This window comes from Streptomyces xanthochromogenes, from assembly GCF_014650455.1.
GTDB classification, from domain to species: domain Bacteria; phylum Actinomycetota; class Actinomycetes; order Streptomycetales; family Streptomycetaceae; genus Streptomyces; species Streptomyces xanthochromogenes.
Map to the genome: position 1 here is coordinate 510333 of NZ_BMUZ01000001.1, position 57671 is coordinate 568003.

Sequence of the window (57671 nt, forward strand, 5' to 3'; positions counted from 1 at the left end):
CGTCCCAGCTCAACCACTGCGCGTTCTGCCTGGACATGCATCTGACCGCCGCCCGCAAGGGCGGCGAGTCCCAGGAACGACTCGATCTCGTCGCCGCGTGGGAGGAGGCCGGCGACGCGTTCACCGGGCGCGAGCGCGCGGCCCTCGCCCTCACCGAGGCCGTCACCGTACTGACCGACGGCTTCGTGCCCGACGAGGTGTACGGACGCGCCGCGGAGCACTTCACCGAAGCCCAACTCGCCCACCTCATCGCGGCGATCGCGGTCATCAACAGCTGGAACCGGCTGATGGTGACCCGCCGCACGGCACCCGGAGAGACGGAATGGCACAGCTGAACCCCGCCGCCACCTTTCGCGCCCTGCACCAGGGGCGCGCCGCCGGCGACCCGCTGATCCTGCCGGGACCCTGGGACGCGGCCAGCGCCCGGGTCTTCGAGGAGGCCGGCTTCCCGGCCCTGGCGACGCCGAGTGCGGGGGTCTCGGCGTCGCTCGGGTACGAGGACGGCTCGACCCCGGCGGACGAGATGTTCGCCGCGGTGGCCCGGATCGTACGGTCCGTCTCGATTCCCGTCTCGGCGGACGTCGAGGGCGGCTACGGGCTGGCCCCCAAGGAGCTGGTGGGCCGCCTCCTGGAGACCGGCGCGGTCGGCTGCAACCTTGAGGACTCCGCCGACGGAGTCCTCAAGGACCCGGCCCGGCATGCCGATTGGCTGGCCGAGGTGCGCGCGGAGGCGGGCGACGCGGTGTTCATCAACGCCCGCGTGGACACGTATCTGCGCGGCGTGCCGGAGCGGGACGCCGCCATCGCGCGGGCCCGGGCGTATGTGGCGGCGGGCGCGGACGGGGTGTACCCGTTCGCCGCGCCGCCCGAGCACCTTCCGGAGATCGCCGCCGCCGTGCCGGTGCCGGTCAACATGGTGGTGCTGCCGGACGCGCCGGGGCCGCGCCGCCTGGGCGAGCTGGGCGCGGGCCGCATCACGTTCGGCCCGGGCCTGCAGATCCGCGCGACGCACGCGCTGCGGGACATCGCCCGCCAGGTGCGCGAGCTGTAGCGGCGCCTTCCGCGTGCGCGGGACCCCGGCCGGGAAGGGCCGGGGATTTCGCCATGGGCCGATCCCCGGGCCTACATTTGATGATCACGACCACGATCATCGGGGAGTTTGCATGTTTGGGCGCAAGGAGCTTTCGGTTCTGGTGCTGCGCGACGCGGACGACATCGCGTCGGCGCTGCGTTCGGCGCTGGCGGACGCGGGGGAGGCGGAACGGCCCGGCCTCCAGGCCGCGTTGGCGATCGCCGAGGAGGCGGCGGCCGTGCCGGACGGCGAGCTGCGCGGGCGCTGGGTGCGCGAGCAGCGGGCCTCGGTCGGCTACACGGGCCCGGACGACGAGTCGGTGCGCGCGGTCAAGGCGCTGCGCGACGCGCAGCCGGAGCTCAGCCTGCTCGCCGCCGTCCAGCTGACGCGGGACGCGGTGCGGGAGTAGGGCGGAAGCGGGAAACGGGCGAAGCCCCGGCAGTGGCTGCCGGGGCTTCGTCACGGATGCGGATGCCCCAACGGGCGCTCCGCGGGGCTCAGATGAGGCCGAGCTCGCGCACCGCGTCGCGCTCCTCGGTGAGCTCCTTGACGGAGGCGTCGATGCGCGTGCGGGAGAACTCGTTGATGTCCAGGCCCTGGACGATCGAGTACTTGCCGTCCTTGACGGTGACCGGGAAGGACGAGATGAGGCCCTCGGGGACGCCGTAGGAACCGTCCGACGGGATGCCCATCGAGGTCCAGTCGCCCTCGGCGGTGCCGTTGACCCAGGTGTGCACGTGGTCGATGGCGGCGTTGGCGGCCGAGGCGGCCGAGGACGCGCCACGGGCCTCGATGATCGCGGCGCCGCGCTTGGCGACGGTCGGGATGAACGCGTCGGCCAGCCACTGCTCGTCGGCCACGACCTCGGCGGCGTTCTTACCGGCGATCTCCGCGTGGAAGATGTCCGGGTACTGGGTCGCCGAGTGGTTGCCCCAGATGGTCAGGCGCTTGATGTCGGAGACCGCGGCACCGGTCTTCTTCGCCAGCTGCGAGATCGCCCGGTTGTGGTCCAGACGGGTCATCGCGGTGAAGCGCTCGGCCGGTACGTCCGGGGCCGAGGCCTGCGCGATGAGCGCGTTGGTGTTGGCCGGGTTGCCGACGACGAGGACCTTGATGTCGTCCGCGGCGTTGTCGTTGATGGCCTTGCCCTGCGGCTTGAAGATGCCGCCGTTGGCGGAGAGCAGGTCGCCGCGCTCCATGCCCTTGGTGCGCGGGCGGGCGCCGACGAGCAGGGCCACGTTGGCGCCGTCGAAGGCGACGTTGGCGTCATCGGTGATCTCGATGCCCCGAAGGAGCGGGAAGGCGCAGTCGTCGAGCTCCATGGCGGTGCCCTCGGCGGCCTTCAGGGCCGGGGTGATCTCCAGGAGGCGCAGGTTGACCGGCACGTCCGGGCCGAGCAGGTGACCGGAGGCGATGCGGAAGAGCAGCGCGTAGCCGATCTGGCCGGCCGCGCCGGTGACGGTGACATTCACGGGAGTGCGGGTCATGGCGATCTCCGTTGGAAACAGCGGGTGGTGGGGGGTTGCCCCTCGGCTCCGGGCACCCCGTACGCCGGGAACCTGACGTGCGACCGTCTGAATCTTGACGTGAAGAGATGTCCAGCGGTCAGGCTATCCGACCCAGCGCGTCCCACACCCCCGCAGCCCTGTGGGACGCCTCACGCTGATCGATCATTGACCGGTAGTGGTCGTTCCCGATCCGCCCGGGCGACCGCCGGTGGCCGCTCCCGACGGGCCCGGGCCCGCCCGGCCCGCGGCGCAGCCGCTCTTCCCGCTCTTCAGCGTGGCGCACGCACGCGCGGCCGCCGGTCCCTGGACGGCGAGCATCTTGGTGTACGTGTCGCGGTAGGCGTCGGCCACCACCTGGTATCCGGCCGCGGCGGGCGCGCCGATCTCCACCCGGTCGCCGGGGGCGACCTGCTTGAGCCGCGCCCAGGCGGCCCCGCAGGTCCTGCTGTAGCGCACCTCGACGACCGAGGCGCCGACCTTGGCGCTGCCCACCGTCTGCACCAACTTGTCGGTGCAGCCCATCAGTTCGGGGTCCTGGCCGGTGCAGGAAGCGGCCACGCACTTCACCCCGGCGGGCAGCACGGGCGCGGACGCGGAGTGGCTCGGGCTCGGCTTCGCCCGTGGTCTGTCGTCGCTGCCGCCGAGGTCGGTCAGGAGTACGGCGGACGTGATGACCAGGAGCGCGCCGGTCACCCCCGCCAGGAACATGACGATGCGGCGCCGGTGCCGCCCGGGTCCGTGCGGGGCCTCGGGGCCCCGCGGCGGCCGCCGGTCGGCGGGCCCCTCATCCGCCGAAGGACCGACCGGCCGGGCGGGCCCGGGGCCGCCCGGCGCGACCCGCGCCCGCTCCGCCCCGGCGCCCTCCGGAGTGCGGTCGTGGCGCCGCTCGGAGCGGCTCCAGGCCCGCTCGGCCAGCTCCCACATGGTGATCAGATGGACGGGCTGGGTGCCGGTCACCTCGGCGAGTGCGAGGACGGCGGCCTTGGGGGCGAGGAACCGCCCACCCAGATACCGCTCCCACGACGTCCTGCTGTACCCGGTGCGGTCGGCGACCGCGGCGACGCTGAGCCCGCTGCGGTCCACCAGCCTGCGCAGCTGGCTCGCGAACTCCCTTATCTGCGGGTCGAGTTCGTCCGGCAGCGCCTTCCAGCGAGGCATCGCTTCCCCCTACGTCAATCGCCACCCCAGGGATGCTCGGCCCCAGGATGTCAGTTCCCGGGGTGGTGCGCACCGGGACGAACGGAGGGGCTGGGGACGGGCACCGGAGGTCAGGGCCGGGGGCCGCCCGGAGTCACCAGACCGCTCTCGTACGCCACCACCACCGCCTGCGCCCGGCTGCCCAGGTCCAGTTTGCTCATGGCCCGGTTGAGGTGGGTCTTGACGGTGGCCTCGCTGATGAACAGCCGGTCGGCGATCTCCAGGTTCGACAGGCCGCAGGCGGTGAGCCGCAGCACCTCGGTCTCGCGGGCGGTGAGCGCGCCGAGTTCGGCGGCCGCCCCCGCCTCGGGCCGCCGGGCGAAGGCCTCGATCAGACGCCGGGTGACGCTCGGGGCGAAGAGCCCGTCGCCACCGCCGACCGCGGTGATCGCCGCGAGCAGCCGCTCGGGCCCGGAGTCCTTCAGGAGGAACCCGGCGGCCCCCGCGCGCAGCGCGTCGTACACGTACTCGTCGAGGTCGAAGGTGGTCAGGATGAGGATGCGGGGCGCGGGTTCGGGGGCCTCGGCCAGGATGCGCCCGGTGGCCTCGATGCCGGTCATGCCCGGCATCCGGACGTCCATGAGGATCACATCGGGGCGGGTCGCGGCGGCCTGGTGCACCGCCTCGGCGCCGTCGCCCGCCTCGCCCACCACCTCGAACCCGGGCGCGGCCCGCAGCAGCCCGACCAGGCCTGCCCGGATGAGGAACTGGTCGTCGACGACGAGCACCCTGATCATCCCGATGCGTCTTCTTCCCCCGAAAGCGCTCCTGCGGAGGTCGGCAGGGTCAGGGTCACGGCGAACCCGCCTTCGCTCCGCGGGCCGATGCTGATCGACCCGCCGTAGAGCTTGGCCCGCTCGCGCATACCAATCAAGCCGTGCCCGCCCCCCGTACGCACTCTGTCCGGAATCTCCCCCTGCCGCCCGGGCCGCGCACCCCCGTTGACGACGGAGACCGTCAACCGGTTTGCTTCGTAGCCCAGTTGGACCACCACCGGGCTGTCCGGCGCGTGCTTCAGTACGTTGGTGAGGGCCTCCTGCACCACGCGGTAGGCGCAGAGCTCGACGCCGGGGGCCAGCGGGCGCGGGGTGCCGAGGGTGCGCAGGGTGACGTCGACGCCGCCGGCCCGGATGCGCTCGGCCAGCTCTCCCACCCGGGCGAGGCCGGGCATCGGGGCGCCGGGCACCTGGTCGTCGGCCTCGCGCAGCACCTGGAGCATCCGGCGCAGCTCCTCCAGGGCCTCGGCGCTGGTGCCGGAGATGGTGGAGAGCGCGGCCCGGGCGGTGGCGGGGTCGCTGGCGAAGACGAAGCCGGCGAGCCCGGCCTGCACGGAGATCACCGACATGTGGTGGGCCACCACGTCGTGCAACTCCCTTGCTATCCGGCCGCGTTCGGCCGCCACCTCCTGCCGGGCCCGTTCGGCCTGCTCCCGCCGCAGCTGTCGGGCGAGCTCGGTGGAGCGGCGCGCGAGCACGCCGAAGCGGAGCAGCACCAGGGGGAAGACGAGGGCCTGGGCGACGACCGACGCCATCTGCGCGCGCGGGCTCGCCACGCCCGCGTACACCCAGGCCCCCGCCATGACGGACGCGCAGATCGCCGCCGTACGCGGACGACACAGGGACGCCACCGTGTACAGCGACAGCATCGGACCGAAGGTGGCCACGACGGGCCAGTAGCCGCCGGCCACGTACAGCACGAAGACCAGATGGGACCAGAGCAGCACCGCGAGCGGCGCCCGGACGCGGAACGCGAGCGGCAGCCCGGCCAGCACGGCCAGTGCGTAGCCCCGGCCGTCCAGGGCGCTCCAGCCCTGCTGCGCCGACTCCCTGCCGAGCACCACGGAGACACAGGTCAGCACCACGGCCAGGAGCGCATCGGCGAACTGGGGGCGGATCCGCATCGTCGCAGCGTAGCCGCGGTGTCGAAGGCGGGCGTCAACTTCGCGCGGTACCGCGGAAGTTGCAGGAGCCAGCGCGGCTACCGCCGTGGTCGTGGCGGGAGTTCAACCCGGCGCGGGACGACCGGGGCGGGGCCGCGCCCGTAGCTTCTTGGTCCAGCAGCACCACGGCTCCGGCCGACCGCCGGCACCGCCTGAACGCGCACCACGACGTTCAGCTCCTGGGTGGTCGACAAGATCCGCACCAGCTTCGCGTCCAGCTGCTGACGCGACCGGCACGACGGCCCGCACTCACCCGGGGGAGAGTGCGGGCCGTCCACCGTCGCGGAGGGGGCTAGCGGACCGTGAAGTGGACCGCGTCCTCCAGGAACGGCACGTTCAGCCAGGGCCGGGGCTGCGCCATGAGGGAGAGCAGCACGATGGCCACGCCGAGCACCCCGTACGTGGAGATGTCGGTGAAACGGGACCTGACGGCGAGCATCCCGACGGACGGCAGCGTCCAGCGCAGGGCCGCGCCCGCCATCAGGGCGGCACCGATGATGATGAGCCCGATCCGGAAGGCCTGACCGAACGGCTCGGTCGCCACTATCAGGAGCCCGAGGCCGACCGCGACCAGGACCGAGAGCAGCGGCCACTGACGGGCGGGTGCGGAGGCGTCACGGGGTGCGGCGCGGCCACCGCCCTCCGGGCGCGCGGTGTCGCGCGTGACGGAGGGGAACCGCCGCGAGCCGCCCGCGCGGGCCGGCGCCGACGGCGCGTCCGCTGCGGACTCGCCCTCGGCGGACGGCTGCTCCGCGTCCTTCGACGGCTCGTGACTCGTACCAGCACCCATGCCTCGGACCCTTCCGGTCAGTGCGCGGCGGCGGCGAGCTCGGCCGCCTCGACGACGTTGACGAGCAGTTGGGCGCGGGTCATCGGGCCGACCCCGCCCGGGTTCGGCGACAGCCAGCCGGCCACCTCGGCGACTCCGGGGTGCACATCGCCGACGATCTTGCCGCTCTCGTCGCGGCTGACGCCGACGTCGAGCACGGCCGCGCCCGGCTTCACGTCCTCCGGCTTGATCAGGTGCGGGACGCCGGCCGCGGCGATGACGATGTCCGCCAGCTTCAGGTGCGCCGACAGGTCGCGCGTGCCGGTGTGGCACTGGGTGACCGTCGCGTTCTCGGAGCGGCGGGTGAGCAGCAGCGGCATCGAGCGCCCGATGGTGACCCCGCGCCCTACCACGACGACCTCGGCCCCGTTGATCTCCACGCCGTGCTTGCGGAGCAACTGGATGATGCCGTACGGCGTGCAGGGCAGCGGGCCCGGCTCGTTGAGGACCAGGCGTCCGAGGTTCGTCGGGTGCAGACCGTCGGCGTCCTTCGCCGGGTCCATCAGCTCCAGGATGCGGTTCTCGTCGATGCCCTTGGGCAGCGGCAGCTGGACGATGTAGCCGGTGCAGGCGGGGTCCTCGTTCAACTCCCGCACCACCGACTCGATCTCGTCCTGCGTCGCCGTCGCGGGCAGCTCGCGCTGGATGGAGGCGATGCCGACCTGGGCGCAGTCGCGGTGCTTGCCCGCGACGTACTTCTGGCTGCCGGGGTCCTCCCCGACCAGCACGGTTCCCAGGCCGGGCGTGACGCCCCGCTCCTTCAGGGCCGCCACGCGGACGGCCAGTTCGGACTTGATCGCTGCGGCGGTGGCCTTGCCATCGAGAATCTGGGCGGTCATGTTTCCCATTCTTTCAGGGCGACGCATGATCGCCCAAGTTGCACTTGCACAACACATCCAGCAACCGGCTGGACAAACTTATGTCTTATTTAGAACGATGATCCGCGCAGTGCCGCGGGCAGTGCCGGGGGGCAATCCGCTCAGAACAGCTATTCCTCCGCTCGGGCCGCGTCGTCCCCGCAACACCCAACGGAGGAAAATCCGTCATGAGCTTCGGCGACCCGAACAACCCCTACGGGCAGCAGCCCCAGCAGCCCCCGCAGGGCGGCCCGTACGGCCAGCAGCCGGGTCAGCCCGGCTACGGCTACCCGCAGGGCCAGCAGGCCCCCCAGGGCGTCCCCCCGCAGGGTTACGGCTACCCGCAGCAGCCGTACGGCGGTGGCCCCGCCGGACCGCAGACGATGCCCGGAACCGTCTCCGCGGCCCGCGTGATGCTGTGGGTCATCGCCGGCCTCCAGGCCATCGGTGCCGTGATCATGACGATCGGGGCGGTCGGCGTGAGCGCCGCGAAGGACCAGGCCGCGGCCCGGGACGACGTCCAGTTCCAGCAGCTCGCCGACTACCCGGTGGGCGTGCTCTACGTGATCGCGGCCTTCGCGGTGGCCTGGCTCGTGTTCGCCATCGTGCTCGCCGTGAAGTTCGGCAAGGGCGGCAACGGACTGCGCGTCACCACGATGGTTTTCGCCATTGTGACCGCGGTGCTCGGCATCTACCCGTTCGTCCTCATCGGGCTGATCCACACGGTACTGGCCATCCTGATAGCCGTGTTCGTCGGCAAGGAGAGCGGCGCCCAGTGGTTCAAGCGCCCGCGGTACTGAGCCGGTGAGCCTCGGACCGTCGGGCTCCGACCGCTGAACACGAGGGCCGCATCCCGCACGGGGTGCGGCCCTCGCGCTGTCCGGGGTCAGTGGAAGAAGTGCCGCGTGCCGGTGAAGTACATCGTCACGCCCGCCTTCTTCGCCGCCTCGACCACCAGCTCGTCGCGGACCGAACCGCCGGGCTGGACCACGGCCTTGACCCCGGCGTTCGCCAGGATCTCGAAGCCGTCGGGGAACGGGAAGAACGCGTCGGACGCGGCGTACGAGCCCCGCGCCCGCTCCTCGCCGGCCCGCTCCACCGCGAGCTTCGCGGAGTCGACCCGGTTGACCTGACCCATGCCGACGCCGACCGACGCCTGGTCCTTGGCGAGCAGGATCGCGTTGGACTTGACGGCCCGGCAGGCCACCCAGGCGAAGGCGAGCTCCTTCAACTCGGCCTCGTCCAGGGCCTCTCCGCTGGCCAGCGTCCAGTTCGCGGGGTCGTCGCCCTCGGCCTGGAAGAGGTCGGTGTGCTGGAGCACCGCGCCGCCCGAGATCGACTTGAGGTCGCCCGGCTGGTGCGGGGTGCCGTCCACCTTGAGCACCCGGATGTTCTTCTTGCGAGCCAGCACCTCGACCGCGCCGTCCTCGTAGTCCGGGGCCGCGATGACCTCGGTGAAGATCTCGGCGACCTGCTCGGCCATCGCCACCGTCACCGGCCGGTTCACGGCGATGACACCGCCGAACGCGGACAGCGGGTCGCACTCGTGCGCCTTGCGGTGCGCGGCCGCGAGGTCCGCGTCGACCGCGATGCCGCACGGGTTGGCGTGCTTGATGATCGCGACGCAGGGCTCGTCGTGGTCGTAGGCGGCGCGGCGCGCGGCCTCGGTGTCCACGTAGTTGTTGAAGGACATCTCCTTGCCGTGCAGCTGCTCGGCGTTGGCGAGCCCGCCCGGCCGCCCGTCGGTGTAGAGGGCCGCGGCCTGGTGCGGGTTCTCGCCGTAGCGCAGCGCCGACTTGCGCTCCCAGGTGGCGCCGAGGAACTCGGGCAGCGGGGCCTCGCCCTCCTCGGGCGCGTACACGTTGGTCATCCAGGACGCCACGGCCACGTCGTACGCGGCGGTGTGCTGGAAGGCCTCGGCCGCGAGGCGCTTGCGGGCGGTCAGGTCGAAGCCGCCGTTCTTCACGGCGTCGAGCACGGCCGCGTACCGCTGCGGGCTGGTGACCACGGCGACCGAGGGGTGGTTCTTGGCGGCGGCGCGGACCATCGAGGGGCCGCCGATGTCGATCTGCTCCACGCACTCGTCGGGGCTCGCGCCGGAGGCGACGGTCTCCTTGAACGGGTAGAGGTTGACCACGACCAGCTCGAAGGGCCGCACGCCCAGCTCGTCGAGCTGGGCCCGGTGGGCGTCCAGGCGCAGGTCGGCGAGGATGCCCGCGTGCACCTTGGGGTGCAGCGTCTTGACCCGCCCGTCGAGACACTCGGGGAACCCGGTGAGCTCCTCGACCTTGGTGACGGGCACCCCGGCGGCGGCGATCTTCGCGGCGGTCGACCCGGTGGACACCAGCTCTACCCCGGCCGCGTGGAGCCCTTGCGCCAGCTCCTCCAGGCCCGTCTTGTCGTAGACGCTGACCAGCGCCCGCCGGATGGGCTTGACGGTGTCCGTACTAACCGAGTTCACCGATCTGAACCTTTCGTCCCTCAATGCGGTAGCCGTTACGGGCCAGACGCCCCACGACATCGACGAGCAGCCGTCGCTCGACTTCCTTGATCCGCTCGTGCAGAGCGGCTTCATCGTCCTCGTCCCGGATCTCGACCACGCCCTGGGCGATGATCGGGCCGGTGTCGACGCCGTCGTCGACGAAGTGGACGGTGCACCCGGTCACCCTGGCGCCGTACGCGAGCGCGTCGCGTACGCCATGGGCTCCGGGAAAACTGGGCAGCAGCGCGGGGTGGGTGTTGACCACCCGGCCGCCGAACCGGGCGAGGAACTCCTTGCCCACGATCTTCATGAACCCGGCCGAGACGACCAGGTCCGGCGCGTAGGCCCCGGTGGCCGCCGCGAGCGCCGCGTCCCACTCCTCGCGCGAGCCGTGGTCCTTGACCCGGCAGACGAAGGTCGGGATGCCGGCCCGCTCGGCGCGCTCCAGGCCGACGATGGAATCCCGGTCGGCGCCGACCGCCACGATCTCGGCGCCGTAGCCGCCCGGATCGGCGGCGATGGCGTCGAGCAGGGCCTGCAGATTCGTACCGGAGCCGGACACCAGCACCACCAGGCGGGCGGGGCGAGGTGTTCTTCCGGGCGGAGAGGCGGACGCGGAGGGGGGCGGGGAGGCCACAGCGGGGCTCTTTCTCGCGGTCGTACGTCTTTGTGTGGTCGTACGAACGAATCGTGCCCCTCGATACGGGGAACTCTACGAAAGCGCCGACCGTCAGCAACGATACCGGCACACCGGACGGCCCCCACGGGACGGGGGCCGGACCGCCAGGTAGCGTCTGGGAGGACGCCGCGAGACGAGACCTGTCTCACTTACTTGTTTGCGAGATGCGACCCCCTGGCCCGACCGGCCGGTGACGGGTCCGAGGGGAAGACGTTCACCAGATGCCGGACCGACGCCACCAGCTGTTCGCAGCCCGCCAGTCCTCCACCCCCGGCTCCCCTCGTCCCGCGGACCCGGGGAGCTCGGGGCCCGAGGGCTCAGGAAGCGGCACCGGAGCGGGCTCCGACGACAATCCCTTCGCGCCGCCGCCGGAGGGCAGCCCCGACCAGCCCTGGCAGCCGCGCCGGCCGGCCTCGGGCGAGGGCGAGGGCGACGGCCGGCAGGGCTCGCCCTGGGGGAGCCAGTGGAGCGACCGCCAGCCGGGCCGGGCGCCGGGCGGCTTCGGCCGGCGGCCCGAGCGCCCCGAGGGCGGCCCGGGCCAGAACCCGCCGCCCCCGCCCGGCCTGCGCTGGGACCCCACGGACCCGGCCCAGCGCCGCGCCCGGTACGCCCTGCTCTCCGGGATGTGGGCCTTCTTCTTCGCCCTGTTCGACATGCCCGAGGTCGCGCTGCTCCTGGGCGCGCTCGGCCTGTACTGGGCGATCAGCTCGCTGCGTGCGAAGCCGAAGCCGCCCGAGGCCCCCTCCGCGACCTCCCCCGCGCCCGCGACCCCGCCGGTGCCCGCGGCACCCCCCGCGCCCCCGGCTTCGGGCAAGCCGCAGGTGACGGCGGCGGTGACCGGCCTGGTCACGGCGGTCCTCGCGCTGGCCGTGGTGGCGTCGAGCTTCACGATGCAGCTCGTGTACCGCGACTACTACACCTGCGTGGACGACGCCCTGACCAAGACGGGCCAGCTCTCCTGCAACGACCTCCTCCCCCACAAGCTGGTCCCGCTGTTCGGTGTGAAGGAGTAGCCCCTCCGGCACCCGACAGGCGGGCCCCGCCCGGTCCTACTCGGGTCCGGCGTCGGGGCGCGGCTCGGATCGGGGCGCGGACCCGGGGTGCGGCTCGGTTCCGGGTTCGGCCTCGCGGTGCGGCTCGGATTCGGATGCGGGCCCGGGGTACGGCTCGGAGTCAGGTCCGGCGTCTCGGTGCGGCCCGGATTCCGATGCGGACCCGGGGCCGGGTCCGGGGCCGGCGTGCGGCTCGGGGTCCCGGACGGCGTCCGGGTGCGGTCCTGGCTCCGGAGCGGGGCGGCCTTCCGGGACGGAGGCGGGGGCCGGGCCACTTTGCGGTACGGGTGCCGTGCTGCCCTCCAGCGCCTTCGGCACCTCCGGCGTTTGCGGCGCCGGGTCCGGGACGGGCCGGAGCGGGGCGAACTCCGCCCCGGCCTGCGGAATGTCCGCCATCAGACCGCCCGACGCCTCCTTGAGCGCGGCCCACCGGGCCTCCCGAGCCCCGTCCTCGTGCCACAGGCCGCCCCCACCGACCGGCAGGAAGTCGTAGGCCTCCTCGTCGGCCGGACCACCGCCGCCCACCGGCACCGGGGCCGGGCCGGACCCCGCTGCGACGGCGGCCCGGTCCCGCCGGGGCCGCCACGAGAACAGCCCCGCGGCGCGGGCCCGCAGCGGGCGCCGGGGTGCGGCAGCGCGCAGCCGCCAGGCCCGCAGGCCCACGGCCGTCGGCACCCCCACCACGGCCGCCCACAGCAGCGCCGCACCCCCCGTGCGCCACCAGACCGGGCCGAGCGCGGCGAGCGTCCCCGTGCCGAGCGGACCACCCGCGACCGCCGCGAGCCCGGCGAGCGCACAGCCGCACAGCACCGCCCCGAGCAGCGCGGCCCGCGCGGTCTCGCGGCGCCCCCACCCCTCGGCCACGGCCGCCCGCGCGGTGAACCGGGCCAGGACGAGACCGGCCGCGATCGGCACCCCGGCCGCCGCCCAGTTCCACCAGGAGCCGTGCTCGCCGGTCGGCACCGCCGCCAGGAGCGGGAAGTGCGGGAGGGCGGGGGTGCCCGTCACGCCCAGGGGTCCGGCCACGGCTCCCGTACCGACGGCGAAGCCGGGCCCGAGCCCGTACGCCGCCCCCCACACCGCCGCGTTGGGCACCAGGGCGAGGGCGAGCAGCAGCACCGCCAGGCGCCCCGACCAGTCCTCCGCGAGCCGCAGGAACGCGTCCTCGGCGATCCCGATGTGCCAGGCGAGCCCGGCGCCCGCGAGCAGCGCCCCGCCACCGAGCAGCACCGCGACCGCGGCCCCGGCAGCCCGTGCGGCCGCACTGGTACGAACGTCCAAGAGCGCGGCCCGTACCCGCGCCGGGACCCGCTCGGGCAAGGGGCCGAGCGGGCGGCCGTGAGCGGTCCAGACGCCGGCGGCGGTCGCGAGTGCCACCGTGAGCGGCAGGCGCAGCGCGGCGCCGAGCGGTTCGGCGGGCAGCGGGCCGGCGGCCGCGTACAACACGGTGGCCGCCGCGATCACGAGGTATCCGCAGGTCACCGCCCCGAATACGGCCCAGCCGGAGGGCAGCGGACCCGCGGGCTCGTCCTCGTAGTCCTCGTCCTCGTCGGGCATCAGCACATCGCGGGCCGCCCGGTGGGCGAGCCAGCCCGGCAGCGCGATCAGGAGCAGCGGCACCAGACCGACCGGGGCCGGGGCGCCGGTCAGTGTCTCGGGCCTGACGAGCTGCGCCCCGTGCGCGAGCAGCCACAGCGAGGCGGCCGTGCGCAGGGCGCCGCCGGGGCCGCTGTCGGGGTAGGGGGAGCTGATCCACAGCACCATCACGAGCACGGCCAGGGCACCGAGCCCGAGCCCCGCCGCGATCGCGCCGCGCAGGAAACAGGTAGCCAGCACGGAGGGGCGCGCCTTGACGGGAAGCAACGGCAGGCTGCGCTCGGTCACTTGGGTCACCCGGGCCATGCTGCCAACGACACGCGCTTTCTTCGCGTAACAGGCTAATGACCGATGTGTCGCTCAATATACGGTTATGTACTTTTTCACCCGGAGCATCTTCCGCTGCGCCGCTCCGGGTGCGACAGCCGTTACGGCCCTCGCGGGGAGCCCTGGGAGCCCTTCATGACACAGAGCACGGCCGACACCAAGGACACCGATGCCATGTCCCCCCTGCCCACTCCCAAGGAGCGGCGCCGGCTGCGCGAGGCGAAGGACCTGAGCGAGGCGCAGGTCGCTTCGGCCGTCGGCGTCACGCGGGCGACCGTCCGCTCGTGGGAGACCGGCCGCACCACCCCGCGCGGACGCAAGGGCCAGACCTACGCCCGCCTCCTCGCCACCATCGAGGTGGAGATGGCCGCCGAGGAGGATATGGCGGGGGCGGATATGGCGGGGACGGAGGATTCCGTTTCCGCTCCCCCCGCGGACGGTGGCTCCGCCGAACCACGGCAGGCGGCGCCACCGGATGACGCCGCGAAGGCCGATGCGGCCGACGACGCCGACGACGCCGAGACACCCGCCAAGCCGACGCCGAAGGCGAAGCAGCACGCGGCGAACACCCGGCCCAAGGCCGCCGCCGACGGGGCCTCCCCCAAGTCCTCCCGGCCCCGGGGAAGGGCCGCGAAATCGCAGGCCGCACCGCACCCCCGCCTCGGGCGCGCCGCCCCGGAGCCCGCCGCCTCCGGGTCCGCGCCCGTGCCGGTGCCCACCAAGGAGCTCAGGCCCGCAGCTCCGGACAAGGGCGCCGCCGCCGGCGCTGCCTCGACCCCGGCCACACTCGCCGACGCCCTGCCCGAGCAGGCCTCCGTCCCGCACACGTTCACCCCCGCCGAGGCGTTCGACGCGCTGTACACCGCCATCGCGCCCGACCTCGCCCGGCAGGCGTACCTGCTGACCGGACGCACCCGGCTGGCCCGGGAATCGGTGGAGCGGGCCTTCCACCAGGCGTGGGAGAACTGGCCCGAGGTCGCCACCGACCGGGACCCGGCGGGCTGGGTGCGGGCGGCGGCGTACGAGTACGCGATGGCTCCCTGGCACCGCTTCCGGCGCGCCCACAAGCGCCCCGACCAGCCGCCCGCCGAGCCCGAACGCAGGGCGCTCCTGGACGCGCTGCTCGATCTGCCGCCCGCCTACCGCCGCACGGTGCTGCTGTACGACGGGGTGGGGCTCGACCTGCCGGAGACCGCCGCCGAGACCGAGGCCAGCACCCCGGCCGCGGCGAACCGCGTACTGAACGCGCGGACCGCGATCCTCGACCGGGTCCCCTCGGCCGCCCGGGCCACCCCGCAGGCCCTCTCCGCGGACCTGCGCAGGCGCATCACCGACCTCGCGCTCGCCGGGCCCGAATCCGTCACCCGGCTGCCGGCCGCGCCCGTCGTGCGGACCGGGGGCGAGCGGCGGCGCCGGTTCTGGACCCGGGCCGCGATCGCCTTCACCACACTGATCGTGAGCGCGACCGCCTTCACCGTGGTGACGGTGCCGCACCACCACGTGCGCCCGGTGCCGATCGGCGAACGCGTCGGCGGGGTTCCCGCCAACAACGGTCCGCAGCGGCTGACCGGCGAGGACCTCGAACTGCGCAACAAGCTGCGTACGGAACCGGCCCGCGGACCGCACCGCCTGGTCCTCGACATCCGCTGACCGCCCGCCCACGCAGGAAGGGCCCGCACCCCGAGGGGTGCGGGCCCTTCCTGTCCACTCGTGGAGCTCGGCCCCGCGAGGCCCGACTCAGCTGCCGAGGATGGCGCGCGCGAGCTTGGCGGTCTCGGTCGGCGTCTTGCCGACCTTGACGCCGGCGGCCTCCAGGGCCTCCTTCTTCGCCTGGGCGGTGCCGGAGGAGCCGGAGACGATGGCGCCGGCGTGGCCCATGGTCTTGCCCTCGGGCGCGGTGAAGCCCGCGACGTAGCCGACGACCGGCTTGGTGACGTTGGCCTTGATGTAGTCGGCCGCACGCTCCTCGGCGTCGCCGCCGATCTCGCCGATCATCACGATCAGGTCGGTGTCGGGGTCGGCCTCGAACGCGGCGAGCGCGTCGATGTGCGTGGTGCCGATGACCGGGTCGCCACCGATGCCGACGGCGGACGAGAAGCCGATGTCACGCAGCTCGTACATCATCTGGTAGGTCAGCGTGCCGGACTTCGACACCAAGCCGATACGGCCCGGCTTGGTGATGTCGCCCGGGATGATGCCGGCGTTCGACTGGCCGGGGGTGATCAGACCCGGGCAGTTCGGGCCGATGATGCGGGTCTTGTTGCCCTTGGAGTTCGCGTACGCCCAGAAGGCGGCGGAGTCGTGGACGGCGATGCCCTCGGTGATGACCACGGCGAGGGGGATCTCGGCGTCGATCGCCTCGACGACGGCGGCCTTGGCGAAGGCCGGCGGCACGAAGAGGACGGAGACGTCGGCGCCCGTCTTCTCGATCGCCTCGGCGACCGAGCCGAAGACCGGGACCTCGGTGCCGTCGAAGTCGACGGTGGTGCCGGCCTTGCGCGGGTTCACGCCACCGACGATGTTGGTGCCGTCGGCCAGCATGAGCTTGGTGTGCTTCATGCCCGTGGCGCCGGTCATGCCCTGGACGATGACCTTGCTGTCCTTGGTGAGGAAGATAGCCATGGTGGTGTCTTAACCTCTTCCCTTACTTCGCAGCCGCGAGCTCGGCGGCCTTGTCGGCCGCGCCGTCCATGGTGTCCACGCGCTGCACCAGCGGGTGGTTGGCGTCGCTGAGGATCTTGCGACCCAGCTCCGCGTTGTTGCCGTCGAGACGGACGACCAGCGGCTTGGTGACCTCTTCGCCCTTCTCGGCGAGCAGGGCCAGCGCCTGGATGATGCCGTTGGCGACCTCGTCGCACGCGGTGATGCCACCGAAGACGTTGACGAACACGGACTTGACGTCCGCGTCGCCGAGGATGATCTCCAGGCCGTTCGCCATCACCTGGGCGGACGCGCCGCCACCGATGTCGAGGAAGTTGGCCGGCTTCACGCCGCCGTGGTTCTCACCGGCGTACGCGACGACGTCCAGGGTGCTCATGACGAGACCCGCGCCGTTGCCGATGATGCCGACCTCGCCGTCGAGCTTCACGTAGTTGAGGTTCTTGGCCTTGGCGGCCGCCTCAAGGGGGTTGGCCGCGGCCTTGTCCTCAAGCGCCTCGTGCTCCGGCTGACGGAACTCGGCGTTCTCGTCCAGGGACACCTTGCCGTCGAGGGCGAGGATGCGGCCGTCCTTGGTCTTCACCAGCGGGTTGACCTCGACGAGGAGCGCGTCCTCGGCGACGAAGGTCTTCCACAGGGTCACCATGGCCTCGGCGACGCCCTCGGCCACCTCGGCCGGGAACTTCGCCTGGGCCACGATCTCGCGGGCCTTCTCGATGTCCACGCCGTCGACGGCGTTGACCGGGACCTTCGCGAGGGCCTCGGGGGTCTTCTCCGCGACCTCCTCGATGTCCATGCCGCCCTGCACCGACGCCATGGCGAGGAAGGTGCGGTTGGTTCGGTCGAGGAGGTACGAGACGTAGTACTCCGCCTCGATCTCCGGAGACAGCTCGGCGATCATCACCTTGTGGACCGTGTGGCCCTTGATGTCCATGCCGAGGATGTCCGTCGCGCGGGCGACGGCCTCGTCCGGCGTGGCGGCCAGCTTCACGCCGCCGGCCTTGCCGCGGCCGCCGACCTTCACCTGCGCCTTGACGACCGACTTGCCGCCGAGACGCTCAGTGGCCTCGCGCGCCGCCTCAGGCGTGTCGATCACTTCACCGGCCAGCACCGGTACACCGTGCTTGGCGAAGAGGTCCCTCGCCTGGTACTCGAACAGGTCCACGCGCGTCCGTCCCTTTTCAGTGGTATCGCGGTTCCGTTGTCTACTGGGCGTGCCGCGAAGGGCAACGTGACGGCGCTGTCACTGAGGGAGGCGTACACGGTGTCCGAGTACGCGGCATGTCCGTCTCGCAGGTTATCTCCGCAGGACGTAGGTCCCTAAATCGCAGATCACACCTGGGCGGTGATACCTGTCACAGATCACCTGCTCGGCGCCCGCCCGGGTATGACCTCCCTCACGCCTCGGGTATCGGCAGCGGGCGCCGCTCGATCGCCGCGGCCATCACCTCGGGGAAGAGGTCGGGGGTGCAGGCGAAGGCCGGGGCGCCCAGTGCGGCGAGCGCGGCGGCGTGGTCGCGGTCGTAGGCCGGGGCGCCCTCGTCGGAGAGCGCGAGCAGGGCCACGAACTGCACCCCGGACGCCTTCATGGCCGCCACCCGCTTCAGCATCTCGGCCCGTATCCCGCCCTCGTAGAGATCACTGATCAGAACGACCACGGTGTCGGCAGGACGGGTGATCTGCGACTGGCAGTACGCGAGCGCCCGGTTGATGTCGGTGCCACCGCCGAGCTGGGTGCCGAACAGGACGTCGACGGGATCGTCGAGCTGGTCGGTGAGGTCGACGACGGCGGTGTCGAAGACGACCAGGCGGGTCGCGATCGAGCGCATCGAGGCGAGCACGGCGCCGAACACCGAGGCGTAGACGACGGAGGCGGCCATCGAGCCGGACTGGTCGATGCACAGCACGACGTCCTTCTTCACGCCGCGCGCCGCCCGCCCGTATCCGACGAGCCGCTCGGGCACGACGGTGTGGTGCTCGGGCAGGTAGTTCTTGAGGTTGGCCCTGATCGTGCGGTCCCAGTCGATGTCGCGGTGGCGGGGCCTGCTGATGCGGGTGCTGCGGTCGAGGGCGCCGGTGAGGGTGGCCCGGGTGCGGGCGGCGAGGCGCTTCTCCAGGTCCTCGACGACCTTGCGGACCACGGCCCGCGCGGTCTCCCGGGTGGTCTCGGGCATCGCCTTGTTCAGCGAGAGCAGGGTGCCGACGAGGTGGACGTCGGCCTCGACGGCCTCCAGCATCTCCGGCTCCAGGAGCAGCGCGGCGAGCCCGAGGCGCTCGATGGCGTCGCGCTGCATGACCTGGACGACGGAGCTCGGGAAGTACGTACGGATGTCGCCGAGCCAGCGCGCGACGGACGGGGCCGACGCCCCGAGCCCGGCTGCGCGGTCCCTGCTTCCGCCCTTGGCGCCGTTCCGGCCGCCGTAGAGCGCGGCGAGCGCCCCGTCCATCGCGGCGTCCCGACCGGCGAGCGCGCAGCCGGTCCCCTCGGCGCCGGGCTCCCCGCCGAGCACCAGGCGCCAGCGCCGCAGGCGCTCCTCATCACTTGGTCGCGTGCTGGTCGTCACTTGCCCACCCCCGCAAGGTAGTTGGGATCGTCGAGGATGCCGGGTGCGCCAAGTTCGTCCGTTCCGTTCGGGTGTTGGGGTCTTTCGGGATCGTTCGCCCCGCCGGGACCGCCCCGGCCGAGCAGCAGGGCCATCAGCGGCAGCACCGCGTCGGCGCGGGCCAGGTCGAGCCCGGTGCCGAATCCGGGGGCGGCCGCCTCGCCGGGGCCGGTGCGCATCCCCGGGCCGCGCCGCACCAGCTCGCCCAGCGTGCGCCGCACACCCGCCTCGTACGCGGCGAACGTCCGCCGCAGCAGCGGCAGTACGTCGGTGAACGCCTCCGGTGGCACGCTCGTGAGCCAGCCGTCGACCAGGCCGCGCAGCCGCTCGTCGTGGACCAGGAGCATGCCGCCCCCGGACGCCCCGCCGACGAATCCCTCGATCCAGGTGGCCGCGTCGGCCGGGGCGGTGCCCGGCGAGAGTGCGAGGCCCATGAGGCGGGCCGCGTCCTCGCTCTCGATCCGACCGTCGTCGAGCAGCAGCCGCACCGCCCGGCCGCGCAGTACGCCGGGCACGGTCTCGCGCGAGGCGAGCCTGCCGAGCACCGCGGACCAGCGCTCGCGCAGACCGTCCGGGCCGGTGCCGGCGTCCTCCGCGAGGAGGCCGATCGCGGTGTGCACGGCGTCCAGATGGGTGCGCATCTCGGCGGCCCCGTCCGCGTCAAGGGCCGCGCAGGCGGGTGGCAGGCCGACGCAGATGCGCTCGGCCAGGCCCGCCGCGACCTCGGCGAGACCGGCGGTCGTGGTGCCCCGCACATCTCCGTAGCGCAGGGTGCGGGCGAGCGCGGGCAGTGCCTGCGCGAGGTGGGCGACGTCCGTGTCGAGCGCGGCCCGGTCGGCGAGCGCGCGCATCACCACCGGCAGCGCGTCCGGCAGTTCGGCGAGGAGGCAGCGCTCGGCCAGCGCCGTGATCGCGCCGAGGGCGCTCGCGGCGGCGGCCTCCGACTCGGCCTTCGCGGTGGCGGCGCCCAGCACCGTGGTGCCCCACACCCCGGCCTCGGCCACCCGCACCGACAGCTCGGGCTCCCAGCGCAGCCGCCAGTTCTCCCGGAAGGTGCCGGTGGAGCGGGCCCGGGTCTGCTCTCCCCAGCCGATCCCGAGCAGCCGCAGCCGGTGCAGCAGCCGACTGCGCCCGGCGTCGGTCTCCTTGCGCAGATCGAGCTCCAACTCCCTTTCCAGCGCCTCCGGTTTGAGCCGCAGGGTCCGCTGGGCCCGTACGAGATCGCGCTGGAGCGGGACGGCGGGCGCCGCGTCGGGCACCTCGCCCAGCACGTCCCCCACGACGAGGCGGTCCTGGATCAGGCCGAGCGGCACGTCGGAGCCCTCGCACATCACGGCCCGCACGGCGTCGGTCGTCTCGGCGAGACCCGGCAGCGGGCGCCCCCGCATCGCGGCGAGCGTCCCGGCGAGCCGGACCGCCTCGATGACATGGGCGGACGAGATCTGGCGGTCCTCCGCGCGCAGCAGCCCGGCCACCTTGGTCATCCAGCGCTCGACCGGCCGGTCGGGCGCGGCGAACAGGTGCCCGTACCAGCCGGGCGAGTCGATGCCCGCGCCGTAGCCGCTGCGCCGGGCGAGCCTGCGGTGCGTCCAGGGCACCCAGGTCAGCTCGGCCTTGACCTTGGGCAGCCCCTTGAGCAGGGCGCGGTCGCCGGCCACGGTGAACTTCGCGGCGAGCGCGGGCACGTGCCACGCGCCGCAGACGACGGCCACCTCCACCCCGAACTCCTTCACCGCGGCCCGCAGTTGCTGCCGCATATGGGCCTCGCGGATCAGATCCCGGGGATGCCCGCCGTCTCCGTACGTCTCGCGCAGGACGGTCATGGCCTCGGCGAGCGCGGCGAACGGCGCACCCGGGTCCACCGCGGCGTCGCGGTGCTCGACCACGTCCTCCCACCAGCGCTCCGGCTCGTCGTACCCGGCGGCCTCGGCGAGCGCCCCGATGGGGTCGACCCGTGGCCCGGCGTCCTCCCCCGCGGGCTCCTCGCCCGTCGCCAGCGAGTGGGCGGCGGGCAGATCGATGAAGCGGACCTGTGCGCCGTGGTCCAGGGCCCAGCGGATCGCCACCCACTCCGGCGAGAACTCGGCCATCGGCCAGAACGCGGCACGGCCCGGGTCGTCGACGACATGGGCGAGCAGCGCCACCGGTGGCCGCATGGCCTCGTCGGCGGCGAGGGCCAGCAGGGCGTCGCCCTCGGGCGGCCCCTCGATGAGCACGGCCCGGGGCCGGGCGGCATCCAGCGCGGCCCGCACCGCGCGCGCCGAGCCGGGGCCGTGGTGGCGCACCCCGAGCAGCAGCGGTCCGCCGGGGCCGGGCGTCGCGGCGGGCGCCGTCATACGGACACCTCGCGGCAGGCCCGGTAGAAGTCCTTCCAGCCGTCCCGCTCGCGGACCACCGTCTCCAGGTATTCCTGCCAGATGACCCGGTCCGCCGCCGGGTCGCGCACCACCGCGCCGAGGATTCCGGCGGCGACGTCGCCCGCCCTGAGCACGCCGTCGCCGAAGTGCGCGGCGAGGGCGAGGCCGCCGGTCACCACGGAGATCGCCTCGGCCGTGGAAAGCGTCCCCGAGGGGGACTTGAGCTTGGTGCGGCCGTCCGCGGTCACGCCGTCGCGCAGCTCCCGGAAGACGGTGACGACGCGGTGAATCTCCGCCATGCCGTCGGGCACCGCGGGCAGGTCGAGCGAGCGGCCCAGCTGGTCCACCCGGCGCGACACGATGTCGACCTCCTCCTCCGCGGTCGCCGGCAGTGGCAGGACCACCGTGTTGAAGCGGCGGCGCAGCGCGCTGGACAGCTCGTTCACCCCGCGGTCCCGGTCGTTGGCTGTGGCGATCAGGTTGAAGCCGCGCACGGCCTGGGTCTCGGCCCCCAACTCCGGTATGGGCAGGGTCTTTTCGGACAGGATCGTGATCAGGGTGTCCTGCACGTCGGCCGGGATGCGCGTCAGCTCCTCGACCCGGGCCGTCATGCCCTGCGCCATGGCCCGCATGACCGGGCTGGGCACGAGCGCGGCCCGGCTCGGGCCGTTGGCGAGCAGCTGGGCGTAGTTCCAGCCGTAGCGGATGGCCTCCTCCGGGGTGCCCGCGGTGCCCTGCACCAGGAGGGTGGAGTCGCCGCTGACGGCGGCCGCGAGGTGCTCCGACACCCAGGTCTTGGCGGTGCCGGGGACGCCGAGCAGGAGCAGCGCCCGGTCGGTGGCGAGGGTGGTGACGGCGACCTCGACGATGCGCCGGGGGCCCACGTACTTCGGTGTGATCACCGTGCCGTCGGGCAGGGTGCCACCGAGGAGATAGGTGGCGACCGCCCAGGGCGAGAGCCGCCAACGGACCGGGCGCGGGCGGTCGTCCGCCGCGGCGAGCGCCGCGAGCTCGTCCGCGAAGGCCTGCTCGGCGTGCGGCCGCAGGGCCTCTTCCGCCGCGGTCTCAGCGCGGGATTCGGTGGGCTCGGACTCGATTTCGGACATGGTCATGACTCCCCCTCCAGGTCGCATCAGACGTTCGACCGGCTTGTGGTCTCCACCGTGCACCACGCCACTGACAATCACCTTCCGACCGGCCATCCGTGCAGGTCAGAGCGATTGTCAGTGGACGCACGTACCTTCGGTGACATGACTCAGCAGGGGGTGCGCTGGACGGCGGATCAGGTGCTTGCACTGGCGCCTGACGATGCGTCACGCAAGGCGGGAAGCAGGCTCGGTTCGGCCGGGCCGTGGTCGGAGAGCGGGTGCGACGGAGCGGGGGCGGTGTGGGGCCTGTGCAAGGGCAGCGGCAGCAAGCCGTACCAGGCGGTCATCGACACAAGTGGCCCCGCATACAAGTGCAGTTGCCCGAGCCGGAAGTTCCCGTGCAAGCACGCGGTGGGGCTGCTGCTGCTCTGGTCCGCGGACGAACAGGCGGTGCCGGCCATCGGTACGGCGCCGGACTGGGCCGAGCAGTGGCTGAAGGGACGACGTACGCGCGCGGCGAACGCCGAGAGCGGCCCAACCAGCGCCGCTGCGGGCCAGGTTGACGCCGAGGCGGCCCGGCGCAGGGCCGCGAAGCGGGCGGAGCGGATCACCGCCGGGGCCGCCGAGCTGGAGCAGCGCCTTGCCGACCTGCTGCGCGGCGGGATCGCGGCGGCCGAGCGTCCCGGGTACGGCCTGTGGGAGGAGACGGCCGCCCGCATGGTCGACGCGCAGGCTCCCGGGCTTGCCGGTCTTGTCAGGGAGTTGGGGGCGATACCGGGTTCCGGCCCGGGCTGGCCCATGCGACTCCTGGAGGAGTGCGCACTGCTGCACCTCCTCGACCGGGCCTGGCTCGACCGGTCCGCCCTGCCGGAGCCGCTGGCCGCCACGGTCCGCTCCCGCGTCGGGGTGCCCGCCGCCCCGCAGGGCCCAGCGACCCGGGACCGCTGGCAGGTCCTCGCCCAGTACGACACGGCCGACGCGAAGCTCACCACCCGCCGCATCTGGCTGTACGGCAGGGAGTCGCACCGCACGGCACAGATCCTGGACTTCGGGGCGGCGGGCCGGGCCCCCGGCATCGCACTGCCCGTGGGCCTGACGATCGACGCCGACCTGACGCCCTACCCGGGCGCGGGCCGACTGAGGGCGGCGCTGGGCGAGCGCTACGGGACCGGGGCCACGCCCGACGGCCCGCCCCCGGGCGGCACCGCGACGGAGGCCGTCGAGCGGTACGGCCGGGCGCTCCTGGACGACCCCTGGCTGGAGTCGTACCCGACGACCTTGAACGCGGCGATACCGATACCGCCGAAGGACGGCTCCGATGACTGGCAACTGGCCGATGCGGAGGGCGAGTTGGCTCTCCCCGTGACTCCGGGCGCGGCAGCGCGCGCCGGCCTGTGGAGGCTGGCCGCGGTGTCCGGGGGCGCCCCGGTGACGGTCTTCGGCGAATGCGGCCACCGAGGCTTCACACCGCTGACGGCGTGGCCGCGGGGGGCCAAGGAGGGGGTGGCGCTGACGTGAGCGCGGTTCGCAACGGCACGGAGGGGGTTCTATGACCAGCGCGACGACGACAGGGGGGACCGGTGTGGAGGGGGCCGGAGCCGGGTCCCGGACCGAGGCGGAAGGCAGACCCGGGACCGGACCCGGAGCCGGGTCCCGGACCGAGGCGGAAGGCAGACCCGGGACCGGACCCGGAGCCGGGTCCCGGACCGAGGCGGAAGGCAGACCCGGGAGCGGGTCCTGGACCGGGGCCGGGGCCGGGCCCTGGGAGGAACTGGTGACCGCGGCGCTGCTCGGCACCGACCGGCGGCCGGGGGCCGGGACGCCCGGGGAGTTGCTGGACGCCGCCGCGACGCAGACCCTGCGCCGCAGGGCGGGTCTCGTTCCCGCGACGGCGGGGACACGGCCGCCGGACGCCCCGCCGGACGAGCGGCCCGCCCTGCCCGAGGCGGCTCGGCGGCGTCTCGCCCTGCTGCTGGCCGACCGTTCGGCTCCCGCACATGCGGGGGGCCGGCGCGGGAGCGCGCCCGACCTGGGCGAGCTGCTCCCGCAGTGGCTCGCGCTGGCCAACGAACGAGGCCTGCGCGCCCCGGCCGAGCTGCTGCCCGCCCTGCTCGACGCGGCGCGGGCCCGCACGGACCTGCGCCCTCAGGCACTGGCCTTCGCCGGTCCGCGGGGGCTGTGGCTGGCCCGGCTCAACCCGGAGTGGCGCTTCGCGCAGCGCGGGGCGTCGGGCAGCGCGGTGCTGCCGCGACCGGAGGACACCGCATCCGTTCAACTCCTGTGGCAGGAGGGTCTGTTCGCGGAACGGGTGGCGCTGCTCGGGGCGGTGCGGGCGTACGACGCGGACGCGGGACGGGCACTGCTCGCCGCGACCTGGACGACCGAACGGGCCGAGGACCGGCTGATGTTCCTCGACTCGCTGCGCGACGGGCTCTCCGCCTCGGACGAGCCCTTCCTGGAGCAGACACTCGCCGACCGCAGCCGCAATGTGCGGGCGACGGCGGCGGAGCTGCTCTCCGCGCTGCCCGGCTCGGCGCTCGCGGGACGGATGGCCGAGCGGGCGGCATCCTGCGTGTCCCTGGACCGTACGGGCGAGGTGGCGACGATCTCGGTGGAAGCGCCGCACGAATGCGACGCGGCGATGCAGCGGGACGGGGTCGCGCCCCGCCCTCCGGCCGGGCGGGGTGAACGGTCTTGGTGGCTCGGCCAGTTGGTGGAGTCGGCGCCGCTCGACAGCTGGACCCGGCGGCTCGGCGGCCGCTCGGTCCCCGAGCTCGTGACGCTGCCCGTCGCCGACGACTGGGGCGACGAGCTGCACGCGGCGTGGTGCCGCGCGGCGGTGCGGCAGCGTGACGCGGAGTGGGCGCGGGCCCTGCTCGGGGCACCCTCCGCGGCGCCCGGCGAAGGCGCGGGCACGGCGTCGCTGGCCGAGCGGGCCAAGCTCCTGTCCATCCTCACGGAGGCCGAGCGGGCGGACTGGGTGGCCCGGTTCATATCGGCGCACGGCCTGTCGGAGGCGTTCCAGTTGCTCGGCGTGTGTGTGGTGCCGTGGGCGGGAGCGCTGGGGCGGGCGGTGGTGGACGCGCTGGAGATCGCGCGGGACGCGGGAAGCTATCCGTGGAGCTTCAGCGGGGTGATGGGGCTGGCCGAGCGCTGCCTCGACCCCGCGGAGTCGCCCCGCCTGGAGGCACTGACGGCTACCCCGCCGGAGCGGGAGGGCGCGTCACCGGGGGCGGGTGGCTACTGGGCCGAGGCCTTCCAGCGCCTCGTCGCCACGCTGCACCTGCGGGCAACCCTGCGCACCGAACTGTCCGCCTAGCCCCAACCCCCTCCGCCCCGGAGGGGGTTGGGCACGCGCCCACCGCGACGGGTTTGGGCGGAGCCCCAGGGGGCCGGGGATGGCCCCCGGAGGCTACGCGCCGGCCGGCTGGCGGACGTTGGCGTTGACCCAGGTCACGATGGACGCCGTCGTCGCCCCGGGAGTGAAGATCTCCGCAACCCCGAGCTCCTTCAGCGGCGGAATGTCCGCCTCGGGAATGATGCCCCCGCCGAACACCTTGATGTCCTCCGCGTCCCGCTCCTTCAGGAGCTCCAGCACCTTCGCGAACAAGGTGTTGTGCGCACCCGAGAGGATGGACAGCCCGATCGCATCGGCATCCTCCTGGATCGCGGTGTCGACGATCTGCTCGGGCGTCTGGTGCAGCCCGGTGTAGATGACCTCCATACCGGCGTCACGCAGCGCCCGCGCGATGACCTTGGCTCCGCGATCGTGACCGTCGAGCCCCGGCTTGGCCACCACCACGCGGATCGGACCAGTTACACCCATCACTGCCTCCAGATGTCCCACCTGCGCACCCCGTGCCAAGGAGCCGGGGAAGTGAACGAACGTTATCCACAGCATCCCGCACCCCGCCGTTTCACGGTGGGGAGGGAGGGGGAAATCACACGTGGGACACGTTCGTTTTGCACCGTACCCGCATCAGTCGGCCCCCCTGCCCCGGCCGGAGGGCCCTCGCCACCGTGGGGGCACGGTCGCAAGGGGAGCCGCTACGAAGGCGCCGCACCACCGTGCTGCCAGCCGCGCAGCACGGTGGTCCGGCCCTCTTTCTTCGGGCCGGCCGGGCGGAACCTGCACCGGCGGATTCCCATGAGGGCATACGGGGGACGGAGCGGCCTTCCGCGTGCCATTCGGGAGGTCGCCGCCGTGCAGCTCTTATCGCTGGTGCCGTCGTATCTGCGCCGGGCACGGATGTCGGCGGCCCTGATCCGTGCCACCGCCCTCGATCTCGCGGTGCTGGCCGGGCACCTGCTGCTCTATCCGTCGGGGCTCACCCCCGAACGGCACCCCGCGATCGACGCGGCCGCCGCGCCCCAGTTGCCCACGGCCGGCCGCTCGCACCCGCCCGTGATCCTGCTGCACGGCTTCATCGACAACCGGTCGGTCTTCGTGCTGCTGCGCCGTTCGCTGGCCCGGCACGGCTGGCGGCACCTCGAATCGCTCAACTACTCGCCGCTGACCGTCGACATCAAGGTCGCCGCCGAACTGCTCGGCCGTCATGTCGAGGACGTCTGCGCCCGCACCGGCCACGCCGAGGTGGACATCGTCGGACACAGCCTGGGCGGCCTGATAGCCCGCTATTACGTGCAGCGCCTGGGCGGCGACCGCCGGGTCCGTACGCTCGTCACGCTCGGCACCCCGCATTCCGGGACGCGCTCGGCCCAGCTCGCGCACGCCCACCCGATCGTGCGGCAGATGTGCCCGGGCTCCGCCCTCATCGAAGAGCTGCGCCTGCCCGCGCCCGGCATCCGCACCCGGTTCGTGAGTTTCTGGAGCGATCTCGACACGCTGATGATCCCGGTCGAGACGGCCCGCGTCGAGCACCCGGACCTGCTCGCCCAGAACGTCCGGGTGACGGGAATCGGGCATCTGGCCATGCCGGTGCATCCGGCCGTCGCCGCCGGCGTGCGCCAGGCGCTGACCTCGGGGAACGCGGAGACCGCCGACCAGGACGCGTTCTCGGTGGCCTGAGCGGAGCCCGTCGGAACGACCGACCCGCCGACCGTCGCCCACGTCTGCCCGCACCTGCACCCGACGCGTACGACAGGCGCGTACGACACGCATGGACAGCACGCACGGAACGAGCCCCTGGGCACGCCGAACAGGAAATCCACCCGTCATCCACACATATCCCGCACCGCGACCTCACCCCGGCCGTGCCCCGCGCTGCGAACCCCCCACCCCCTGGCCCGATTTCAGCTTCGACACTCCCCCACGTCCGTCGAACGAATCCCGAACACAGGGCCAAGGCTCTGCACACAGCCCGCCGAAAGGCGACTGATTGCCCGTTTCCCGGAACGACGGGGCCCGCGGAAGATTGTCGCTGTCGCATACCGCCGGGTACAGTCACGCCACTGCTGTCCCCGGGACCCCCGCACTTTCGGGCCCCGGCCGCAGGTTCTGTTGCCGAGGCGAGAGAGAAGTTGGTGACTGACCAGCACGCCCACGCCGGGTACGTCGGACACGACGGTTACCTCAACGGCAGCAGTGGCCATGACGGCATCGCGCACCAGGCGCAGCACACCGGAAGCTTCGCCGTCGATCCGCTCTTCGGAGCGATGCACGACGGTTACGCCGGCGGGAACACCCAGCAGGCGGGCGGGACCGGCCAGTTCGACACCGGAGCCTTCGCCTCCCCGTACGACAGCACCGGCCAGTGGACGGTTCCGGCCCAGGCGGCCGCGTACGAACCGGAGGGCACGACCGGCAGCTTCGACACCGGCGCCTTCCAGACCGCCGCCTTCCACGCCGGCACCCCGCACGGCGACGCGTTCGCCACGGGTCAGTTCGAGACCGGCACGTTCGCCGCCCAGGGCTTCTCCCCGCGGCCCGCCGACACCGGCGCCTTCGCCACCGGCAGTTTCGACACGGGGAGCTTCGACACGGGCAGCTTCGACACGACGGGCCAGTGGGACGCCGGCGCGTGGAACCAGGCGCAGGGCACCGGGCAGTACGACAACACCGCGTTCACCTCCGCCTTCGACACCACCGGCCAGTGGGCCGTGACCGGCACCCACACCGATACCGGCACCTTCGACGCGACCGCGTGGAACGCGACGGCGGCCGACCGGACCGCCGCACTCCCGCAGGTCGAGAGCGCCCCCGAGCCCCAACTCCCGCACGAGACGGCCGAGTTCCCGCAGGTGGAGCTTCCGGGAATGGTGGAGCTCGCGGCCGGGTCCGACCCCGGGCCGGACGGCACACCGGCCGACACTCCCGCCGACATGCCCGGCGCGGCCGTGCCCGCTTCGCGGGCCGAGGCCCGGCGCGGGGCGAGCCGTCGGCGGCGTACGCCCGCCAAGCGTTCGGCGCTGCTGACCGTCGCGGTGCCCTCCGTGTGCGTGATGGGCGTCGCGGGTGTCGCGGTCGCCTCCGTCGGCGGGATGAGCGGCAGCAAGGACGAGGGCAGCACGGTGACCGCCGCGTCCGACCCTGCCTCGGTCAAGCCGGTCGCCGCCAACACCAAGCTGGACACGCAGCTCGCCAATCTGAGCGCGGACGCCAACAGCTTCGCCGACCGGGCGAGCCGGACGCAGGAACGTATCGACCTCAAGGCCCGCCAGGACGCGGAGAAGAAGAAAAAGGAGGACGCGGCCGCCGCCAAGGAGGCCGCGCGCCCCAAGTTCGTCCTGCCGGTGACGCAGAAGGGCCTGAGCGCGTACTACGGGCAGGCCGGCGTCAACTGGATGTCGGTGCACACCGGCATCGACTTCCCGGTCTCGTACGGCACCCCCGTGATGTCGGCGATCGACGGCACGATCCGCACCCAGTGGAACAGCGCCTACGGCAACATGGCCATAGTGACCGGCGCCGACGGCACCGAGACCTGGTACTGCCATCTGTCCAGCACCAAGCTCCGCTCGGGTCCGGTGAAGGCGGGCGAGGTCATCGCGTACTCCGGCAACTCGGGCAACTCCACCGGCCCGCACCTCCACTTCGAGGTGCGGCCGCACGGCGGGTCGTCGATAGACCCCCTGCCGTGGCTGCGCAGCCACGGCCTGGACCCGACGTAACACTCCGCGCACGGACGGCCGTTCGGCCGCGGGAAGCCGAGCCCTTAGGACGTCGGCCCTCGCCGGACATCGGCCCTCGCCGGACATCGACCGTCGTCGGACGGCCGCGCGGTTCCCCGCGCCCCTCGCAGGGCGCGGGCATTCCGCATCGAGGCCGGGCCCTCAGCGCCCGGCCGTCCTCACAGCTTCTCGACCGGCGCGTACCGCAGCAGCAGCTTCTTCGGACGTTCGTCGCCGAAGTCGATCGTGGCCTGGGCGTCCGAGCCCGAGCCGGTCACCGACATCACGGTGCCGAGGCCGAACTGGTCGTGCGTGACCCGGTCGCCGACCGACAGTGCGATGACCGGCTTGTCGCTGCCACGCCGGGTCGCGAAGCCCGAGGGGCCGGACTTGGACCGCGACGAGGACAGCGAGCTGCCGATCCCGCCACCGAGCGACTTGCTGGACATGGGCCCGGCCGGGGCGGCCATCGGGCCCGTCCGCTTCCACTCCAGGTGCTGGACCGGGATCTCCTCCAGGAAGCGCGAGGCCGGGTTGTACGAGGGCTGGCCCCAGGCGCTGCGCATCGAGGAGCGCGTCAGATACAGCCGCTCGCGGGCGCGCGTGATGCCGACGTAGGCGAGGCGGCGCTCCTCCTCCAGTTCCTTGACCTGGCCGAGCGCCCGCATGTGCGGGAAGACGCCGTCCTCCATGCCGGTGAGGAACACGACGGGGAATTCCAGGCCCTTGGCGGTGTGGAGCGTCATCAGGGTGATGACCCCCGAGCCGTCCTCGTCCTCGTCGGGGATCTGGTCGGAGTCGGCGACCAGGGCGACCTTCTCCAGGAACTCCGCGAGGGTGCCCGTGCCCTCCTCCTCGCTGCGCTCCTGCTCGAACTCCAGGGCCACGGCGGCCAGTTCCTGGAGGTTCTCGATACGGGTCTCGTCCTGCGGGTCGGTGGACGCCTGCAACTCGGCCAGATATCCGGTGCGTTCGAGCACCGCCTCCAGGACGACCGCGGGTCCGGCGCCCGAGTCCACGATCGTGCGGAGCTCCTCCATCAGCGCGTTGAAGCGCTTGACGGCGTTGGCCGAACGGGCCGCCATGCCGTACGCCTCGTCGACGCGGCGCAGCGCCTGCGGGAAGGTGATCTTCTCGCGCAGCGACAGCGCGTCGATCATGGCTTCGGCGCGCTCGCCGATGCCGCGCTTGGGGACGTTGAGGATGCGCCGCAGCGGGACGGTGTCCTCCGCGTTCGACAGGACGCGCAGATAGGCCAGGACGTCCCTGACCTCCTTGCGCTCGTAGAACCGGACACCGCCGACGACCTTGTAGGGCAGGCCGACGCGGATGAAGATCTCTTCGAAGACCCGGGACTGCGCGTTGGTGCGGTAGAAGACCGCGACGTCGCCCGCCTTGGCCTCGGCCTTGTCGGTGAGCCGGTCGATCTCGTCGGCGACGAACTGCGCCTCGTCGTGCTCGGTGTCGGCGACATAGCCGGTGATCTGAGCGCCGGGCCCGGCGTCCGTCCACAGGTTCTTGGGGCGGCGGCTCTCGTTGCGCTCGATCACCGCGTTGGCGGCGGACAGGATCGTCTGGGTGGAGCGGTAGTTCTGCTCCAGGAGGATCGTCGTCGCGTTCGGATAGTCCTCCTCGAACTGGAGGATGTTGCGGATCGTCGCGCCCCGGAAGGCGTAGATCGACTGGTCGGCGTCGCCCACCACGCACAGTTCGGCGGGGGCCTGTGCATCGCCGGCGGGGCCGACCAGCTCCCGCACCAGCGTGTACTGGGCGTGGTTGGTGTCCTGGTACTCGTCGACCAGGACGTGCCGAAAGCGCAGCCGGTAGTGCTCGGCCACGTCCGGGAACGCCTGGAGGAGGTGGACCGTGGTCATGATGATGTCGTCGAAGTCGAGCGCGTTGGCCTCGCGCAGCCTCGCCTGGTACATCGTGTAGGCCTGGGCGAGCGTCTTCTCGAAGCCGTCCGCCGCCTGGCCGGAGAAGGTCTCCTCGTCGATCAGCTCGTTCTTCAGGTTGGACACCTTGGCGCTGAACGACTTCGGCGGGAACTTCTTCGGGTCCAGATCGAGGTCGCGGCAGACCAGCGCCATCAGGCGCTTGGAGTCGGCCGCGTCGTAGATCGAGAAGGACGAGGTGAAGCCCAGCTTCTTCGACTCGCGGCGCAGAATCCGGACGCACGCGCTGTGGAAGGTCATGACCCACATCGCGTTGGCGCGCGGGCCGACCAGCTGCTCGACGCGCTCCTTCATCTCCCCGGCGGCCTTGTTGGTGAAGGTGATCGCGAGGATCTGGCCGGGGTGCACCCCCCGGGTCGCGAGGAGGTGGGCGATGCGGTGCGTGAGCACCCGGGTCTTGCCGGAGCCGGCGCCGGCCACGATGAGCAGCGGCGAGCCCGCGTGCACCACGGCGGCGCGCTGCTGTTCGTTCAGCCCCTCAAGGAGGGCCGCCGCGTCGAGCACCGGGCGCGGGGCGCCGCCGCGATAGTGGGCGTCGCGGTCCACGGGCGCGTCGAACCGGCCGCCGAACAGGTCGTCCGGCACCGGCTCGGGCGCGTGCGACTCCTCGGGCGGTGGCGGGTGCTCCTCCTCGGAGGGCTGGAGGTCCGCCAGGAAGCTGTCGTCAAAGAGGCTGCTCATCGTCTCCCGAGTCTAGGCCGCCCCTCTGACAGTCCGCCGCCGCCTTCGGACACTCCGCCGACGCCTTCGGAGAGACCGTCCACGACTACGCACCGTGAAGGCCACGGGAATGTATCGGGCCTGTCGGACATCAACCTTCCCAGCCGCCAAGGGAGTTGGCTAGCGTGCCGCAGCAAGCCGGGGAACGCCCCCGTCCGGAACGCTCCGGAAGGAGGTGTCGGCCTTGCCCTCACACCGCAAGCCGCGCACCAGAACCCGCCCCGCCGTGCCCGCCCTGGGGGTCACGACGGCCGCGCTCGCCTCGGTGAGCCTGCTGGCGCAGAGCGCGGACGCGGCGCCGGCCGCGCCGAGGCCGAGCATCGAAGAGGTGCAGAAGAAGGTCGACGACCTCTACCGGCAGGCGGATCTGGCCACCCAGAAGTACGACGCGGCCAAGGAGGCCACCACCACCCAGCGCGCTGAGGTCGAATCGCTGCTCGACCAGGTGGCGGCCGGCACCGCGAAGATGAACGACACCCGGCGCGTCATCGGCAGCTATGCCGCCGCCCAGTACCGCGACGGCGGCGTCACCCCGACCGTGCGGCTGCTCTTCTCGGACGACCCGCAGGCCTTCTTCGACCAGGACCAGCTGATGGGCCGCCTCTCCGACGAGCAGCACCGGACGCTGAGCACCTTCGAGGCGGAGCGCGCGGCCAACGCGGAGAAGCGGGCCGAGGCGGGCCGGAGCCTGGCCTCGCTCACCACTTCGCAGCAGGCGCTGCGGGCCGGCAAGGAGGAGGTGCAGGGGAGGCTGGCGGCGGCCCGCACGCTCCTGTCGACGCTGACCGAGCAGGAGAAGGAGCACCTGGCCGCACTGGAGAAGAAGAAGCAGGACGAGGCGAGGCGCAGGGCCGCCGAGCTCGCCGCGCAGCAGGCGGCCGCCGCGAAGAGGAAGCCCGCCCCGCCCGCCGGTCACGCGCCCACGGCACCGTCCGGGCCGTCCGCGCCCACGGCACCGTCCGGGCCGTCCGCGCCCGCGTCCTCCAAGGCCGCCAAGGCCCTCGCCTTCGCCCGCGCCCAGATGGGCAAGCCGTATGTGTGGGGCGCGACCGGGCCCGCCTCGTACGACTGCTCGGGGCTCACCCAGGCCGCGTGGAAGGCCGCCGGAGTGGATCTGCCGCGCACAACCTGGGACCAGGTGAGGGCGGGCACCCGGGTCGCGACGGCCGATCTGCAACCCGGTGACCTGGTCTTCTTCTACGACGACATCAGCCATGTCGGCATGTACGCAGGCGGCGGGATGATGATCCACGCGCCGCACTCCGGGGCGTACGTCCGCGAGGAGTCGATCTACTACATGCCGATCTACGGAGCGGTCAGACCCGGCTAGGAACGCGGGTTGGGCCCAGCCTCAACCGGGCCTCGGTACCGCTGGACGTCCGCACCGCTGGGCGTCCGCACCGCCGGGCGCCCGTACCGCCGAGCCTCAGTACCGCCGAGCCTCAGTGCCAGAGCAGCGCGATGAAGATGTTCACGACGGTGAGGCCGCCGACCGCGCCGAACAGGGGCTTCTCGATCTTCTCGTCGTCGCGCTTCACATAGACGAGGCCGAGGATCACGATCAGGATCGCGAGCTTCACGCCGATCTTGAGGGTGTTCACGCTCATGTCGTCGGCCTGGTTGAGGCCGACCAGGGCGACGCCGGTGACCAGCATGGTCAGGGCACCGTGCAGCATCGCCGGGACGAAGCGGGCGGTGCCCGCGCTCATCGCCTTCATCTGCGTCAGGAATCCGCCGAGCAGCGAAGCGATGCCGATGATGTGCAGGCCGACGAAGACATTGATGAGTACGTCCATGGGCCGGAGCCTAATTCCCGCTTAGCAGGCGCTGTGCGGCGGGTGCGGCCCAAGCGGCACTTCGGTCACAGCAGGCACGGACCCCGGGGGCCAATGTCCGGCCTTCGGTCGGAGTCGGTCGCGAAGCCGCCGGAAAGCGGCACTTCCCGTCACTACGTCGCTCGACCGTGTCTCCAGGTTTAGCGTCCTCCCCCAGGTGACCGACTCCCCACCGCCGCCGCTCCACCGGGCGGCTGTCGGTCGCCCCGCCGAAAGATCCGGCGGCGGGCCGCTCCCCCTGTGCGGTCCGTCGTCGGAACGGCCCCCCGACCGGGAGCCGCAGCGCGGAAACACTGCCGTACGGAAGGACGTGAAGGCCCTCGTGGCTGCGCACCGAAAGCCCAAGCAGCATCCGCTCGGCGGCCCCGCCGCCCGCACCGCCGCGACGCTCGCGCTGGCGTCGGCGGCCACCGCAACCCTCTTCGAGGGCTCCGGGCACGCCGAGCCGAAGCTCACCCCGGCGCAGGTCAAGGCCAAGGTCGACCAGCTGTACCACGACGCCGAGGTGGCGACGGAGGCGTACGACGGGGCGAAGGAGAAGGCGGACGCGACCGCGCGTTCGCTGAACGGGCTGCGCGACGAGGCCGCCCGCAAGACCGCGCAGCTCAACATTGCGCGCGACGCGCTGGGTTCGCTCGCGGCCGCCCAGTACCGCAGCGGTACGGTCGCGCCCGAGCTCCAGCTGATCCTGTCGTCCGACCCGAAGCGGTACCTGGACGACGCGGCCCTCGCCGAACGTGCCGGTGACCGTACCGCGGTGGCCGTGGCCGGGGTGCGCAAGCAGCTCGCCGAGCTGGGCCGACTGCACTCCACGGCCGACGGGCAGCTCACCGAACTGCGCAGCCGGCAGTCCGCGCTGGCACGCCAGAAGAGCGACATCCAGACGAAGATCACCTCGGCCGAGGCCCTGCTCGCCCAGCTCACCGCCCCGGAGCGGGCCTCCTACGAGGAGGCGGACGGGGCCCCGGGCGACAACCGGGCCAGCCGCTCGGCCGACGCGCCGCGCCCCACGCTCGCGGCCGTCCCCCTCGCGGCGGCCCCCAGTTCCCGCGCCGCGGCCGCCGTCGCCTTCGCCTACGGGGCGCTCGGCAAGCCGTACGTCTGGGGCGCCACGGGCCCCTCGTCCTTCGACTGCTCGGGCCTGACCCAGGCCGCCTGGCGCTCGGCGGGGGTGCAGCTGCCGCGCACGACGTACACCCAGATCAACGCGGGCAGCCGGGTCACGCGTGCCGAACTGCAGCCGGGCGACCTGGTGTTCTTCTACTCCGGGATCAGCCACGTCGGGCTCTACATCGGCGGCGGCCAGATGATCCACGCGCCGCATCCGGGGGCGCCGGTGCGCGTGGCGCCGATCGACCAGATGCCGTTCGCGGGGGCCGCGCGGCCCGCCTGACCGGTGGTCGCACGATGCCGCGAGATCGCTGATGCTACGTCAAACACCTTGCCCATTGGACGACTTGGCAGTCGCGCCCATCTCCTTGGTCAGCCAGCGGAAGACCTCGGGGACCTGGGTCTTCCACACCGCGCTGGCGTGGCCGCCGCCGTTGAGCTTGAGCACGGTCACCGCCGTGGGCGCCTTGGCGGCCTTCTTCAGGGCGAGCCCGTCGGCGTAACCGTCGGTCTGCTCGCCGGAGACGAACAGCGAGACGTGCGGCGGCGTCTTGGCGTGCTTGAGGATCCACAGCGGATTGGACTCCTCGCGCAGCTTGGGGTCCTTCGCGGTGATCGAGTCCCGCTCGGCGGCCGGGTCGTTGTAGCCGGACAGATCGACCCCGGCCCGGTAGCGGTCGGGGTGCTCGACGGCGAGCTTGGCGGCGCAGTGGGCGCCCGCGGAGTATCCGGCGACGGCCCAGCCGCCGGCGCCGGTCTGGGCGCGGAAGTTGTCGGTGACCATCTTGCGCACGTCCACGCTCAGCCAACTGTCCGCGTTGACCACGCCCGCCACGTTCGCGCAGCCGGTGTCCTTGCCGCTCAGGAGGGTGGTGCGGGGCGAGACCAGGATGAACGGCGCGACCTCGCCGCGCTGCATCATCGGCGTGAGCTGCTCCTGCACCTTCAGCGTGCCGAACCAGGCGCCTATCGACCCCGGGTAGCCGGGCAGCAGCTCGACGACGGGGAACGACTTGTCCTTGTACGCCGGGTCGTTGTACTGCGGCGGCAGCCACACCGCCACATCGCCCTCCACGCCGGAGACCTGGCCCTTGAGCATGGTCTTCATGACGTCCTTGCCGACCTTGTTGGTGTACGGCTCGAACTTCTGCTTCACCTTGGGCTCGGTGGCCGCGTTCCGGCCGCCGGTGCCGTCGGGGCCGAGATCGGGGGCGGCATTGACGTGATTGCCGCCACCGAGCAGGTCGTCCCAGGTGTCGTACAGGCCGTTGGCGTTGTTGACCAGGAGGAAGACCACGAGGATCGCGGTGACCTGGGCGAAGCCGAGCATGAGGAGCCGCGAGACCCAGCGCACGAGGGCCGGACCGCCGATCCGGGTCCACAGGACGAGTGGCAGCAGCAGGGCGGCCGCGGCCGCGAGGATCGCGATCACGAGGAAGGGGGTACCGGTCAGGCTCATCACGCCACGGAAGAGGGACGAGCAAGAACACGAGTTGCCCGCTTTGCCAGCGTTTTACCAAAGGGTGATGGCTCGTGCCCTTTACTTCTCCCCCCGGCCCGCTTCCGTACCCCTCCCGGCCTCCGTACTCCTCCCCGCTCCCTCGTCCCTCCCGGCTTCCTCGCCCTGCTCCCTCGTCCTACTTCCTCGCGACGCCCCCGCTCGCGGCCTGCACGACCGCGGCGTCCTGGGCGCCGCCGTCGGGGCGCAGACCGCCGTCCGGTGCCGTCGCCTTACGGACACCGCTCAACTGGCCGGACAGCCAGTCGAAGACCTCCGGCATCAGCGGTTTCCACACCACGTTGAGGTGGCCGCCGTAGGTCTTCTGCACCCACACCTTGGTGGGGGCCTTCGCGGCCTCGCGCAGCGCGAGCGCGTCCTCGTAGCCGTCGCCCGGCTGGCCGGTCATCAGGAGCGAGGTGCGCGGCGGGTGCTTGGCGTGGGCCAGTATCCACAGCGGGTTGGTCCCGCGTCGCAGTGCCGGCTCCTTCGCCGTGATCGAGTCGGACTCGGCGGCCGGGTCGTTGTACCCGGACAGCGAGACGGCCGCGCGGTAGCGGTCGGGGTGCTCGACAGCGAGCTTGGCCGAGCAGTGGGCGCCGGCCGATATCCCGGCGACGGCCCAGCCGTCCGCGCCGGTCTGGGCGCGGAAGTTGTCGGTGACCATCTTGCGCACGTCCACGCTCAGCCAACTGTCCGCGTTGACCACGCCCGGCACATTCGCGCAGCCGGTGTCCTGCCCGGCCAGCAGCGAGGTGCGGGGCGCGACCAGGATGAACGGCTTGACCTCGCCCTTCACCATCAGCGGGCGCAGCTGTTCGGTGACGTCGAGGTTGGTGAACCAGTCCTTGGCGGAGCCGGGGTAGCCCGCGAGCAGTTCCACCACGGGGAAGTCCTCGGACCGGTGGGCCGGGTCGTCGTACTGCGGCGGCAGCCAGACGTACACCTCGCCGTCGGCCCCCGAGACCCGGCCGGTCAGATGCGTGACCTGGACGCCGGTGCCGAGGGCCGCGTCCTCGACCGGGGCGAACGCCTGCCGCACACGGGGCTCCTTGGCGATGCTGCGCCCGCCGGTGCCGTCGGCGCCCAGGTTCGGCGCGGCGGCCACATGGCCCTCGGTGCCGAGCAGATCGCCCCAGGTGTCGTAGAGGCCGTTCGCGTTGTTGACGGCGACGAACACCACGACGACCGCCGAGGCCTGGGCGGTGAGCACCATGAAGAGGCGCACGGCGCCCCGCACCACGGCCGGGCCGCCGACCCGGTGCCAGACGAGCAGCGGCACCAGCAGGGCGAGCGCGGCCATCACGATCGCGGTCACGAAGAAGGGCGTTCCGGTCAGGCTCATCACGTCCGGCAAGAGTGACACAAGCGCGCCCGGGTTGCCGGTTTTGCCATGGTTTTACGCAGGTAAAGCCACCGGTCACCCCACTGGCGCAGGGCCGGTCGCCCCAGCGGCTCGGGGACCGTCGTCCCCGGCGCCCGCCGGGGGCGGCGGCTCACACCAGCCGACGGGCCGTCGCCCAGCGGGTCAGCTCGTGCCGGTTGGAGAGCTGGAGCTTGCGCAGCACCGCCGAGACATGGGACTCGACCGTCTTGACGGAGATGAACAGCTGCTTGGCGATCTCCTTGTAGGCATAGCCCCGGGCGATCAGCCGCAGCACCTCGCGCTCGCGCTGGGTGAGCCGGTCCATGTCCTCGTCGACCGGCGGTGCGTCCGTGGAGGCGAACGCGTCCAGGACGAAGCCCGCCAGGCGCGGCGAGAACACCGCGTCGCCGTCCTGCACCCGGAAGATCGAGTCGACCAGATCGGTACCGGTGATGGTCTTGGTGACATAGCCGCGGGCGCCACCGCGGATCACCCCGATCACGTCCTCCGCCGCGTCCGACACGGACAGCGCGAGGAAGCGGACCGGCCGCTCCGCGTCCGCCATCATGGCCGCCGAGCGCCGCAGCACCTCGACGCCGCCACCGCCCGGCAGATGGACGTCGAGCAGCACCACTTCGGGGCGCGTCGCCGTGATGACCGTGATCGCCTGGTCGACGTCGGCGGCCTCTCCGACCACCTCGACGCCCGTCGCCTCGGTCTGGCCGATCTCCGCCTGGACTCCGGTGCGGAACATCCGGTGGTCGTCGACGAGGACCACCCTGACGTGGCGGCCTGTCGTTTCCTCGGTCATCCCTGTGCCCTCTCCATCTCCAGCTCGACTTCCGTGCCCCCGCCGGGCACCGAACGCAGCCTGGCCGTACCGCCGTTGCGCTGCATCCGGCCGATGATTGATTCTCGTACGCCCATCCGGTCGCCGGGAACCGCGTCCAGGTCGAATCCGGGGCCGCGGTCCCGTACGGAGACGAAGACCGTGCGGCCCTCGACCTCGGCGTACACCTGGACGGCGCCGCCCTCGCCACCGTACTTGGCCGCGTTGACCATGGCCTCGCGTGCGGCCTGCATCTGTGCGGACAGGCCGTCGTCCAGCGGGCAGTCGCCGACGACGACCACTTCCAGGGGGACGCCGTGCTTGTCCTCGACCTCGGCCGCCGCCTTCTTCACGGCTTCGGCGAGCGTCTCGGGCTCCTCCTCCTTGCCGGTGCCCTCCGGCTTGTACAACCAGGCTCGCAACTCGCGCTCCTGAGCCCGGGCCAGGCGCCGCACCTCCCCGACGTTCTCCGCGTTGCGCTGGATCAGGGTCAGGGTGTGCAGCACCGAGTCGTGGACGTGGGCGGCGACTTCGGCCCGCTCCTGGGCCCTGATGCGCATCAGCCGTTCTTCGGACAGGTCCTGCGTCATGCGCACCAGGTAGGGCCCGGCGAGCAGGGCGATGCCGGCGAGCACCGCTATCGCGGCCGTCAGGACGTTGCCGAGCTGCGCGGCCGAGCCGTTGACCACGACGAATCCGGTGAGCCCGGTGCCGACCAGGGCGACCCCGGCAAGTCCCCGCACCACCGGGAGCCAGCGACTGCGGCGGGCGCCCTCGGTCCAGCGCGCCCGCCGGGTGTTGTCGGCCTGGCGCCACACCAGGATCACGCCGACCCCGATGAGGACGCTGGGGAAGATGTAGGGGTTGGCCCAGCCGCCGACGTCCACCTTCGAGGCGAAGACGGCGGCGCCGAAGAGCAGCGCGATCAACGCGACGATCTGCCCCTTGTCGGGCTTGCGCAGCCTGCGCTTGCCGTCCGCGCTGACCTCGAACGCCGAGCGCGGCCCGGCCGTCGTGCCGCCGAGGCCCAGCGGCACCACGAACCAGAACACCGCGTAGAGCAGCGCGCCCAGGCCGTTGATCGAGAGCAGCCCGAGGAAGACGATCCGCACCCACACGACCGGAAGCCCGAGGTGCCCGGCGAGCCCGCGCGCGACGCCGCCGAGCATCCGCCCCTCGGCGGAGCGGTACAGCTTGCGGACCGGCGCTTCGTCGGCCTCGGGCGGCGACAGGCGGGGGGTGGCGACTGGCATGCCACGATCGTCACACGAGCGCGGACCCCCGGGCATCAGGGTTGGCCCCCAGGCTTCCCTGAGGACAGCCCCCCTCTCGCGGGGGATCAGCCCTCCCCCGCGAGAGGCGGCGCCCCGCCCCCTCGGGGTCGAAATCAGGGTGAGGCCAGGGTCGGGGCGGGTGCCGTGGGGCGCACGGGCCCGTCACCATGTAGGTATGAGCACGCCGACCGAGGTGTCCGTATGAGCACGCCAGCCGAGGTGTCCGTATGAGCACGCCGACCGAGACGCCCCTCGCGCCGCCCGACCCGGCCCCCGGGGCCCCGCAGTTGCGCCGCAGCGGCCAGAACAAGATCATCGGCGGGGTGTGCGGCGGTCTCGGCCGGTACTGCGACATCGACCCGGTGATCTTCCGGATCGCCCTCGGCGTGCTCTCCGTGACCGGCGGGCTCGGCCTGGTCTTCTACGGATTCGCCTGGCTGCTCGTGCCCCTCGACGGCGAGGACGAGAACGAGGCCAGGCGGTTGCTCACCGGCCGGGTCGAGGGCGCGGCCCTGGTGGCCGTCCTGATGGCGCTCGCCGGCTGCGGGATCTTCCTCACCATGCTGCGCAACGGCTCGGTGATGACGTTCGCGGTGCTGCTCGCGCTGCTGCTCGGGGGCGCCGCAGCCTGGTCGCAGCGTCGCTCCACCGCACCCCCGGACACCCCGCTCGACCCGGTCGCGGCCCAGGCCGTCGCGGACGCGCCGCCCGAGACGAAGGCGCCGCCCGCCCCCTCCCCGCCCTCCTGGTGGCGGGACCCGATCGTCAAGGACGGCACCACGGGACCGGTCGCGGGCGGCTATCTGTGGGGCCCCGCGGACGCGGACGCGCCGCCGGCCGGCAAGGCGGCGCGCAAGGCCGCTCGGGCCGCCGTGCGCGCGGACCGGGGGCCGCGCCCCATCGGCGGGCTCCTCTTCTTCCTGGCCCTGCTCGCCTTCGGCGCCGGGCTCGGCGCCCGCTGGGGACACCAGCCGCTCGGCACCGGCCTGGAGACCGGGTTCGCGGCGGCGCTCGGGGTGTTCGCGCTCGGCCTGATCGTCAGCTCGCTCCTGGGCCGCACCGGCTTCGGCACGGTGTTCCTCGCGGTGCTCACCGCGGCGCTCCTCGCCGGCTCGGCCGCGCTGCCGAAGACCATCGACGCGCACTGGGTGCGCACGGACTGGGCACCCACCGCGATCGGTGAGGTGAGGCCGGACTACGACCTGGGGAGCGGCGTCGCCACCCTCGACCTGAGCCGGGTCGCCGTGCCGCCCGGCCGGACCCTGACGACCGGCGCGCAGGTCGGCGCGGGCCGCGCCAAGGTGGTCGTACCGAAGGACGTGACCGTAAAGGTGAGCTTCGACATGGGAGTCGGTGACATCCAGTTGCCCGGCGAGGACCCGAACCACATCCAGGTCGAGCCGGGCGAGAAGCGGACGGCCACGCTCGCGCCGCCCGCGGGCGCCAAGCCGGCCGGCACGCTGGAACTCCACCTCAAGGTCGGCGTCGGCCAGGCGGAGGTGGACCGTGCCGCGTCATGAGTTCCGCCCCGGCCGCCTGGTCGCCGGGCTCGCCCTCGCCGCGACGGCCGTCCTGTTCGCGGGGGACGCGGCCGGGCGCTGGAACACGCCGTCGCCCTTGGTGATCCCGCTGGTCTGCGGCGGACTCGGGATCGCCTCGCTCGTGAGCTGGATCGACTACGGGGTGCGCAAACGGCGCCGCCTGGCGAGGAACGCGTCCGCGGACAGCAGGGGCGTCCCGGCCAGCACGAGCGGGAGCCAGGCCATCAAGTAGGCCAGGTCGTTGCCGTAGTAGTACGGGGTGGTCCGCCAGCTCACCGTGAGCCACAGGGAGAGCGAGATGAGGGCGCCGCCCAGTGCGGCGAGCCGGCCGAACAGGCCGAGCAGGGTGCCGATCCCGACGGCCAGTTCGCCGAGCGCGATGGCGTAGCCGAATCCGGAGGGACTCTTGAGGGCGAGGTCCACGAGAGCGGGGATCGCGGCGCTGTCCCGCACGCCGTGCATCAGCTCGCCGATGGAGCCGGTGCCGCTCGCGTGGAAGAACGCGCTGTCGGTGAGCTTGTCGAGACCGGCGTAGACGAACGTCACGCCGAGGAAGATCCGCAGCGGCAGCAGCGCGTAGGTGCGGGCCGTGGCCCGCCAGCCGCCCGCGCCCTCGTCCACCCCCGCCCTGGTCACGTACCCATGTGCCATGGCTGATCCCGCCTCCATCCGATTGGCCTGTCACCAGACGATACGGACGGGGGGAACGCGTGTCTCAATCCCACTCCGGTCACCCGGGCGGGATCGGCTCCTACTCCGCGACCTCCACGAGCACCGCGTTCGTCTCGACGCCCGCGGCCGTCACCACCCGGACCTCCACCCGCCCCGCCTCGACGTCCACCGGCACCGGCACCGTGAGCACCCCGTCCGTCGGGTTGGCGAAGCCGCCCGGCACCGGGATCAGGGGCACGTGGACGTGCACCGCGCCGATGCGCACCACCATGCGGGCGAGCCGGTCCGGGGTGCCGGCGCCCGGCGGGACGAAACCGGCGCCCCGGATCTCGATGTCGTCCCCCGTACGGATCGGCGCGTCCAGGTCCCCCGCCTCGCGGGCCCGTACGACGGAGAGCACCACGGGCCGGGCGCCCTCCGCGTACTTCCCGGCGAGGTAGGTCGCGGCGGAGACGAGGACGAGGACGGCCAACCCCCAGGGAAGGTCGGGTAGTTGATCGGGCTTCCGGGCCAGGCGCACTGCCGCGAAGAGGATCGCGACCAGGGTCGCCGCCACGTACTGCGCGTCCGGGAAACTCCCGCGCCCCGCGTCGTCGGTGACGAGGTCGGCACCGCGCGGCCGGTCGGCCCGCACCTTCTGCAGGCGCTGGCCGTGGATGCGTACCGTCACCACCCGGCGGACCATCACCGCGATCACCGACGTGATGAACAGGACCGTCAACAGGCCGCCGCAGTGCGCCAGTTGGAGCCCGTCCAGAACCCGCTCGCGCTCGGCGGGGTCGGAGGCGGCGGCCAGCCGCAGGGCCAGGACCAGGGTCGCGAAGACCGCGAACAGGGCCCATGCCGCCGCGACCGCCCGCGAGGTCGAGAGGCGGTTGTCCTCGCCGAGCAGAGGCGCGAGGAGCCCGCCGTGCGCGCGGTGCAGATGCGCGACCACCGTCGCCGGGGCCGCCACCGCGAGGGCGGCCAGGAGTCCCACCGTGCGGGCGGGCGTCCACCCCGCCCCGATCGCGGTCGACGCCTCGGCGAGGCAGAGCGCCACCACCCCGCCCCAGACCGCGCCCAGCGTGCCCCACCAGACCCGCTCGGGCCAGGTCCGGCCCGCTTCCCTGCCGCGTTCGGCGACCGCCCGCGCGGACTGGGTCAGCTCGTCGGAGACCCACTGGCGCGACGCCCCGGCGGAGTGGGCGACCGCGGCGGGCAGCCCCTCGCCCGCGGCGAGCCCGTCCCGCTTGGCGAGGAACTCCGCCACCGCGCGCCGGTGCCCGTCCCGCGCGCCCTGCGCGCAGTCAACGCCGCATTGCCGAGCCTCCTGCACTGCCACCGGGAACTCCGTCCGTACGCCAAACCCCTTGAACCGTCAGGGAATTGTCGCGCACCGGAACCATCCGCCGGTCGACACCGCCCGGCCCGGAGAGTGATTGACGCACCATCAAATTGACGTACTACGACAGGAGTTCGGGCTCCGCGTGGCTGATCTGCCGCCACAGCGGCTGGTAGTTGATCCACGCCACGAGATCGCTGCCGAGCTGGTCGCGGGTCGTCACCGCGTCCCGCCGGTCGATGAGCACGGGCTTGCCGGCCGCCCGCGCCGCGAGCTGCACCTTGGCGCACCGCTCCATCGAGATGAACCACCACGCCGCCGCGTCCACCGAGTCCCCGACGGTGAGCAGCCCGTGGTTGCGCAGCACGACCGCCTTGTACGAGGCGAGCGCCGCAGCGATCCGCCGGCCCTCCTCGGCGTCCACGATCACCCCGGTGTACGCGTCGTACACCGCGTGATCCTCGAAGAAGGCGCAGGCCTCCTGCGTGTACGGCTCGACGAACTCGCCGAGGGCCGCGAGCGCCCTGCCGTACGTGGAGTGGGTGTGGACGACAGCGACGGCGTCCGGGCGGGCCCGGTGCACCTGGGCGTGCACGGTGAACGCGGCCTGGTTGACGTGGTGGCCGCCCTGGACGACCTGGCCCTCCCCGTTGACCAGGATCAGCTCGCCCGCGGTGACGTGCGCGAACGGAACCCCGAACGGGTTCACCCAGTAGCAGTCGGCCAACTCCGGGTCGCGTGCGGTGACATGGCCCGACACGCCTTCCTCGTACCCGAACCGGGCGAAGAGTCTCAGCGCCCCCGCGAGCCGCTCCTTGCGGTGCTGCCGCTCCTGGGCGGGGTCGTCGTGCACGGGCGGCAGATCGAACCGCAGCTGGTCCACCGGTATCGGCTCGGGCATCTCAGTCATGGCCGGAAGCTACCTCGCGTTACCGCAGGTGAACAGAGTCGTGCGGGCGTCGGTGGCAACGGCGACGGCGCCGCCCCGGAGTACGGGGACGACGCCGTCGCTTTCGCCGAGCCGGTGGGGGCTACTCCCACTCGATGGTGCCCGGCGGCTTGCTCGTCACGTCGAGGACGACGCGGTTGACGTCGGCGACCTCGTTGGTGATGCGGGTGGAGATCTTCGCGAGCACGTCGTACGGCATCCGCGTCCAGTCCGCCGTCATGGCATCCTCGGAGGAGACCGGGCGCAGCACGATCGGGTGGCCGTAGGTGCGGCCGTCGCCCTGGACGCCGACCGAGCGCACATCGGCGAGCAGCACGACCGGGCACTGCCAGATCTCGCGGTCGAGGCCGGCCGCGGTCAGCTCCTCGCGGGCGATCGCGTCGGCCTCGCGCAGCAGGTCGAGGCGCTCCTTGGTGACCTCGCCGACGATGCGGATGCCGAGGCCGGGGCCGGGGAACGGCTGGCGCTGGACGATCTCGTCGGGCAGGCCGAGCTCCTGGCCGACCATGCGGACCTCGTCCTTGAACAGCTTGCGCAGCGGCTCGACGAGCTCGAACTCGATGTCGTCGGGCAGGCCGCCCACGTTGTGGTGCGACTTGATGTTCGCGGTGCCGGTGCCGCCGCCGGACTCGACGACGTCCGGGTACAGGGTGCCCTGCACGAGGAAGGCGACCTCGGGGCCGTCCTCCTGGAGGATCTCCAGCTGGGCCTGCTCGAAGACGCGGATGAACTCGCGGCCGATGATCTTGCGCTTCTCCTCGGGGTCGGAGACCCCGGCCAGCGCGTTCAGGAACCGCTCCTGCGCGTCGACGACCTTCAGGTTCGCACCGGTCGCGGCCACGAAGTCCTTCTCGACCTGCTCGGTCTCGCCCTTGCGCATCAGGCCGTGGTCGACGTACACACAGGTCAGCTGGGAGCCGATGGCCTTCTGGACGAGGGCCGCGGCGACCGCGGAGTCCACACCGCCGGACAGGCCGCAGATCGCACGCTTGGTGCCGACCTGCTCGCGGATCAGGGCGACCTGCTCCTCGACGACGTTGTGCGTCGTCCACGTCGGCTCGATGCCCGCGCCGCGGTAGAGGAAGTGCTCCAGGATCTGCTGGCCGTGCGTGGAGTGCAGCACCTCGGGGTGGTACTGGACGCCGTACAGCTTCTTCTCGTCGTTCTCGAAGGCGGCGACGGGGACGACGTCCGTGGAGGCCGTCACCGTGAAGCCCTCGGGGGCGGCCGAGCAGGCGTCGCCGTGCGACATCCACACCGACTGCTCGGCCGGGGTGCCCTCGAAGAGGGTGGAGCCCTGCTTGGAGACGGTCAGCGGGGTGCGTCCGTACTCACGGGCGCCGTTGTCGTCGACCGTGCCGCCGAGCGTGGTCGCCATCAGCTGGAAGCCGTAGCACATGCCGAACACCGGCACCCCGGCCTCGAAGATCGCGCGGTCCAGGCGCGGGGCGCCCTCGGCGTACACGGAGGACGGGCCGCCGGAGAGGATGATCGCCTTGGGGTTCTTGGCCAGCATCTCGGCCACGGGCATGCTGCTCGGGACGATCTCGCTGTAGACCCGGGCCTCGCGGACGCGGCGGGCGATGAGCTGGGCGTACTGCGCGCCGAAGTCGACAACCAGGACGACGTCCGGGTTGCTGTCGGGCGCGGCTGCGGAGGGTGCTGCTGGCACGGGTGGCGGCCTTCCGGCGGTGGGAGGGGGTCGGTTTTGTCGATTCTACCGGGGCGCAGGGGTCCGGTTTCGTCTCACCATCCGAACCCGGATTGGCCCGCCTCCCGGGCGTCGGTCCATACTGTCCGCATGCGCAAGCACCAGACCTTCGTCTTTACCTATGGCACCCGGCCCGCCGGGCGCCATGGTCGTGCTGCTTGAGCATCTGACAAGCGACTTCCACTGAGCGCCCCGGGCCGACAAGGCCCGGGGCGCTCAGTGGTTTCCGGTCCTTGCCGATCCGGGGCGCCGCATCCCACCCGAGGAGCCCCCATGAGCATCTCCGTCACCGAGAAGACCGGCGCCCGCACCGACGAGGCCGCCGCGGTGATCACCGGCGCGCGCGAGCGCATCGACGCGCTCGACGACCGCATCATCGGTCTCGTCCAGGAACGCATGGCCGTCTCGGCGGTCATCCAGGAGTCCCGGATCGCCTCCGGCGGCCGCCGGGTCAGCCTGAACCGCGAGATGGAGGTCCTGGCCCACTTCAGCGATGCGCTCGGCAAGCCCGGCACCGCCCTCGCGATGACGCTCCTTGAGCTGTGCCGGGGCCGTATCTGAGTTCGGGCGCTCCTCACCCGTACGGCGCCGTGACCGGGCCCGGCCCGGCTTCGTTGGTGGGGTGTCCGTGCCAGCCAGGCGCGGGCCCGAAAAAACCACGCGTGGCTCCGCTGGGGCGTGTGACGCATCGCAAGTGCGTCGTGGGACCTCGCCCCGGTGTGCGTGACCGGACGGCAGGGGACAGCAGCCCGGTCACCCCAAAAGGCGGTCGGTTCCGGGGACGCCCGGGACCGGCCGCATCCGGTCCGAACGGTTGCGCCGGGCGCGGCCCATCCAGCACGATGCAAAGACAGGTCCCCTACCCCGTACACCCGTTGCCATTGGTCGACACCACTCGCGCGCCCCGCACGCGCCGGGTCGGCCACCCTGGCGCACCAGTCCAGCGGCGCACCCCCCGGCGCCGCCCCCCGCGGCACCGACGCTGCCCTGACGTCGGTGCTGACGGCCCAGGGCCCCGCAGGCCGCTCGTACGCACCCCGTACGGGCCGAACCGCGGGGCCCTTCGCCTGCGTCGGCGGTCGACGCGGTATGCGGATTCCTCAACTCCCCTGACGGGTGAGGGAGTTGAGGAGACACGTGCGTCAGCCGGCGCTCAGGTACGCGTGACCGTGCCGCAGGCTCCCGAGCGGTCCGCGTCCAGGGACCGGCTGCGGTCGTACGGGTCGACGGCGGAGCCGCTCGGGGACGGGCCGGAGGGGGTGTCGTCGGCGAACTCGGGGTTCAGATAGCCGTTGTCGATGTCGCACCGCGAATTGCCGCTGTCCACGTCGCGCCGGGCGATCCAGAGCTTCCCCGGAGTGGACTGCACGACGGACGGGTCGGCGACCTCGATGTCGAGGACGCGGCGGACGATCGTGCGGGCCACCTCGGTCGAGCCGGGCGCCGCCTTCACCACCGGGTAGACGAAGGTGTAGTCGGCGTGCACGACGACGCCGCCGTCGGACCCCTTGTCGACCGTCATGCGGCCGCGGGTCTTGACCACGTCACCGACGACCCTGACCTTCTTCGGGTCGAAGCGGGAGAAGAGGGTCAGCGGATCGTGGTCCTTGTCCGGCTTGACCAGGCCGGTGTCGAGATCGTCGAGGATTTTCTTGTCCAGCGGGTCGATGAGGGCGAGCGCGGCCTCCGGGCGCTCGCCGCGCAGGGTCGCCGGGGACAGGTTCGACTCGATCAGAAGGGTGCGGGTGGCGGCCAGGGCCGCGGCCACCCGCTCCTTGGAGAGGCCGCCGAGCGCGGTGGCGTCGGGCAGCTCGATTCCGGCGGCGCCGTCCGCGTACTGCGCCGCGGGCGAGCCGCGGAACGGCTCCTTCAGGGTGGGCCGGTCCGGGTCGAAGGAGGGCGGGGCGCCGGTCGGGGCCGCGGTCTCCGCCGGGAGCGGGGCGGCGGCGGTGTCGGCCGAGCCGTCGCCGCCGGTCACCACGGACAGCGCCCGGGACGGATTGAGGGCCACCATCAGGACGCCCGCGGTGACGAAGACGCCGAGCACGCCCCACATGCGGCGCCTGCGCGCGGCCCGCCCGTTCATCTCCTGCCAGGCCGGCCCGGTCCGCCAGCCCTCCGGCTCTGCGGGACGGCCCTTGCCCTTCCCTCCGCGCCTGCCCGTACGGCGGCGCGGCCCGGCGGCCGCGGCCGCCTCCTGCTCCTTGCGCAGCCGGTCGGTCACCATCCGGGCCCGCGCCGAAGGCTCCTTGGGCGCCGACGTCCGGATGTCCAGCTCACTGTCGCGGATGAACCGCTCCCAGACGTCGTCCGGAACCGGGTCCTCGCCCGACGACTCCTTCGAGACCGGCGGCTTCTCGCTCACTTCTCATGCCCCCTCTTGACATGCCCTGGGCGGCACACGCCGCGGCAGCGGTTCGACAGGCGGGGCGGGCCGATGGTTGCCGCGGGGAAGGAGTGGCATGGATCACATAAGGATTCCGTGAAGACGGGACAACCATTCACAGGAGTCACAGGTCATGCATGTGGAACCAACAGCCCCGCCCGCGTTCCGTTTCCGCCGACGGGGCTCCACCAGGTCTCCGCACACGTGAGAGGCGCTGCACTCGGAGGGGGGTGCAGCGCCTCTTGCCGTGTCCGGCCGACTTTCGATTGCTTACGCGACCGTTGCGCAAGCGATCACCGACGGCCCGGTTCGCCCGGGATCTCCGCGCGGCTCACTTCTCTTGCTTCGGCGGGACCGCCGGCATGCCCAGGAACGGGAGCTTGAGCGCGCCGAAGGCCTCCGCCGGGACCGCCGGGGACTTCGGCTCGACGGGGGCGAGCCGGACATAGGCCGCGCCCTGCGCCGGGCGGAGGTCGGCCTCGCCCTTGTTGGGCCACAGCGACATCGCGCGCTCGGCCTGTGCCGTGATCGTCAGGGACGGGTTCACGCCCAGGTTCGCCGAGACGGCCGCGCCGTCCACGACCGAGATGCCGGGGTGTCCGTAGAGCCGGTGGTACGGGTCGATCACACCGGTCTCGGCCGAGTCGCCGATCGGGCAGCCGCCCAGGAAGTGCGCGGTGAGCGGGGTGCCCATCAGCTCGCCCACGTTCGAGCCGGCGAAGCCGTTGATCTCGGCGGCGATCGCCGTCGCGCCGTCGGTGGCCGCCCGGATCTGCTTGGGGTTGGGGGCGCCGTGGCCCTGCTCGGCGGTCAGCAGGCCCTTGCCGACGCCGTCCGGCTTCAGATGGGTGGTGAGCGAATTGTCGAGCGACTGCATGACCAGGCCGATGATCGTTCGCTCGGACCAGCGGTGGTTGCTGATCGAACGCGCGAGGAGCAGCGGGTGCTTGGCCGCGTTGCCGAGCCAGTTGCGCACCCGGTTGACACCGTAGGGCACCTGGAGGATCGACATGCTGCCCATCGCGTTCGAACCCTTGCCGTAGCGGACCGGCTCGATGTGGGTGTTCTCGTCCGGATGGATCGAGGAAGTGATGGCGACGCCCCGGGTGAAGTCGACCGCCGCCGCGCCGTGCCGACTGCGGTACCGGCGGCCCGTGGTCTGGGCGCCGACGAGCGCCTCGGAGTTGGTACGGGTCAGCTCGCCCAACCGCTTGGAAATGTAGGGGAGTTGACCGCTCGCCTTCATGCGGTGGAGCAGGGTCTGGGTGCCGTAGGTGCCGGCCGCGATGACGACACGGCGGGCGGTGAACAGCCGGCCCGGGGCGTCCTTGCGGTCGGTGGGCAGGGTGGCGACGGCATGACCGCCGCGCGAGTCGTCGGTCACCGAGACCACGGTCGTCATGGGATGGACCACCGCGCCCGCCTTCTCGGCGAGGTAGAGGTAGTTCTCGTTGAGGGTGTTCTTCGCACCGTGCCGGCACCCCGTCATGCACTCGCCGCACTCGGTGCACGCCTTGCGCGAGGGCCCCGCGCCACCGAAATACGGGTCGTCGACAGCCTTGCCCGGAAGGGCTTTTGACGTGCCGTCAGCATCCTGCCCGTCACCGAAGAAGACTCCGACCGGCGCCATGTGGAAGGTGTCGCCGACGCCCATGCGCTGGGCCGCGGCCTTGAGGTGGACGTCGGAGGGCGTCATCGTCGGGTTGAGCCGGACCCCGAGCATGCGGCGCGCCTGGTCGTAGTACGGCGCCAGCTCGTCCTGCCAGTCGGTGATGTCCTTCCACTGCGGGTCGTCGAAGAACTGCTTCGGCGGCACGTAGAGGGTGTTGGCGTAGTTGAGCGAGCCGCCGCCGACCCCGGCGCCGCCGAGCACCATCACGTTGCCGAGCAGGTGGATGCGCTGGATGCCGTACAGGCCGAGCCTCGGCGCCCACAGGTAGTTCTTGATGTCCCAGGAGTTCTTGGGCAGCGTGGCCCGGGTGAACCGGCGGCCCGCCTCCAGGACGGCCACCCGATATCCCTTCTCGGTGAGCCGCAGCGCCGTCACCGAGCCGCCGAAGCCCGAACCGACCACGACGACGTCGTAGTCGTACGCGCCGTCCTCGTCCGGATTCTGGGCAGGGGGTACCTGGGACATGGCTCTCCTCGTACACGGGGGCGGTCGTGAGGGCGGGGTGTTTCCCGGAAGGGTCCGGTCGAACCGGGGGCTAGCGCAGGCGCAGGGCCTTCATGGCCTTCAGGCTCCGGGTCATGAAGGCGGCGTACTTCTCGTCGTCCATGCCGAAGGAGGGGGCCAGCGGGATGAGGCGCTGCTGGGCGACGGTCTGGGCCTCGGTGTACTTGAGGATGCCCTCGGAGCCGTGGCGGCGGCCGAGCCCGGAGTCCTTCATGCCGCCCATCGGCGACTGGACGCTGCCGTAGGCGGGGGCATAGCCCTCGTTGATGTTGACCGTGCCGGTGCCGAGCCGTGCCGCCACCTCGTGGCCGCGCTTCGAATCCTTCGTCCACACCGAGGAGTTGAGGCCGTACGGGGTGGCGTTGGCCCGCTCGATCACCTCGTCCTCGTCCTTGAAGCGGTAGACGGAGACGACCGGCCCGAAGGTCTCCTCGGTGCACACGGCCATCGGCGCCTCGACGCCGTCCAGGATGGTGGGCTCGTAGAAGAGCGGGCCGATGTCGGGGCGGGCCACACCGCCCGCGACGAGCCTGGCGCCCTTGGCGACGGCCTCCTCGACGTGCCGGGTGACGGTCTCCAGCTGGCGCTCGCCGACCAGGGAGCCCATGTCCGCCCCGTACGCGAGTGAGCGGCCGAGCCGCATCGCCTTCGTCCGTGCGGCGAATCGATCGAGGAAGGCGTCGGCGACCGATTCGTGAACGTACAGCCGCTCGATCGAGATGCAGAGCTGGCCGGCCGAGGAGAAGCAGGCGCGGACCGCGCCCGCGGCCGCCTTCTCCACGTCGGCGTCGTGCAGCACGAGCATGGCGTTCTTGCCGCCCAACTCCAGGGACACGCCCACCAGTCGGGCCGCCGCGCCCTGGGCGACCTCGCGCCCGGTGCGGGTCGAGCCGGTGAAGGACACGTAGTCGGCGTGCCGGACGACCTCGGGGCCGACGACCGGCCCTTCGCCGAGCACGACCTGGAAGACCTCGGCCGGCAGGCCCGCCTCGATGAGCAGATTGCGCGCCCACAGGGCGGTGAGCGCGGTCTCGGTGTCGGGCTTCATCACGACGGCGTTGCCGGAGACGAACGCGGGCAGCGCGTCGCCCACCGACAGTTCGAGCGGGTAGTTCCAGGGCGCGATCTGCCCCACCACCCCGCGCGGCTGGCGCAGTTCGGTGACCTTGGTCAGGGTGGGCACGACACCGGTGTGCCGCCTGGGCTTCAGGTAGGCGGGGGCCTTGCGCCCGTAGTGGCGGGCCGCGACCGCGACGGCCTGCACCTCCTCGTGCGCGTGCAGCCGCGCCTTGCCGGTCTCCAGCTGGATCAGGTCGAGCACCTCGGCCTGCCGGGCGAGAACCAGATCGTGGAAGCGGAGCAGCACGGCGGCGCGGGCGCGGACCGGCGTCGCGGCCCAGGCGCGCTGCGCCGCGCGGGCGCGCGCGAAGGCCTCGGCGACGTCCTCGGGCGTGGACTCGGGCAGGTCGGCCAGCTTCTCACCCGTGAACGGCGTGTGGTTGGCGGTCCGTCCGGACCCGGCCACACCCCGGGTGAGCTGGGCGACCAGCTGCCCCGTGACCACATCGGTGGCGGTCCGCGCCCCGGCGGGTGCCGGGGCGACCGGGTTGGTCCCGGCGGGCGTGCGGGTGGTCGTGGGCGAGGCCTGCGAGTCCGTCATGGGCCGAGCGTATGCCCGCCGCGACACTTTCGGTACCCGTCGGTAACGGCTTTTCCGTGACCCGAAAACCGCGCCAGCGATCACTGGCTGCATAACTGCTGATCAGCGACTTACGGAGGCCGGGGCGTCAGGATTCAGCCGTTGTAGATCTTTGGGACGACAGATCGTGGATCTTGAGACCGTCCCCGGCACACCGTGACCGGGGCATCCCGGTGGGGAGACGGGCACACCCGTGACCGGGGCATCCCGGTGGGGAGACGGGCACGGCCGTGACCGGGGCAGGGGCATCAGGGACCCGGCATGAAGGAGTCCAGGGCGGTGTCGAAGGTGCGCTTGGCCTCGTCGAGGCGGGTGACGGGGGCCGAGACCCACACGTCGTACATCCGGCCGAAGTCGTCCCATGACACGTCATAGGTGTGACGGGGGCCCTCCGCCCTGGTGAAGCCGTTCCAGGTGAACTCCCACAGGGCCGCGTCGCGTCCGTGGTGGGTGGTCGCGGTGACCTTGGCGTCGCGATAACCGGGGTTGGTGGTGGCCCCGTTGGCGGCGGCCTGGCGCATGACCCCGAGCGGGCCGCCCGACACCGCGTTCTGCATCCGGATGCCGACCCGGAAGGTGCCGCCCGGCGACATGTAGAACACGCGCTGCGCGTCGGTGCTGCGGGTGTAGCCGTCGGGCAGCACGATCCCGAACCCGTCCGGGTCGCGTACGAAGTGGAATCCGGCGGGCACCGGCGGCGGAGCCTGGCGCGGGGGCGGTGGCGGTGGCGGCCGCCAGGACGCGGCGGGCGGGGGCGGGCTCTGCGCGGCCGAGCGCTCGGCCGCGCGTTCGGCCGCGTGGCGGTGGCCCCCTCCCCCGCCGCCGAGCGCGAACACCGCGACGGCCGCGCCCGCCCCGGCGAGCACGATCACCAGGGCCGCCCCGGCCAGCACGCTCCGGGCCCGCCAGGGGCGAGGGGCGGGGCTCGGCGAGGTGACCGGCGTCGCGGGAACGGCGGCGTCGGCCGGGGGCGCCACCGCGGTCGAGGGCACCAACGGCTCGACCCGCTCGGTCGGCACGTAGCGCGCTCTCGGAGTGCTGCCCGTAGCGGCGAACGTACGCAACAGCGACTCCGCCTCGATCGCGCCGAGCCGCTGCTCGGGGTCGCGCTCCAGCAAGCCGTGGACGACGGGCAGCAGCGGTCCCGCGGCCCGGGGCGGACGGATCTCGTCAAGGACGACGGCGTGCAGGACACCGCCCAACGAGTCGCGGTGGAAGGGGGATTCACCGGACAGGGCCGCGCACAGCAGCGCGCCGAGCGACCACAGGTCCGACGCGGGCCCGGCGCCCGCGCCCTGCATCCGCTCGGGCGCGGTGTACTCGGGCGAGCCGACGAACGCGCCCTCCTCGCTGATCGTCGAGGTGCCCGGCACCTGCGCGATGCCGAAGTCCGTGAGGACGACGCGCCCGCTGCCCTCCTCGATGAGGACGTTGGCGGGCTTGAGGTCGCGGTGCAGCACGCCCCTGGCGTGCGCGGTCGCGAGCGCGCCGAGCAGGGCGACCCCGATGCGCGCGGCCTCCTGGACCCCGACGGGCCCGGCCGAGGCGAGCCGGTCGGCGAGGGAGCCGCCGTCCACGAGTTCCATCACGATGTACGAACGCCGGGCGCCCGGCGGCCCCTCGGGCACGGGCTCCTGGACGACGTCGTGGACGACGATCACATGCGGGTGCTTGATCTGGGCGACCGCGCGGGCCTCGCGCAGCGCCGCGGTCGCGGGCACGCCGCCGTCGGGGTGCAGTTCCTTGACGGCGACATGACGGCCGAGGAGTTCGTCGTGCGCGCGCCAGACCGTGCCCATTCCGCCCCGCCCGAGCCGCCCACCGAGCCGATAACGTCCGGCCACCAGACGGGAGTTGAGGCGCTGTTGACGGTCCTGGGGTTCTTTCGGATTCTGCTCTGCTGTGGGCACCGGGCCCCCCTCGATCTCCCCCGCACACGTGCAGGGCCCATCATGCCGCACCCCGGGCGGCTCCGACGGCGTTCGGCGCGGCTGGGAGTGCCGGATCAGCCGGTGGTCGGGGAAGGGGGCTGCCAGCCCTGGAGCACCGTGTCGAACTGCTGGCGGGTGGTCGCCCAGTCCTCCTCGGGGCCCGACATGTAGATGGCGTACTCGGGCCTGCCGCCGTCCCCGTAATACATCTGGTCGATGGCGTGCCGCTTGCCCGGGAAGTCCTGCTTCTCCACGTAGGTGAACTCCCAAAGGGAGGACTTCACCTGGTCGCGGAAGTTGTTGCCGTGCAGCGTCACCCGCTTGTACTGGGGCAGCCGGTCCTTGAGCGACTTCTCCATGTTGAGCATGTGCATGTACGGGTTCTCGAAGTCGGGCACCTTGTCGACGCTGATCCGGACGCGGTGCTTCCCGTTGTCCGGGGTGTAGTCGATCTCGTTGCCGTCCAACTGGCGCTTCCAGCCCTTGGGTACGAGGAGGCTGAAGCCGACCGGGTCATTGACGCGCTGCCAGCCGGCCGGGACCGAGCTGTCACCGCCGCCCGACGGGTGCCCGGCGTCGGGGGTGGTGGGCGGCCGGGAGGACGCCTGGTTCCCGCCGCCGGCCGAGCCCGAACTTCCGTGCCCCTCCTGGTACTTCATCACGGCGAACCCGGCGCCCACGCCGACCACCGCGGCGAGCGCGACCACGAGCGCCGCGGTCCGCCAGCGGCGCCTGCGCGGCTCCGGGCGGACGGCGGCGGGCTCCGGCGCGGGCCGCGGCGGGGCGGCGGCCGGGGGCGGGAGCAGGGGCGACTGCCGCTCGGTGGGCCCGGTCTCCGACGCGGCGGCCGAACGCAGCTCCTGCTCGGACAGCTGACGCGTCGGCACGTACGCCTGGGCCGCCTTCGAGGCGCGGCCCTCCATCGCTTCGAGGAACATCCGCTCGGCCTCCTCGGCCGAGGGGCGCTCTTCCGGCTTCTTGCGGAGCAGCGCGACGATGACGGGGGCCAGCGCACCGGCCCGGTCCGGCACCGGGGGCTCCTCGGCGACGACGGCCTGCATGGTGGAGATCGGCGAGTCCCGGCGGAACGGCGACTCGCCCTGCACCGCGGCGTACAGGGTCGCGCCCAGCGACCACAGGTCGGAGGCGGGCCCCGGGTGGGCGCCCTGGACGCGCTCGGGCGCCAGGTAGTCGATGGAGCCGACGAGTTCGCCGGTCTTGGTGATGGTGACGTCGCCCTCGATGGCGGCGATCCCGAAGTCCGTGAGCAATACCTGCCCGTTGCTCGCGATCAGGACGTTGCCGGGCTTCACATCGCGGTGCAGAACGCCGGCGTCGTGCGCGGCGCGCAGCGCGCCGAGGACGTGCAGACCGATGCGGGCGGCTTCGCGGGCGTCGATGCGGTGGCCGTCCGCGGCCTTCACGGCGTCGGCGAGGGAGGGCCCGTCGACGTACTGCATGACGATCCAGGGCCGGTTGTCGTGGTCGAGCACGTCGTGCACGGTGACCACGCCGGGGTGGGTGATGCGGGCCGCGGCGCGGGCCTCCTTCTGGGTGCGCGCGTGCAGGATCGCCCGGTCGGCCTCGGCCACGTACAGAGCGGCGGTGAGCTCCTTGACGGCGACGGTGCGGTGCAGGACCTCGTCGTGGGCACGCCAGACCTTGCCCATGCCGCCGCGGCCTATCGCGTCACCGAGCCGATAGCGCCCGGCCAGCAGCAGTCCTGCGCCGGAGCCGTTCGTGCTGTGAGTGTTTTCCACGTCCCCCGCCCGACCAGACTTTCCTTCGAAGCCAGATTACGGAGCGGAATCCGGCCAGGGAACCTCGGGGCACCCAACCGTGACCATACGGGCCCTTGGTCCCGTAGCGATCAGGCCATGGGCCCTGCCACCGGACCGCATGAAACTGCCGAATCCCGCACAGGCAGGGTGATTTAGGCGACTGCGGAGCGTGACCGACCGTCAGCGGGTGGCCCGGTAGGCACCCGTCGCCTGCCCGAAGATCTCCGTCACCTTGTCACGCTGCGCCTCGGGCCCGATGACCTGGACCACGTGATACCGGCCATTGACGATCATGGCGAGATTACGGACGTACACCTGCCGACCACTGCTGTCACGCCAGGTGAACTGCCCTTCGGCCATGGACTGCTGCCCCACGTCGATGCGCCGCAGGCCGCTGGAAGTGGACCAGCTGGAGTCCCGGAACGGCTGGAGTTCGCGCTCCTTGTCGGCCTGGTAGGCCAGCGGGTCCGAGCCGTTGTCCTTCACCGAATCTCTACCTGGAACGACGATCAGCGTGAAGTCGCCTCCGACATAACGGACTTGCCCGGCGTCGTTCAGCGGCTGCCGCTGCCAGCTCTTGTCGACGCCGACCTGGAACCCCTCGGCGTCCTTGCGCACGGCGTACCCGGCGGCCGGAGTGGGGCTCGGGCCGCCGGGGCCGGTGGTCTGCGTCTGCTGGGAGGGCGGGGTGCCGCCGGGCGTGGGCGCGGAGGCGCCGCCGGGCTGCGCACCGGGGCTCTGCTGCCCGCTCGGGCGGGGCGGGTTGGCGCTGCCGGTGTTCTGGGCGGTGTCGTTCCGGGGCATGAGCAGCACCGCGTAGGCGATCGCCCCGGCGAGCAGCAGCAGGACCAGGACGAGCAACAGCCGCCCCAGCGAACGGGGTCGGCCGCGCTGCGGAGCCGCCGGACGGTGCCGGTGGCGCCCGTGCTCGGCGGCCGGGGCGGCCGCCACGGTGGCCGACCGCCGTCTGCGGCGCACCAGTTCGCCCCGGCGGCGCACGATGGGCAGCTTCTTGGCGTCGGGAACTATCAGCGGAGTGATGCGGGTGCCCGCGTCCGGCTCCGGCGCGGAGCGCACCAGGGAGCGCAGCCAGCCGCGCAGTTCCTCGAACTCGGGCCGTTCGGTGGGGTCCTGACGCAGCAGCGACTCCACGACCGGCCGCAGCGGTCCGCATTCCTCGGCGAACGCGGGCGGCTCTCCGCAGACCATCTGGACGAGCTCGGCCGCGCTGTCCTCCGGATAGGGGGCGTGCCCCTGGACCGCACGGAACAGCAGGGCCCCGAGCGCCCAGAGGTCGGTGGCGGGGCCGATCGGCGGGGCGAGCCGCCAGTTCTCGTGTATGGGCCCGGCCTGTTCGGGCGCCCAGCGCTCGGTGACCGCGCCGACCACCGCGATCCGGGTGTGCCGGGCCCGCTCGGCGGCGAGCCGGTTGGCGGGGCCGCGGTAGGGGGCACCGGCCGGGTCGGCCGGGCGGTGTTCCGGCACGGACCCGCGTTCGCGGGCGGGGGCGGCCGGCGGCGCGCCGGGGTGCGGCCGGCGCTGCGAGTCGGCCCGGAAGGCATCGGCCCGGAAGCCGGGAGGCAGGGCGGGTGTCCTGGG

The 57671-nt window shown here is 72.7% G+C and carries 45 protein-coding genes (2 of these 45 cut by a window edge); 14 read left to right on the forward strand and 31 right to left on the reverse strand.

What is annotated here, in order from left to right; translation table 11 throughout:
- The 3 genes from IE267_RS02300 to IE267_RS02310 form a co-directional block, all read left to right on the forward strand.
- On the forward strand, positions 1-335 hold the 3' portion of the coding sequence (locus tag IE267_RS02300; RefSeq protein ID WP_229860577.1) for a carboxymuconolactone decarboxylase family protein. 124 nt of this gene lie to the left of the window's left edge; 335 of the gene's 459 nt are visible here — the last part of the coding sequence; its start codon lies off the left edge, out of view; the stop codon is at positions 333-335.
- Positions 323-1051, forward strand: coding sequence for an isocitrate lyase/PEP mutase family protein (locus tag IE267_RS02305; protein ID WP_189762000.1), 729 nt, complete (start codon positions 323-325; stop codon positions 1049-1051). The genes IE267_RS02300 and IE267_RS02305 overlap by 13 nt, the downstream gene beginning before the upstream one ends.
- A gap of 112 nt (positions 1052-1163) precedes the next feature.
- Positions 1164-1481 (forward strand): hypothetical protein, encoded by a 318-nt coding sequence (locus IE267_RS02310; protein ID WP_189762001.1) that lies wholly within the window; start codon positions 1164-1166, stop codon positions 1479-1481.
- A gap of 88 nt (positions 1482-1569) precedes the next feature.
- Here the strand turns inward: IE267_RS02310 and IE267_RS02315 are convergent, their stop codons facing one another.
- The 6 genes from IE267_RS02315 to IE267_RS02340 form a co-directional block, all read right to left on the reverse strand.
- Positions 1570-2559, reverse strand: a complete 990-nt coding sequence (locus IE267_RS02315) for a malate dehydrogenase (protein ID WP_167157524.1) — start codon at positions 2557-2559, stop codon at positions 1570-1572.
- 183 nt (positions 2560-2742) lie between these two features.
- Positions 2743-3738, reverse strand: coding sequence for a DUF2690 domain-containing protein (locus IE267_RS02320; RefSeq protein WP_189762002.1), 996 nt, complete (start codon positions 3736-3738; stop codon positions 2743-2745).
- Positions 3739-3848: 110 nt separating this feature from the next.
- Positions 3849-4514 (reverse strand): response regulator transcription factor, encoded by a 666-nt coding sequence (locus tag IE267_RS02325; RefSeq protein WP_167157528.1) that lies wholly within the window; start codon positions 4512-4514, stop codon positions 3849-3851.
- On the reverse strand, positions 4511-5677 hold the full coding sequence (locus tag IE267_RS02330; RefSeq protein WP_189762003.1) for a sensor histidine kinase: 1167 nt from the start codon (positions 5675-5677) through the stop codon (positions 4511-4513). The genes IE267_RS02325 and IE267_RS02330 overlap by 4 nt, the downstream gene beginning before the upstream one ends.
- A gap of 331 nt (positions 5678-6008) precedes the next feature.
- A complete protein-coding gene (locus IE267_RS02335; RefSeq protein ID WP_229860653.1) occupies positions 6009-6623 on the reverse strand; it encodes a DUF3017 domain-containing protein in 615 nt (204 codons plus the stop codon).
- Positions 6524-7384, reverse strand: a complete 861-nt coding sequence (locus IE267_RS02340; RefSeq protein ID WP_167157532.1) for a bifunctional methylenetetrahydrofolate dehydrogenase/methenyltetrahydrofolate cyclohydrolase — start codon at positions 7382-7384, stop codon at positions 6524-6526. Before IE267_RS02340 ends, IE267_RS02335 begins: the two co-directional genes overlap by 100 nt.
- Before the next feature lie 206 nt (positions 7385-7590).
- On the opposite strand from IE267_RS02340, the gene IE267_RS02345 reads away from it, so the two are divergent.
- Entirely contained in the window at positions 7591-8202 is a 612-nt protein-coding gene (locus tag IE267_RS02345; RefSeq protein WP_189762004.1) for a hypothetical protein, read from the forward strand.
- Between the two features lie 86 nt (positions 8203-8288).
- Here IE267_RS02345 and purH read toward each other — a convergent pair whose 3' ends face one another.
- The gene (purH, locus tag IE267_RS02350) at positions 8289-9923 is read right to left on the reverse strand and encodes a bifunctional phosphoribosylaminoimidazolecarboxamide formyltransferase/IMP cyclohydrolase (RefSeq protein WP_189762005.1); all 1635 of its coding nucleotides are present in this window, start codon (positions 9921-9923) and stop codon (positions 8289-8291) included.
- Positions 9850-10521, reverse strand: coding sequence for a phosphoribosylglycinamide formyltransferase (purN, locus tag IE267_RS02355; protein WP_161250938.1), 672 nt, complete (start codon positions 10519-10521; stop codon positions 9850-9852). Before purN ends, purH begins: the two co-directional genes overlap by 74 nt.
- Before the next feature lie 263 nt (positions 10522-10784).
- On the opposite strand from purN, the gene IE267_RS02360 reads away from it, so the two are divergent.
- Positions 10785-11576: a hypothetical protein gene (locus IE267_RS02360; RefSeq protein WP_189762006.1), complete on the forward strand. Its 792-nt coding sequence runs from the start codon at positions 10785-10787 to the stop codon at positions 11574-11576.
- Positions 11577-11612: 36 nt separating this feature from the next.
- Here the strand turns inward: IE267_RS02360 and IE267_RS02365 are convergent, their stop codons facing one another.
- Positions 11613-13508, reverse strand: coding sequence for a cell division protein PerM (locus tag IE267_RS02365; RefSeq protein WP_189762007.1), 1896 nt, complete (start codon positions 13506-13508; stop codon positions 11613-11615).
- Positions 13509-13673: 165 nt separating this feature from the next.
- Here IE267_RS02365 and IE267_RS02370 point away from each other — a divergent pair, with 165 nt between their 5' ends.
- Entirely contained in the window at positions 13674-15188 is a 1515-nt protein-coding gene (locus IE267_RS02370; protein WP_189762008.1) for a transcriptional regulator, read from the forward strand.
- A gap of 87 nt (positions 15189-15275) precedes the next feature.
- On the opposite strand, the gene sucD is transcribed toward IE267_RS02370, so the two are convergent.
- From sucD to IE267_RS02395, 5 genes are all read right to left on the reverse strand, one after another.
- Positions 15276-16160 carry a succinate--CoA ligase subunit alpha gene (gene sucD / locus IE267_RS02375; RefSeq protein ID WP_161250643.1) on the reverse strand — a complete coding sequence of 295 codons (885 nt, stop codon included), beginning with the start codon at positions 16158-16160 and terminating at the stop codon, positions 15276-15278.
- Positions 16161-16182: 22 nt separating this feature from the next.
- Entirely contained in the window at positions 16183-17361 is a 1179-nt protein-coding gene (sucC, locus tag IE267_RS02380; protein ID WP_161250645.1) for an ADP-forming succinate--CoA ligase subunit beta, read from the reverse strand.
- Positions 17362-17593: 232 nt separating this feature from the next.
- On the reverse strand, positions 17594-18760 hold the full coding sequence (locus IE267_RS02385) for a VWA domain-containing protein (protein ID WP_189762009.1): 1167 nt from the start codon (positions 18758-18760) through the stop codon (positions 17594-17596).
- Positions 18757-21135 (reverse strand): DUF5682 family protein, encoded by a 2379-nt coding sequence (locus IE267_RS02390; RefSeq protein WP_229860580.1) that lies wholly within the window; start codon positions 21133-21135, stop codon positions 18757-18759. The genes IE267_RS02385 and IE267_RS02390 overlap by 4 nt, the downstream gene beginning before the upstream one ends.
- Complete coding sequence (locus IE267_RS02395) at positions 21132-22268, reverse strand: ATP-binding protein (RefSeq protein WP_167157544.1); 1137 nt, start codon at positions 22266-22268, stop codon at positions 21132-21134. Before IE267_RS02395 ends, IE267_RS02390 begins: the two co-directional genes overlap by 4 nt.
- Positions 22269-22406: 138 nt before the next feature.
- Between IE267_RS02395 and IE267_RS02400 the strand changes: the two genes are divergently transcribed.
- Entirely contained in the window at positions 22407-23762 is a 1356-nt protein-coding gene (locus IE267_RS02400) for an SWIM zinc finger family protein (RefSeq protein WP_189762010.1), read from the forward strand.
- 256 nt (positions 23763-24018) lie between these two features.
- Positions 24019-25563, forward strand: coding sequence for a DUF5691 domain-containing protein (locus IE267_RS02405; protein ID WP_229860582.1), 1545 nt, complete (start codon positions 24019-24021; stop codon positions 25561-25563).
- Positions 25564-25656: 93 nt separating this feature from the next.
- Here the strand turns inward: IE267_RS02405 and icmB are convergent, their stop codons facing one another.
- Positions 25657-26070: a coenzyme B12-dependent isobutyryl CoA mutase small subunit gene (gene icmB / locus IE267_RS02410; protein WP_189762011.1), complete on the reverse strand. Its 414-nt coding sequence runs from the start codon at positions 26068-26070 to the stop codon at positions 25657-25659.
- A 423-nt stretch (positions 26071-26493) separates the two neighbouring features.
- Between icmB and IE267_RS02415 the strand changes: the two genes are divergently transcribed.
- Positions 26494-27273, forward strand: coding sequence for an alpha/beta hydrolase (locus tag IE267_RS02415; RefSeq protein ID WP_229860657.1), 780 nt, complete (start codon positions 26494-26496; stop codon positions 27271-27273).
- Positions 27274-27728: 455 nt separating this feature from the next.
- Positions 27729-29315 (forward strand): M23 family metallopeptidase, encoded by a 1587-nt coding sequence (locus IE267_RS02420; protein WP_189762013.1) that lies wholly within the window; start codon positions 27729-27731, stop codon positions 29313-29315.
- A 179-nt stretch (positions 29316-29494) separates the two neighbouring features.
- Here IE267_RS02420 and pcrA read toward each other — a convergent pair whose 3' ends face one another.
- Positions 29495-31951, reverse strand: coding sequence for a DNA helicase PcrA (gene pcrA, locus IE267_RS02425; RefSeq protein WP_167157552.1), 2457 nt, complete (start codon positions 31949-31951; stop codon positions 29495-29497).
- Between the two features lie 214 nt (positions 31952-32165).
- On the opposite strand from pcrA, the gene IE267_RS02430 reads away from it, so the two are divergent.
- Complete coding sequence (locus tag IE267_RS02430; protein WP_189762014.1) at positions 32166-33320, forward strand: C40 family peptidase; 1155 nt, start codon at positions 32166-32168, stop codon at positions 33318-33320.
- A gap of 112 nt (positions 33321-33432) precedes the next feature.
- Here IE267_RS02430 and IE267_RS02435 read toward each other — a convergent pair whose 3' ends face one another.
- Positions 33433-33786, reverse strand: coding sequence for a hypothetical protein (locus IE267_RS02435; protein ID WP_167157556.1), 354 nt, complete (start codon positions 33784-33786; stop codon positions 33433-33435).
- Between the two features lie 361 nt (positions 33787-34147).
- Between IE267_RS02435 and IE267_RS02440 the strand changes: the two genes are divergently transcribed.
- A complete protein-coding gene (locus IE267_RS02440) occupies positions 34148-35218 on the forward strand; it encodes a C40 family peptidase (protein ID WP_189762015.1) in 1071 nt (356 codons plus the stop codon).
- A 39-nt stretch (positions 35219-35257) separates the two neighbouring features.
- On the opposite strand, the gene IE267_RS02445 is transcribed toward IE267_RS02440, so the two are convergent.
- The 4 genes from IE267_RS02445 to IE267_RS02460 all read right to left on the reverse strand — a co-directional run bounded on the left by IE267_RS02445 (position 35258) and on the right by IE267_RS02460 (position 39881).
- Positions 35258-36394 carry an alpha/beta hydrolase gene (locus tag IE267_RS02445; RefSeq protein ID WP_167157559.1) on the reverse strand — a complete coding sequence of 379 codons (1137 nt, stop codon included), beginning with the start codon at positions 36392-36394 and terminating at the stop codon, positions 35258-35260.
- A 178-nt stretch (positions 36395-36572) separates the two neighbouring features.
- Positions 36573-37778: an alpha/beta hydrolase gene (locus IE267_RS02450; protein WP_189762016.1), complete on the reverse strand. Its 1206-nt coding sequence runs from the start codon at positions 37776-37778 to the stop codon at positions 36573-36575.
- Between the two features lie 151 nt (positions 37779-37929).
- Positions 37930-38610: a LuxR C-terminal-related transcriptional regulator gene (locus IE267_RS02455; protein WP_161244709.1), complete on the reverse strand. Its 681-nt coding sequence runs from the start codon at positions 38608-38610 to the stop codon at positions 37930-37932.
- Positions 38607-39881, reverse strand: a complete 1275-nt coding sequence (locus tag IE267_RS02460) for a PspC domain-containing protein (RefSeq protein WP_189762017.1) — start codon at positions 39879-39881, stop codon at positions 38607-38609. Before IE267_RS02460 ends, IE267_RS02455 begins: the two co-directional genes overlap by 4 nt.
- Positions 39882-40129: 248 nt before the next feature.
- Between IE267_RS02460 and IE267_RS02465 the strand changes: the two genes are divergently transcribed.
- Positions 40130-41422, forward strand: coding sequence for a PspC domain-containing protein (locus IE267_RS02465; protein ID WP_189762018.1), 1293 nt, complete (start codon positions 40130-40132; stop codon positions 41420-41422).
- A 156-nt stretch (positions 41423-41578) separates the two neighbouring features.
- On the opposite strand, the gene IE267_RS02470 is transcribed toward IE267_RS02465, so the two are convergent.
- The 4 genes from IE267_RS02470 to guaA form a co-directional block, all read right to left on the reverse strand.
- Positions 41579-42094, reverse strand: coding sequence for a DoxX family protein (locus IE267_RS02470; protein ID WP_161255440.1), 516 nt, complete (start codon positions 42092-42094; stop codon positions 41579-41581).
- A gap of 100 nt (positions 42095-42194) precedes the next feature.
- Positions 42195-43439: a hypothetical protein gene (locus tag IE267_RS02475; protein ID WP_189762019.1), complete on the reverse strand. Its 1245-nt coding sequence runs from the start codon at positions 43437-43439 to the stop codon at positions 42195-42197.
- A 121-nt stretch (positions 43440-43560) separates the two neighbouring features.
- Complete coding sequence (locus tag IE267_RS02480; protein ID WP_167157565.1) at positions 43561-44349, reverse strand: class II aldolase/adducin family protein; 789 nt, start codon at positions 44347-44349, stop codon at positions 43561-43563.
- Between the two features lie 121 nt (positions 44350-44470).
- Positions 44471-46060, reverse strand: coding sequence for a glutamine-hydrolyzing GMP synthase (gene guaA / locus IE267_RS02485; protein WP_167157567.1), 1590 nt, complete (start codon positions 46058-46060; stop codon positions 44471-44473).
- A gap of 312 nt (positions 46061-46372) precedes the next feature.
- On the opposite strand from guaA, the gene IE267_RS02490 reads away from it, so the two are divergent.
- Positions 46373-46660: a chorismate mutase gene (locus IE267_RS02490; RefSeq protein WP_189762020.1), complete on the forward strand. Its 288-nt coding sequence runs from the start codon at positions 46373-46375 to the stop codon at positions 46658-46660.
- Positions 46661-47252: 592 nt separating this feature from the next.
- Here the strand turns inward: IE267_RS02490 and IE267_RS02495 are convergent.
- The 6 genes from IE267_RS02495 to IE267_RS02520 all read right to left on the reverse strand — a co-directional run.
- On the reverse strand, positions 47253-48464 hold the full coding sequence (locus IE267_RS02495; RefSeq protein ID WP_167157569.1) for a hypothetical protein: 1212 nt from the start codon (positions 48462-48464) through the stop codon (positions 47253-47255).
- Positions 48465-48816: 352 nt separating this feature from the next.
- A complete protein-coding gene (locus tag IE267_RS02500; protein ID WP_189762021.1) occupies positions 48817-50622 on the reverse strand; it encodes a GMC family oxidoreductase in 1806 nt (601 codons plus the stop codon).
- A gap of 70 nt (positions 50623-50692) precedes the next feature.
- Positions 50693-52321, reverse strand: a complete 1629-nt coding sequence (locus tag IE267_RS02505) for a succinic semialdehyde dehydrogenase (protein ID WP_189762022.1) — start codon at positions 52319-52321, stop codon at positions 50693-50695.
- Positions 52322-52608: 287 nt separating this feature from the next.
- The gene (locus IE267_RS02510; RefSeq protein ID WP_506417446.1) at positions 52609-54270 is read right to left on the reverse strand and encodes a serine/threonine-protein kinase; all 1662 of its coding nucleotides are present in this window, start codon (positions 54268-54270) and stop codon (positions 52609-52611) included.
- 95 nt (positions 54271-54365) lie between these two features.
- Positions 54366-56051 carry a serine/threonine-protein kinase gene (locus tag IE267_RS02515; protein ID WP_268251519.1) on the reverse strand — a complete coding sequence of 562 codons (1686 nt, stop codon included), beginning with the start codon at positions 56049-56051 and terminating at the stop codon, positions 54366-54368.
- 201 nt (positions 56052-56252) lie between these two features.
- Positions 56253-57671, reverse strand: partial view of a serine/threonine kinase C-terminal domain-containing protein gene (locus IE267_RS02520; protein WP_189762023.1) — the 3' portion only. Its footprint extends 1332 nt past the window's final position; only the last 1419 of its 2751 coding nucleotides appear in the window; the start codon falls outside the window, past its right edge; the stop codon is at positions 56253-56255.

What these genes read in the sequence shown, in the direction of transcription:
- IE267_RS02305 (WP_189762000.1), top strand. Translation starts at nt 323, where the DNA reads ATGGCACAGCTGAACCCCGCCGCCACCTTTCGCGCCCTGCACCAGGGG.
- IE267_RS02310 (WP_189762001.1), top strand. Translation starts at nt 1,164, where the DNA reads ATGTTTGGGCGCAAGGAGCTTTCGGTTCTGGTGCTGCGCGACGCGGAC.
- IE267_RS02315 (WP_167157524.1), bottom strand. Translation starts at nt 2,559, where the DNA reads ATGACCCGCACTCCCGTGAATGTCACCGTCACCGGCGCGGCCGGCCAG.
- IE267_RS02320 (WP_189762002.1), bottom strand. Translation starts at nt 3,738, where the DNA reads ATGCCTCGCTGGAAGGCGCTGCCGGACGAACTCGACCCGCAGATAAGG.
- IE267_RS02325 (WP_167157528.1), bottom strand. Translation starts at nt 4,514, where the DNA reads ATGATCAGGGTGCTCGTCGTCGACGACCAGTTCCTCATCCGGGCAGGC.
- IE267_RS02330 (WP_189762003.1), bottom strand. Translation starts at nt 5,677, where the DNA reads ATGCGGATCCGCCCCCAGTTCGCCGATGCGCTCCTGGCCGTGGTGCTG.
- IE267_RS02340 (WP_167157532.1), bottom strand. Translation starts at nt 7,384, where the DNA reads ATGACCGCCCAGATTCTCGATGGCAAGGCCACCGCCGCAGCGATCAAG.
- IE267_RS02345 (WP_189762004.1), top strand. Translation starts at nt 7,591, where the DNA reads ATGAGCTTCGGCGACCCGAACAACCCCTACGGGCAGCAGCCCCAGCAG.
- purH (WP_189762005.1), bottom strand. Translation starts at nt 9,923, where the DNA reads ATGTCGTGGGGCGTCTGGCCCGTAACGGCTACCGCATTGAGGGACGAA.
- IE267_RS02360 (WP_189762006.1), top strand. Translation starts at nt 10,785, where the DNA reads ATGCCGGACCGACGCCACCAGCTGTTCGCAGCCCGCCAGTCCTCCACC.
- IE267_RS02370 (WP_189762008.1), top strand. Translation starts at nt 13,674, where the DNA reads ATGACACAGAGCACGGCCGACACCAAGGACACCGATGCCATGTCCCCC.
- sucD (WP_161250643.1), bottom strand. Translation starts at nt 16,160, where the DNA reads ATGGCTATCTTCCTCACCAAGGACAGCAAGGTCATCGTCCAGGGCATG.
- IE267_RS02390 (WP_229860580.1), bottom strand. Translation starts at nt 21,135, where the DNA reads ATGACGGCGCCCGCCGCGACGCCCGGCCCCGGCGGACCGCTGCTGCTC.
- IE267_RS02395 (WP_167157544.1), bottom strand. Translation starts at nt 22,268, where the DNA reads ATGACCATGTCCGAAATCGAGTCCGAGCCCACCGAATCCCGCGCTGAG.
- IE267_RS02400 (WP_189762010.1), top strand. Translation starts at nt 22,407, where the DNA reads ATGACTCAGCAGGGGGTGCGCTGGACGGCGGATCAGGTGCTTGCACTG.
- icmB (WP_189762011.1), bottom strand. Translation starts at nt 26,070, where the DNA reads ATGGGTGTAACTGGTCCGATCCGCGTGGTGGTGGCCAAGCCGGGGCTC.
- IE267_RS02415 (WP_229860657.1), top strand. Translation starts at nt 26,494, where the DNA reads ATGTCGGCGGCCCTGATCCGTGCCACCGCCCTCGATCTCGCGGTGCTG.
- pcrA (WP_167157552.1), bottom strand. Translation starts at nt 31,951, where the DNA reads ATGAGCAGCCTCTTTGACGACAGCTTCCTGGCGGACCTCCAGCCCTCC.
- IE267_RS02435 (WP_167157556.1), bottom strand. Translation starts at nt 33,786, where the DNA reads ATGGACGTACTCATCAATGTCTTCGTCGGCCTGCACATCATCGGCATC.
- IE267_RS02445 (WP_167157559.1), bottom strand. Translation starts at nt 36,394, where the DNA reads ATGAGCCTGACCGGTACCCCCTTCCTCGTGATCGCGATCCTCGCGGCC.
- IE267_RS02450 (WP_189762016.1), bottom strand. Translation starts at nt 37,778, where the DNA reads ATGAGCCTGACCGGAACGCCCTTCTTCGTGACCGCGATCGTGATGGCC.
- IE267_RS02455 (WP_161244709.1), bottom strand. Translation starts at nt 38,610, where the DNA reads ATGACCGAGGAAACGACAGGCCGCCACGTCAGGGTGGTCCTCGTCGAC.
- IE267_RS02460 (WP_189762017.1), bottom strand. Translation starts at nt 39,881, where the DNA reads ATGCCAGTCGCCACCCCCCGCCTGTCGCCGCCCGAGGCCGACGAAGCG.
- IE267_RS02465 (WP_189762018.1), top strand. Translation starts at nt 40,130, where the DNA reads ATGAGCACGCCGACCGAGACGCCCCTCGCGCCGCCCGACCCGGCCCCC.
- IE267_RS02470 (WP_161255440.1), bottom strand. Translation starts at nt 42,094, where the DNA reads ATGGCACATGGGTACGTGACCAGGGCGGGGGTGGACGAGGGCGCGGGC.
- IE267_RS02480 (WP_167157565.1), bottom strand. Translation starts at nt 44,349, where the DNA reads ATGACTGAGATGCCCGAGCCGATACCGGTGGACCAGCTGCGGTTCGAT.
- IE267_RS02490 (WP_189762020.1), top strand. Translation starts at nt 46,373, where the DNA reads ATGAGCATCTCCGTCACCGAGAAGACCGGCGCCCGCACCGACGAGGCC.
- IE267_RS02500 (WP_189762021.1), bottom strand. Translation starts at nt 50,622, where the DNA reads ATGTCCCAGGTACCCCCTGCCCAGAATCCGGACGAGGACGGCGCGTAC.
- IE267_RS02505 (WP_189762022.1), bottom strand. Translation starts at nt 52,321, where the DNA reads ATGACGGACTCGCAGGCCTCGCCCACGACCACCCGCACGCCCGCCGGG.